42 protein-coding genes and 1 tRNA gene are annotated in these 44,989 nt (G+C 73.6%); 12 read left to right on the forward strand and 31 right to left on the reverse strand.

The genetic code is table 11. From position 1 onward, the window contains the following. The 3 genes from FVS66_RS02100 to FVS66_RS02110 all read left to right on the forward strand — a co-directional run. Positions 1 to 961, forward strand: a 961-nt coding sequence (locus tag FVS66_RS02100) for a tetratricopeptide repeat protein (RefSeq protein ID WP_149179228.1), incomplete at its 5' end; no start/stop codon positions are given. Between the two features lie 3 nt (positions 962 to 964). Next, positions 965 to 2,212, forward strand: coding sequence for a protein phosphatase 2C domain-containing protein (locus FVS66_RS02105; protein ID WP_149179229.1), 1,248 nt, complete (start codon positions 965 to 967; stop codon positions 2,210 to 2,212). A 69-nt stretch (positions 2,213 to 2,281) separates the two neighbouring features. Next, positions 2,282 to 3,619 carry a VWA domain-containing protein gene (locus FVS66_RS02110; protein ID WP_149179230.1) on the forward strand — a complete coding sequence of 446 codons (1,338 nt, stop codon included), beginning with the start codon at positions 2,282 to 2,284 and terminating at the stop codon, positions 3,617 to 3,619. 188 nt (positions 3,620 to 3,807) lie between these two features. Here FVS66_RS02110 and FVS66_RS35645 read toward each other — a convergent pair whose 3' ends face one another. Next, the gene (locus FVS66_RS35645) at positions 3,808 to 3,951 is read right to left on the reverse strand and encodes a hypothetical protein (RefSeq protein ID WP_262386765.1); all 144 of its coding nucleotides are present in this window, start codon (positions 3,949 to 3,951) and stop codon (positions 3,808 to 3,810) included. A 1,099-nt stretch (positions 3,952 to 5,050) separates the two neighbouring features. Between FVS66_RS35645 and FVS66_RS36505 the strand changes: the two genes are divergently transcribed. Then, entirely contained in the window at positions 5,051 to 5,446 is a 396-nt protein-coding gene (locus FVS66_RS36505; protein ID WP_316248160.1) for an FHA domain-containing protein, read from the forward strand. Between the two features lie 25 nt (positions 5,447 to 5,471). Here the strand turns inward: FVS66_RS36505 and FVS66_RS02120 are convergent, their stop codons facing one another. Then, a complete protein-coding gene (locus FVS66_RS02120) occupies positions 5,472 to 6,476 on the reverse strand; it encodes a methyltransferase domain-containing protein (RefSeq protein WP_149179232.1) in 1,005 nt (334 codons plus the stop codon). A gap of 102 nt (positions 6,477 to 6,578) precedes the next feature. Between FVS66_RS02120 and FVS66_RS02125 the strand changes: the two genes are divergently transcribed. Then, positions 6,579 to 6,983 (forward strand): globin, encoded by a 405-nt coding sequence (locus tag FVS66_RS02125; protein WP_149179233.1) that lies wholly within the window; start codon positions 6,579 to 6,581, stop codon positions 6,981 to 6,983. Positions 6,984 to 7,119: 136 nt separating this feature from the next. Here the strand turns inward: FVS66_RS02125 and FVS66_RS02130 are convergent, their stop codons facing one another. The 7 genes from FVS66_RS02130 to FVS66_RS02160 form a co-directional block, all read right to left on the reverse strand. Then, complete coding sequence (locus tag FVS66_RS02130; protein ID WP_149179234.1) at positions 7,120 to 7,800, reverse strand: hypothetical protein; 681 nt, start codon at positions 7,798 to 7,800, stop codon at positions 7,120 to 7,122. Continuing rightward, entirely contained in the window at positions 7,797 to 8,231 is a 435-nt protein-coding gene (locus FVS66_RS02135) for a thioesterase family protein (RefSeq protein ID WP_149179235.1), read from the reverse strand. Before FVS66_RS02135 ends, FVS66_RS02130 begins: the two co-directional genes overlap by 4 nt. Before the next feature lie 14 nt (positions 8,232 to 8,245). Beyond that, a complete protein-coding gene (ettA, locus tag FVS66_RS02140; RefSeq protein WP_149179236.1) occupies positions 8,246 to 9,910 on the reverse strand; it encodes an energy-dependent translational throttle protein EttA in 1,665 nt (554 codons plus the stop codon). A gap of 170 nt (positions 9,911 to 10,080) precedes the next feature. After that, the gene (locus tag FVS66_RS02145; protein WP_149179237.1) at positions 10,081 to 11,505 is read right to left on the reverse strand and encodes a Cys-Gln thioester bond-forming surface protein; all 1,425 of its coding nucleotides are present in this window, start codon (positions 11,503 to 11,505) and stop codon (positions 10,081 to 10,083) included. A 244-nt stretch (positions 11,506 to 11,749) separates the two neighbouring features. Then, positions 11,750 to 12,175, reverse strand: coding sequence for a single-stranded DNA-binding protein (locus tag FVS66_RS02150; protein ID WP_149179238.1), 426 nt, complete (start codon positions 12,173 to 12,175; stop codon positions 11,750 to 11,752). Positions 12,176 to 12,296: 121 nt separating this feature from the next. Continuing rightward, positions 12,297 to 14,015 carry a GTPase gene (locus FVS66_RS02155; protein ID WP_149179258.1) on the reverse strand — a complete coding sequence of 573 codons (1,719 nt, stop codon included), beginning with the start codon at positions 14,013 to 14,015 and terminating at the stop codon, positions 12,297 to 12,299. 15 nt (positions 14,016 to 14,030) lie between these two features. Next, complete coding sequence (locus FVS66_RS02160; protein WP_149179259.1) at positions 14,031 to 15,617, reverse strand: dynamin family protein; 1,587 nt, start codon at positions 15,615 to 15,617, stop codon at positions 14,031 to 14,033. Positions 15,618 to 15,934: 317 nt separating this feature from the next. Between FVS66_RS02160 and FVS66_RS02165 the strand changes: the two genes are divergently transcribed. Continuing rightward, positions 15,935 to 16,007: transfer RNA gene (locus FVS66_RS02165), tRNA-Arg, on the forward strand. A 144-nt stretch (positions 16,008 to 16,151) separates the two neighbouring features. On the opposite strand, the gene FVS66_RS02170 is transcribed toward FVS66_RS02165, so the two are convergent. Both FVS66_RS02170 and FVS66_RS02175 read right to left on the reverse strand, forming a co-directional pair. Then, positions 16,152 to 16,739, reverse strand: coding sequence for a hypothetical protein (locus FVS66_RS02170; protein WP_262386755.1), 588 nt, complete (start codon positions 16,737 to 16,739; stop codon positions 16,152 to 16,154). Between the two features lie 183 nt (positions 16,740 to 16,922). Further along, entirely contained in the window at positions 16,923 to 17,198 is a 276-nt protein-coding gene (locus FVS66_RS02175) for a hypothetical protein (protein WP_149179239.1), read from the reverse strand. A gap of 78 nt (positions 17,199 to 17,276) precedes the next feature. Here FVS66_RS02175 and FVS66_RS02180 point away from each other — a divergent pair, with 78 nt between their 5' ends. Further along, a complete protein-coding gene (locus FVS66_RS02180; protein WP_149179240.1) occupies positions 17,277 to 17,585 on the forward strand; it encodes a hypothetical protein in 309 nt (102 codons plus the stop codon). After that, complete coding sequence (locus FVS66_RS02185; protein WP_149179241.1) at positions 17,575 to 18,087, forward strand: hypothetical protein; 513 nt, start codon at positions 17,575 to 17,577, stop codon at positions 18,085 to 18,087. Before FVS66_RS02180 ends, FVS66_RS02185 begins: the two co-directional genes overlap by 11 nt. 192 nt (positions 18,088 to 18,279) lie before the next feature. On the opposite strand, the gene FVS66_RS02190 is transcribed toward FVS66_RS02185, so the two are convergent. The 15 genes from FVS66_RS02190 to FVS66_RS02260 all read right to left on the reverse strand — a co-directional run bounded on the left by FVS66_RS02190 (position 18,280) and on the right by FVS66_RS02260 (position 36,424). Next, positions 18,280 to 19,869 (reverse strand): ABC transporter ATP-binding protein, encoded by a 1,590-nt coding sequence (locus tag FVS66_RS02190; RefSeq protein ID WP_262386756.1) that lies wholly within the window; start codon positions 19,867 to 19,869, stop codon positions 18,280 to 18,282. Beyond that, positions 19,866 to 20,651 (reverse strand): ABC transporter permease subunit, encoded by a 786-nt coding sequence (locus FVS66_RS35650; RefSeq protein ID WP_149179242.1) that lies wholly within the window; start codon positions 20,649 to 20,651, stop codon positions 19,866 to 19,868. Before FVS66_RS35650 ends, FVS66_RS02190 begins: the two co-directional genes overlap by 4 nt. Continuing rightward, positions 20,648 to 21,601: an ABC transporter permease gene (locus FVS66_RS02200; protein ID WP_149179243.1), complete on the reverse strand. Its 954-nt coding sequence runs from the start codon at positions 21,599 to 21,601 to the stop codon at positions 20,648 to 20,650. The genes FVS66_RS35650 and FVS66_RS02200 overlap by 4 nt, the downstream gene beginning before the upstream one ends. Continuing rightward, on the reverse strand, positions 21,598 to 23,199 hold the full coding sequence (locus FVS66_RS02205; RefSeq protein WP_149179261.1) for an ABC transporter substrate-binding protein: 1,602 nt from the start codon (positions 23,197 to 23,199) through the stop codon (positions 21,598 to 21,600). The genes FVS66_RS02200 and FVS66_RS02205 overlap by 4 nt, the downstream gene beginning before the upstream one ends. Before the next feature lie 116 nt (positions 23,200 to 23,315). Beyond that, on the reverse strand, positions 23,316 to 24,125 hold the full coding sequence (locus FVS66_RS02210) for a class I SAM-dependent methyltransferase (protein ID WP_262386757.1): 810 nt from the start codon (positions 24,123 to 24,125) through the stop codon (positions 23,316 to 23,318). Between the two features lie 10 nt (positions 24,126 to 24,135). Then, positions 24,136 to 25,398: an MFS transporter gene (locus FVS66_RS02215; RefSeq protein WP_149179244.1), complete on the reverse strand. Its 1,263-nt coding sequence runs from the start codon at positions 25,396 to 25,398 to the stop codon at positions 24,136 to 24,138. Further along, positions 25,395 to 26,441 carry a dipeptide epimerase gene (locus FVS66_RS02220; protein WP_149179245.1) on the reverse strand — a complete coding sequence of 349 codons (1,047 nt, stop codon included), beginning with the start codon at positions 26,439 to 26,441 and terminating at the stop codon, positions 25,395 to 25,397. The genes FVS66_RS02215 and FVS66_RS02220 overlap by 4 nt, the downstream gene beginning before the upstream one ends. After that, a complete protein-coding gene (locus FVS66_RS02225; RefSeq protein ID WP_149179246.1) occupies positions 26,438 to 27,520 on the reverse strand; it encodes a cysteine synthase family protein in 1,083 nt (360 codons plus the stop codon). Before FVS66_RS02225 ends, FVS66_RS02220 begins: the two co-directional genes overlap by 4 nt. Continuing rightward, positions 27,517 to 28,350, reverse strand: a complete 834-nt coding sequence (locus FVS66_RS02230; RefSeq protein ID WP_149179247.1) for a Rossmann-like domain-containing protein — start codon at positions 28,348 to 28,350, stop codon at positions 27,517 to 27,519. The genes FVS66_RS02225 and FVS66_RS02230 overlap by 4 nt, the downstream gene beginning before the upstream one ends. Continuing rightward, on the reverse strand, positions 28,347 to 29,603 hold the full coding sequence (locus FVS66_RS02235; protein WP_149179248.1) for an ATP-grasp domain-containing protein: 1,257 nt from the start codon (positions 29,601 to 29,603) through the stop codon (positions 28,347 to 28,349). Before FVS66_RS02235 ends, FVS66_RS02230 begins: the two co-directional genes overlap by 4 nt. Before the next feature lie 224 nt (positions 29,604 to 29,827). Continuing rightward, a complete protein-coding gene (locus FVS66_RS02240; RefSeq protein WP_149179249.1) occupies positions 29,828 to 31,348 on the reverse strand; it encodes a hypothetical protein in 1,521 nt (506 codons plus the stop codon). A gap of 375 nt (positions 31,349 to 31,723) precedes the next feature. After that, on the reverse strand, positions 31,724 to 33,100 hold the full coding sequence (locus FVS66_RS02245) for an NAD(P)/FAD-dependent oxidoreductase (RefSeq protein WP_149179250.1): 1,377 nt from the start codon (positions 33,098 to 33,100) through the stop codon (positions 31,724 to 31,726). A gap of 56 nt (positions 33,101 to 33,156) precedes the next feature. Continuing rightward, on the reverse strand, positions 33,157 to 34,065 hold the full coding sequence (locus FVS66_RS02250) for a cytochrome c biogenesis protein CcdA (RefSeq protein WP_262386758.1): 909 nt from the start codon (positions 34,063 to 34,065) through the stop codon (positions 33,157 to 33,159). Positions 34,066 to 34,104: 39 nt separating this feature from the next. Next, positions 34,105 to 34,731: a redoxin domain-containing protein gene (locus FVS66_RS02255; RefSeq protein ID WP_262386759.1), complete on the reverse strand. Its 627-nt coding sequence runs from the start codon at positions 34,729 to 34,731 to the stop codon at positions 34,105 to 34,107. Between the two features lie 25 nt (positions 34,732 to 34,756). Continuing rightward, positions 34,757 to 36,424, reverse strand: a complete 1,668-nt coding sequence (locus FVS66_RS02260) for a glycosyltransferase family 87 protein (protein ID WP_399224697.1) — start codon at positions 36,422 to 36,424, stop codon at positions 34,757 to 34,759. A gap of 89 nt (positions 36,425 to 36,513) precedes the next feature. Between FVS66_RS02260 and FVS66_RS02265 the strand changes: the two genes are divergently transcribed. Both FVS66_RS02265 and FVS66_RS02270 read left to right on the forward strand, forming a co-directional pair. Then, complete coding sequence (locus FVS66_RS02265; RefSeq protein ID WP_149179251.1) at positions 36,514 to 37,725, forward strand: molybdopterin-dependent oxidoreductase; 1,212 nt, start codon at positions 36,514 to 36,516, stop codon at positions 37,723 to 37,725. Next, complete coding sequence (locus tag FVS66_RS02270) at positions 37,722 to 38,120, forward strand: hypothetical protein (RefSeq protein ID WP_262386760.1); 399 nt, start codon at positions 37,722 to 37,724, stop codon at positions 38,118 to 38,120. The genes FVS66_RS02265 and FVS66_RS02270 overlap by 4 nt, the downstream gene beginning before the upstream one ends. A 29-nt stretch (positions 38,121 to 38,149) precedes the next feature. On the opposite strand, the gene FVS66_RS02275 is transcribed toward FVS66_RS02270, so the two are convergent. Genes FVS66_RS02275 through FVS66_RS02285 form a run of 3 tightly spaced genes read right to left on the reverse strand, consistent with a single transcriptional unit; the run spans position 38,150 to position 40,121 of the window. After that, on the reverse strand, positions 38,150 to 38,803 hold the full coding sequence (locus FVS66_RS02275; protein WP_149179252.1) for a methyltransferase domain-containing protein: 654 nt from the start codon (positions 38,801 to 38,803) through the stop codon (positions 38,150 to 38,152). Next, entirely contained in the window at positions 38,800 to 39,441 is a 642-nt protein-coding gene (locus FVS66_RS02280; RefSeq protein WP_149179253.1) for a DUF2064 domain-containing protein, read from the reverse strand. Before FVS66_RS02280 ends, FVS66_RS02275 begins: the two co-directional genes overlap by 4 nt. After that, positions 39,438 to 40,121, reverse strand: a complete 684-nt coding sequence (locus tag FVS66_RS02285) for a glycosyltransferase family 2 protein (protein WP_262386761.1) — start codon at positions 40,119 to 40,121, stop codon at positions 39,438 to 39,440. Before FVS66_RS02285 ends, FVS66_RS02280 begins: the two co-directional genes overlap by 4 nt. 125 nt (positions 40,122 to 40,246) lie before the next feature. On the opposite strand from FVS66_RS02285, the gene FVS66_RS02290 reads away from it, so the two are divergent. Both FVS66_RS02290 and FVS66_RS02295 read left to right on the forward strand, forming a co-directional pair. Further along, positions 40,247 to 41,023, forward strand: a complete 777-nt coding sequence (locus FVS66_RS02290) for a response regulator transcription factor (RefSeq protein ID WP_149179255.1) — start codon at positions 40,247 to 40,249, stop codon at positions 41,021 to 41,023. Further along, the gene (locus tag FVS66_RS02295) at positions 41,016 to 42,182 is read left to right on the forward strand and encodes a HAMP domain-containing sensor histidine kinase (protein WP_149179256.1); all 1,167 of its coding nucleotides are present in this window, start codon (positions 41,016 to 41,018) and stop codon (positions 42,180 to 42,182) included. The genes FVS66_RS02290 and FVS66_RS02295 overlap by 8 nt, the downstream gene beginning before the upstream one ends. A 79-nt stretch (positions 42,183 to 42,261) precedes the next feature. On the opposite strand, the gene FVS66_RS02300 is transcribed toward FVS66_RS02295, so the two are convergent. Continuing rightward, the gene (locus tag FVS66_RS02300; RefSeq protein WP_149179257.1) at positions 42,262 to 42,696 is read right to left on the reverse strand and encodes a hypothetical protein; all 435 of its coding nucleotides are present in this window, start codon (positions 42,694 to 42,696) and stop codon (positions 42,262 to 42,264) included. Beyond that, the coding region (locus FVS66_RS02305; protein ID WP_262386762.1) for a polymorphic toxin type 17 domain-containing protein at positions 42,696 to 44,989 on the reverse strand (2,294 nt) is incomplete at its 5' end. The genes FVS66_RS02305 and FVS66_RS02300, both read right to left, overlap by 1 nt.

A 44,989-nucleotide genomic window follows, 5' to 3' on the forward strand; every position in this document is an offset into this window, starting at 1 on the left:
CGCGGCCCCGGCGCCGCCCGGTACGGGTGTCCCGTCGCTCGCCGTGCCGGACGTGCGGGCCGCGGCGCTGGCGTTGCCCGTGCCGCATGTGGACCCGGCCGATCCCAACGCGGCGTTTCTCGCGGGGCTCGTGGCGTCCGGGCCCGCCGAGCTGGTGGCCGCGTTGCAGGCCGCGCCGGCCGGGTCGCCCGAATCCCGGTTGCGGGAGTTGCGGGCGCGGCTGGAGCTGGGCGACGCGGGGGCCGCCGTACAGGCGCTGGACGCTCTCGAGCAGTCGCACCCGGACGACTGGCGGGTCGTCTGGTACCGGGGCGTCGTGTCCCTGGCGACCGGCGACAACGGCTCGGCCGCCCTGTCGTTCGACGCGGTGTACGACGCGTTCCCGGGCGAACCGGCGCCCAAGCTGGCCCTGGGCGTCTGCGCCGAGGTGCTCGGCCAGCTGGACAACGCCGCCGAGTACTACGGCCTGGTGTGGGCCACCGACCCCAGTCACGTCAGCGCCGCGTTCGGTCTGGCGCGCGTGCAGTTGGCCACCGGGGACCGGACGGCCGCCGTCCGCACCCTGGAGTCCGTACCGGAGGCGTCGATCCACTACACGGCGGCGCGCGTCGCGGCCGTACGGGCCCGGCTCCGGCAGCGGGACCCGGGGGCGATGCTCCGGGACGACCTGTACGCGGCGGCCCGCCAGGTGGAGGCGCTCGACGGGCTCGGGCTCGACAGCGTACGCAGGGAGCGGCTGGCCACCGAAGTGCTCGGCCTGGCCCTCGACTGGTGGTTGTCGGGCAGCCCCGGCGGCGGGTCGCCGGAACACGCCCTGCTCGGCAGCGGCCTCCACGAGCGCGGACTGCGGCTCGGCCTGGAACACTCGTACCGGGTACTCGCCCGGCTCGCCCAGCGCGGCGGTGAAAGGATCGAACTGGTGGAACGGGCCAACCGTTTCCGCCCCCGGACGTGGGTGTGATCGATGTCGCAGACTCATCAGTTGTCGGCCTGCCCGGGCTGCTCCGAGCCGCTGGAGTCGGGAGACCTCTTCTGCGGCGCGTGCGGGTACGACCTGTCGGCCGTACCCGAACCGCCGCCGGACAGCCCGACCGTGGCCCTGGGCACCCCGGTGCCGGCACCTCTGGCGGCGCCGGCGCCCCCGGGGGCGCCGGCCGCGCCCGCCGGGCCGCCGGAGCGGCCCGTACGACACGACGCACCAGGCGGAGGTCCCGGGGAGGAAGGGGACTTCGAGCTCGCCGCCCCCGACCCCCGCATCGCACCGCCCGCCGCCGGTGGAACGCTCTGCGTCGCCTGCCGGACCGGGCGCGTCGCCTCGGACGGGTACTGCGAGAACTGTGGCCACAAGCAGCCCCGCGAGCGCGACCACATGGAGCGGGAGCTCGATCCGGTCGTCGCCGCGGTCAGCGACCGGGGGCTGCGCCACCACCGCAACGAGGACGCGTTCGCCGTGTCGACGGCTGCCCTCCCGGACGGTTCGCCCGCCGTCGTCGCGGTCGTCTGCGACGGGGTGTCGTCGGCGTCCCGGCCCGACGAGGCGTCGGAGGCCGCGGCGCGCGCCGCCGACGACACGCTGCGGGGATCGCTGGCGCGCGGCACGCATCCGCAGCAGGCCATGCACGAGGCGATCGTCGCTGCCTCCGAGTCGGTCAACGCCCTCGCGGAGGAGCCCGCGGGAGACGGTTCGGGCGGCTTCGAGCACGATGCGCACCGCCACCGCAACGCCCCCGCCTGCACGATCGTCGGCGCGGTCGTCGCGAGCGGCCTGCTCGTCGTCGGCTGGGTCGGCGACAGCCGCGTCTACTGGGTGCCGGACGACCGTTCGGCCCCGGCGGCCCGGCTCACCGAGGACGACTCGTGGGCCGCGCAGATGGTCGCCGCCGGCCTGATGAACGAAGCCGAGGCGTACGCGGACGAGCGCGCCCACGCCATCACCGGCTGGCTCGGCGCCGACGCGTACGAACTGGAGCCGCACACCGCCGCGTTCAAACCGGACCGTCCGGGCGTCGCCGTGGTGTGCACGGACGGCCTGTGGAACTACGCGGAGGCGGCGGAGGAGATGGCCCGCGTGGTCCCGCCGGACGCCGCCGCCCGGCCGCTGCACTGCGCCCGAGTCCTCGTCGGCCAGGCCCTCGACGGCGGCGGCCACGACAACGTAACGGTGGCGGTGGTGCCGTTCGCCGTCCCGCCGCAGGGGGCAGTATCGGCCTGAACAGGGCTTGAGCACCGTTTCGTCCGTCCGTCGTCGTATGGAGCATCAAGGAGCCCGGGAGCCGATCAGATGGCGAACTTCTCCAAGTCGAACGTGCCGCGGTTCTCGGTGGACGTCTACCAGAACGAGTACCTGCCGGAGGGCGGGCGCGAGGTGAACGCCATCGTCACCGTCAGCTCCACCGGCGGCGGTACGACGGGCGGGGCGCCGCTGACGGCGGGCCGGACCGTGCCGGGGGCCGCCGTGGTGCTGATGGTCGACTGCTCCGGCTCGATGGAGTACCCGCCGACGAAGATGCGCAACGCGCGCGACGCCACGGCCGCCGCCATCGACACCCTGCGGGACGGCGTGGCCTTCGCGGTGGTCGCGGGCACGCACATCGCGCACGAGGTGTACCCGGGCGGCGGCCGGCTCGCCACCGCCGGCGCCCGGACGCGCGCGGAGGCGAAGGAGGCCCTGCGGCGGCTCGGCGCGGGCGGCGGCACGGCGATCGGCACATGGCTGCGGCTCACCGACCGGCTGCTCGCCGCGTCGGGCGCCGGGATCCGGCACGGCATCCTGCTCACGGACGGGCGCAACGAACACGAGTCGCCGGCGGACCTGCGGGCCGCGCTCGACGCCTGCGCGGGCCGGTTCACCTGCGACGCGCGCGGCGTGGGCACCGACTGGGAGGTGAAGGAGGTCACCGGTGTCGCGTCGGCGCTGCTCGGCACCGCGGACATCGTCGCCGATCCGGCGGGCCTCGCCGCGGACTTCACGCGGATGATGGAGCACGCGATGGGCAAGGAGGTCGCGGACGTCGCGCTGCGGCTGTGGACGCCGGTCGGGGCGGAGATCGGATTCGTCAAGCAGGTGGCGCCGACGGTGGAGGACCTGACGGGCCGCCGTACGCAGGCGGGGCCGCGGGCCGGTGACTATCCGACGGGCTCATGGGGGGACGAGTCGCGCGACTACCACGTGTGCGTACGTGTACCTGCGGCCGGTCTCGGCCAGGAGATGCTCGCCGCCCGCGTGACCCTGGTCCTGCCCGACCCGGCCGGCGGGCTGCCGAGCACCCTGGGGCAGGGACTCGTACGGGCGGTGTGGACGGACGACATGGCGTCGTCCACGTCGATCAATCCGCAGGTCGCGCACTACACGGGGCAGGCGGAACTGGCCCATGTCATCCAACAGGGGCTGGAGGCGCGCAAGACCGGAGACGCCCATGGGGCCACCGCGAAACTGGGCCGGGCGGTGCAGTTGGCGGCCTCGTCCGGGAACACGGATACTGCGAAACTGCTTTCGAAGGTGGTGGATGTCGTCGACGCGGCGACAGGTACTGTGCGACTGAAGGCGAAGGTCGCGGACGCGGACGAGATGACCCTCGAGACGCGGTCCACGAAGACGGTTCGCGTGAAGAAGCCGTAACGACGGTCGCAGCGGCGGCCGACCAGGAGAGGGGGAAGGTCCGACATGCCGACCTGCCCGAACGGACACCAGTCGGGCTCCGACGACTGGTGCGAGGTCTGCGGCCACCGCATGGCCGGGGCGGGCGCGCCTGCGGGTGCCGTACCGCCTCCCCCTCCCCCGCCGCCTCCGCCGCCACCGGGTTACGGCTACCCGGGCCCGGCGGGCGGCGACCCGAACGCCACGCAGCAGGCGGAGCTGTGCCCGCAGTGCCGTACGCCGCGTGAGGCGATGGCGCCGTACTGCGAGGAGTGCCGGTGGAACTTCCTCACGAACACGGCGACCTCGTACACCCCGCTCTCCTCGCCGCCGCCCCCGCGCACGGGACCGCCGAGCGGCGGTCTGAACCTCCCACCCGGCTTCACCTCGGCCCCCCGCCCGCCGGACCCGTACGAGTACCAGGGCTCCCGGCCCTCCCAGATGAACCGCCCGGCCGAACCCCTGCCCCCCGACCCGGCCACGCCCCCACAGCCCGGCCAGGGCGGTCAGGGCGGCCAGCCCGGCCACAGCGTCCAGGGCGGTCAGGGCGGCCGGCCAGGCCAGGCCACGCCGCCCGGCCAGGGCCCCGCGACGGGCCCCGGGTCCGGCCCCGGCGGCCCGGCATTCGGCCCGGGACCGGCGTCCGGCCCCGGCGCGGGTGGACCGACTTCCGGTTCCGGACCGGCGACCGGGCCTGGCGCCTCCATGCCCGGTCACAGCCCGGCGAACGGACCCGGCGGCTCCGGGTTCGGGCCGGGATCGGCGCCAGGTGCCGGTACGGGTCCCGGCGCTGGCCCCGCTCCCGGCGGTTCGGTCTTCGGTACAGGGCAGACGCCCGCTCCCGGAGGATCGGCCGACGGTCCGGGGCCGATGCCCGGCCCCGGCAGTGGTCCGGGTTCCGCGCCCGGCCACGGTCAGGCGAACGGGCCCGGTGCGGGTCCGGCGGCCGGCCCCGGTGCGGGTCCGGCGGCAGCGCCCGGCGGTTCGGCGTTCGGCTCCGGGGCGGCGTCCGGGCCCGGTACGGGTCCCGGTGGCCCGCAGTCCGGTCCTGGTACGGCGAACGGGCCTGGGCCGATGCACGGTCCCGGCGGTTCCGGCCCCGGTGACCGTCCCGGCCCCGCTTCGGCGCCCGCGGCCGGGTCGACGCCCTGGCCCACGCCCGACTCGGCGGCCGGGCACGGCGCGCAGGCCGGTCCGCCTCCCGCGCCCGCCGCGCCGCAGGGTTTCCAGCGGCCTCAGGCACCGCGGCCCGCCGGCACCGGCGGCGGTGACGACTGGGTGTTGTCGCCGCCCTCGCAAGCACAGCCTCCACAGCCCCCGCAGCCCGCGCGGGGGCAGGCCCCCGGGCCGTTCGCCCCGGCGGCGCAGCCGCCTGGGCAGCCGCCCGCGCCGGCCGTCGGGTGGACCGTCGTCGTGGGGCCCGACCGCGAGTACTTCATGGCGATGATGCGCCGCAGCGGCCCCGAGGCGGCCGGCCTCAACCTGCCCGCGTACTCGCCGGAGCGGCGCGTACAGCTGAGCGGGAAGCAGGTGACCATCGGGCGCCGCCGGCAGTCGACGGGCGAGGCGCCGGACATCGACCTGTCGGTGCCGCCGGAGGACCCTGGCGTGTCGCACCAGCACGCGGTGCTCGTCCAGCAGCAGGACGGCACCTGGGCGGTGGTGGACCAGAACTCCACCAACGGCACGACCTTGAACGGCGCCGACGAGCCGATCCAGCCCTACGTCCCGGTCACGCTCAAGGAGGGCGACCGGGTCCACGTCGGGGCCTGGACGACGCTCACCGTCCTGCGCGGCCAGGTGCATTGACCACGACCGTCGACAACGCTCGCGATCAGTACACCTGACGCGACCGGCCCGACGCCCCGAGGGACCAGCTGTACGGACCCTCGGGGTCGTCGAGCCACGCCCACTGGCGGTCGCCCCTGACCGTCACGCCGTACCGCTCGCGGTCCGGGCGCCGCTCGCGCTGCCAGAGCGCGTACGCCTCGTACGGGTCGAGGCTGCCCGACGTCAGGGTCAGCAGGAAGCGGAAGAGGTCGGCGTCGAGGGCGCGCCGGGGCAGCCCTCCGGTGCGCGGCTCGGGTGCGGCCGGGGTGCCGCCGCGCAGCGGCACGAAGTACGCGGACGTGTGCAGGAACCGCCCCTCGGCGTGCTCGGCGTCCTGGACGCGCAGCCGCAGGACCCCGGTGGACAGCGGCGCGACGACGCAAGCGTCCGGCCGGCACTGGGCGAGCCACGCCTCCGGTACGGACGGCAGGGCGCACGTCGCGATGATCCGGTCGAAGGGCGCCCGCCCGGGACAGCCGCGCGCCCCGTCGCCGGTGACCACGGCCGGGTGGTGGCCGGCCTCCTCCAGGTGGGCCCTGGCCGCGTCCGTGATGTCGGTGTCGAGGTCGACGGTCGTCACGTTCTCGTCGCCCACCCGGTGGGCGAGGAGCGCCGCGTTGTACCCGCTGCCGGCGCCGATCTCCAGGACGGTGTCCCCGTCCCGTACGTCCAGGGCGTGCAGCATCTCGGCCATGAGGGACGGCTGGCTCGCGGACGACACCAGGTCGCCGTCCCGGAGCCGGGTGCCGAGCGGCCGGTCCTCGTACGCGCCTTCCAGCCACTGCCACCGCCCCTCGGGGTCGGGGTCGTCGCGCCAGAGCCGCTCGTAGCCGCCCATGACGCCGACGTAGTAGTACGGCACGAACAGATGGCGCGGAACCTCCTCGAAGGCGGCCCGCCAGGCCGGGTCGGGCAGCACGCCCGCGGCGGCCAGCTCGGTCACCAGCCGGTGCCGTGCCTCGGCGGCGGCCTCGGCGAACGGGTCCTGACGTTCCGCAGCTGCACCCATATATCCACTATCTCCGGTTTACGGCACCGAAGGGCCGGGGGCGGCGGACGGCCTGGTCCTAGGGCGGGGGTCTTCCGTCGGCGTGTCTGAGACGATGGACGGGTGAATGAGATTCCGCGCGGCACTCTCCAGGAGCAGACGTTCTACGAGCAGGTGGGCGGCGAGCAGACGTTCCGGCGCCTCGTCCACCGCTTCTACCAGGGCGTCGCCGAGGACCCGCTGCTGCGGCCGATGTACCCGGAGGAGGACCTGGGCCCGGCCGAGGAGCGGCTCGCGCTGTTCCTGATGCAGTACTGGGGCGGCCCCCGTACGTACAGCGACAACCGCGGCCACCCGCGGCTGCGGATGCGGCACGCCCCGTTCGTGGTCGACAAGGCGGCGCACGACGCCTGGCTGAAGCACATGCGGGTCGCCGTGGACGAGCTCGGGCTGCCCGAGGAGCACGCGCGGCAGCTGTGGGACTACCTCACGTACGCGGCGGCGTCGATGGTGAACGCCCAGGGGTGACCGGCCGACCGGGGCCGACCGGGGCCGACCGGCCCGGGACCGGCCTGCCGGGGACCGACCCGGCCCGGGACCGGCCTGCCGGGGCCGGCCCTGTCGGCGCCGACCGGCCGGAGCTGAGGCCCGGGCGACCCGGGGCTCAGGGCCTGCGTACGGGCGTGACGCCCAGCTGCCCCAGACCTGCGGCCGTCCGCACGGCGACGGAGCCGAAGGGCGTACGCAGCCGCAGCCAGGGCCCGGCCGCGAGGAGCGTCACCGGCACGTCGTGCGGCAGGGCGCCGGGCGGGGGCAGGAAGCCGAGCGACTGGGCGGCGTGCGCGGCGCGCAGCGGCAGCCCGGTACCGGCGATCGTGCGGGACCAGATCTCATGACCGATCCGGTCGCGCGCCGCCCGGGTGCGACCCTCCTCCGGCAGTTCCTCGTCCCGCTCGCGGAACTCGGCGACGGCCGCGGCGACGGCACCGCGCAGCCCGGCGGCGTCCGGCAGCCCCGGCACCTCGCGCCAGCCGCCGCGCGGCGGCAGCAGCCCGCTCCAGGGCGGTCCGGTGACGGGCGCGGGCACGACAGCCTTGCCCGCCGACTCCTCGATGCCTTCGAGCAGCTCACCGGCGGACACGGTGATGTCCAGGGCCGTCTCGTCGAGGAGCGCGGCCGTGCGGATGGCCAGCACCTCGAAGGACGGCGGCCGGCCGAAAACGGCCAGGGCGCCGCCCCCCGCCTGGAGGCGGACGGCGGCGGCCCGGTCGTAACGGATCAGCCGGGTCAGAAAGGCGGCTGTGCCCGCCGCCTCCCTGGGCTCGGCGAAGTGCAGCGCCGTCATGCGACGGCGCCCTCCGACCGCATCCCGTCGTCCACGTACTCCTGGAGGAAGCTCCGCTCCTCCTCGGTGATGCGGCGCGGGCGCTGTGCCTGGAGGTCGAAGGGGACGACGACCGTGGAGGCCCGTACGTACACCTGTTCGGGGTCCCTGACCTCGTACGCAATGGTCAGCGACGCCGCGGTGATCTTCGTGACCCACGACTCGATGGTCACCGGCTCGTGCCGGTGGACCAGCGGGCGGAGGTAGTCGATCTCGTGGCGGGCCACGACGGAGCCGCCGGAGAACGACGGGGAGCCGTCGCCGGGCGCCAGCCGGAACATGAAGTCGATCCGGGCCTCCTCCAGGTAGCGGAGGAAGACCACGTTGTTGACGTGCCCGAAGGCGTCCATGTCCGACCAGCGCAGCGGGCAGCGGTAGATATGTCTAGCCACGTCGAAGCGCCGCCTCAGCCTCGGGTGAGCTTCTTGTAGGTGGCGCGGTGCGGACGTGCGGCGTCCGGGCCGAGCCGCTCGATCTTGTTCTTCTCGTACGACTCGAAGTTGCCCTCGAACCAGAACCACTTCGAGTCGCCCTCGTACGCGAGGATGTGCGTCGCGACGCGGTCCAGGAACCAGCGGTCGTGGGAGACGACCACGGCGCAGCCCGGGAACTCCAGCAGCGCGTTCTCCAGGGAGGACAGGGTCTCGACGTCGAGGTCGTTCGTCGGCTCGTCGAGGAGCAGCAGGTTGCCGCCCTGCTTGAGGGTGAGCGCGAGGTTGAGGCGGTTACGCTCACCGCCGGAGAGGACCCCGGCGGGCTTCTGCTGGTCCGGGCCCTTGAAGCCGAAGGCGCTGACGTACGCGCGGGACGGCATCTCGACCTGGCCGACGTTGATGTAGTCGAGCTCGTCGGAGACCACGGCCCACAGGGTCTTCTTCGGGTCGATGTTCGCGCGGCTCTGGTCGACGTAGCTGATCTTGACGGTGTCGCCGACCTTGATGACGCCGGAGTCCGGCTCCTCAAGGCCCTGGATCATCTTGAACAGCGTGGTCTTGCCGGCGCCGTTCGGGCCGATGACGCCGACGATGCCGTTGCGCGGGAGGGTGAAGCTCAGGTCGTCGATGAGGACCTTCTCGCCGAAGCCCTTGCTGAGGTTCTCGATCTCGACCACGACGTTGCCCAGGCGCGGGCCCGGCGGGATCTGGATCTCCTCGAAGTCCAGCTTCCGGGCCTTCTCGGCCTCCGCGGCCATCTCCTCGTAGCGGGCGAGGCGGGCCTTGGACTTGGCCTGGCGGCCCTTTGCGTTGGAGCGGACCCACTCCAGCTCTTCCTTGAGCCGCTTGGCGCGCTTGGCGTCCTTCTGGCCCTCCACCTTGAGGCGGGACTGCTTGCTCTCCAGGTAGGTGGAGTAGTTGCCCTCGTAGGGGTAGGCGCGGCCGCGGTCGAGCTCCAGGATCCACTCGGCGACGTTGTCGAGGAAGTACCGGTCGTGGGTGATCGCGACGACGGTGCCGGCGTACTTGGCGAGGTGCTGCTCCAGCCACTGCACGGACTCGGCGTCCAGGTGGTTGGTGGGCTCGTCGAGGAGCAGCAGGTCGGGGGCCTCCAGCAGCAGCTTGCAGAGGGCGACGCGGCGCTTCTCGCCACCGGAGAGGTTGGTGACCTGCCAGTCGCCGGGCGGGCAGCCGAGGGCGTCCATGGCCTGCTCGAGCTGGGCGTCGAGGTCCCAGGCGTTGGCGTGGTCCAGCTCCTCCTGGAGCTTGCCCATCTCCTCCATCAGCTCGTCGGTGTAGTTGGTCGCCATCTCCTCGGCGATCGCGTTGAACCGGTCGAGCTTGCCCTTGATCTCGGCGACACCGTCCTGGACGTTCTCCAGGACGGTCTTGCTCTCGTCGAGCGGCGGCTCCTGGAGGAGGATGCCGACGGAGTAGCCGGGCGACAGGAACGCGTCACCGTTGGAGGGCTGCTCCAGTCCCGCCATGATCTTGAGCACGGTGGACTTACCGGCGCCGTTCGGGCCGACCACACCGATCTTCGCGCCGGGCAGGAAGCTCAGCGTCACGTCATCGAGGATGACCTTGTCGCCGTGCGCCTTGCGCGTCTTGCGCATCGTGTAGATGTACTCAGCCAAGAGAAACCGTCCGGCAATCAGTAGGAGTCGATTCGCGGCTCCGCCGCATGAGGGCAGATACACCCCATCTTGCCGTACCGCCACCCCAGGGCGAAAACGAGTACACGGGAAAGAGGGACGGCCCCGGGTGCGTGGTCGCACTCGGGGCCGCCCTCAGGGGTCACCGCGGCTTACTGGCCTGCCGTGGCGCCCTTCTTCTTGCGGAGGAAGAAGACCGCCGCGCCGCCCGCCAGGAGGAACGCGGCGGCGATGCCCGCGATCATCGGGGTGGCGTTGGAGGCGCCGGTCTCGGCGAGGTCGCCGGTGGTGTCACCGCCGGTCGTGCCGGCCGAGGTGGTGCCGCCCGACTGGGGGCTCGGCTCGGAGCTGGGCTCGTCGCCACCGGTGGGCGGGGTCGTGCTGCTGCTGGTCTTGCAGTCCAGGACGCCCTTGAACGTCTTCTTCACGCCGCCGGGCAGCTCGATGGTGAAGTCGTACGCCTGGTCCTCGGCGACCGGGACGGTCACCGTCTTCGACTCGCCGGCGCCGATCGTGTACTTCAGCTTCATCAGCTCGAAGGTGAACGCCTCGTCACCCTCGTTGGTGGCGGTGATGTCCACGCCGCCCTTGGCGCAGTTCTTCTTCGCGGACAGCGCCGGCATGGCGCCCTTCTTCGCCCACGTGGCGGCGGCGGTCGCGGAGACCGTCGACTCGCTGGAACCGGCCAGGATCTGCGTCTGGCTCTTGGTCACGCTGGAGAAGGCGCGGCCGACCGAGACGGACGTGGTGGCCTGGACGTTGAACGTCGCCGAGCCGTCGGCGGTGCCGGCCGGCACGTCGACATACAGCTCGGTGCCGTCGGCGGCCTCGCTGACCGGCTTGCCGTCCTTGTCGGTCACCTTGACGCCCGGGGCGTCCGGCGCGGTCACCGAGGCGCGCTCGGCGTTGGTCCGCACGGTGATCGGGCCCAGCTTGGTCCCGGCCGGGCCGGAGACCGCCGCGGGGTCCAGGCTCAGCGACGCCTTGGGCTCCTCGAGGTTCTCGGCCTTCTCCTCGAGCCAGTCGGCGAGCTTCTCGGCGGCCGGGTCGAGCGCCTCGACGTCGACACCGTCCGAGTACCGCCAGATGGCGACCTGCGTACCGGCCGCCGCGGTCTCCTTGGTCAGCGCGCCCGCGTCGGCCTTCTTCGCGAGCCCCGCCAGGTCGTCGACCTGCGGGTAGGAGTTCTGGAGGATCCAGCGGATCTTCCCGGCCTCCTTGTTCTCACCGAGCGAGGTCTCGTCCCACGAGGTCTCGAGGTACTTGGCCTTCTGCTGGGTGGGATTGTGGATGTCGATGCAGTACGTCTTGAGCGTGCCGCCGCCGTCGACGGCCATCTCGAAGAGACCGGCCGGCAGTTCCTTGTTCTTGCCGTCGGCGTGCAGCACCGCACGGTGATAGGTGGTCAGGCCGTTGAGGGTGGCGGAGGCGCCACCCTGGTGCTGGGGGCCCTCGTCGGCGGCGGCGACGCCCGCGGCCGCTATGGAGCCTCCTGCGATCAGACCGGAGGTCAGGACCGCGGCGGCAAGGCGGCGACCGAGCCGCTTCCGCCCCTGTACAGAAAACGCAGCAAACACAGATTTCCCCTCTGTGCGAGTTCCCTTGAACGTGCGTCACGATGTGAGACACGTGGGGGGTGGGACTCGCCTGATGACTCAAGTGCCCCGTGAGTACCCGGAATCCTAGAGAGGCGGCCATCCGGAGTCCCTCCTGAGGTCCTCCCTCAACCGTTCCGCAGCAGAATTGTTACGATGAACGAGGCATGACTGGGCACCATTTCGGTCATGCGCGCCCCAGCCGCTCCGTGCCGCCGTGTTCTGCCTAGGAGGGCACCAAGTCCAAGGACTCCTCGGGCTCCTGCGCATGCTCCCTCGTCCGGGCGGGTTTCCCCCCGCGGCGGAACGCGGCCGTGCCACGCGTCAGGTCGTGGCCCACCGCCACCGCGTCGATGTCCACGAACGTTCTGCGCCGGCCGTCCCGCCCCTCGGGCTCCTCGCGCACCCGTAGCCGCCCGTACACCACCAGCGGTTCGCCGACCGCCACGGACGCGGCCAGGTTCGCGCCGAGCTGCCGCCAGGCGCTCACCGTGTAGAAGCTGGTGCGGCCGTCCGTCCACACCGACCGCTCCCGGTCCCAGCGACGGGCCGTGGCGGCGAAGCGGAACCTCGCCACACCGCCCGTCGCGGTGTCCCGGTACTCCACGTTCGTCGCGACGTTCCCCACGATCGTCACCAGGGTGTCGTTCATGATCCTGCTCCTCCCCTTGCGCCGCCGCGCTCCCCTGCGCTCGCGTACCCCTCCATGCTGGCCGCGCCGCGGGAATCCCGCTCGGCCCTGTGGACGGGCCGGCGGGCTGTGGAGAACTCCGTCACCCGGTACGGAGGCGGCGGCCCGACACCGTGGCGTACTGCTGGCGCACCTCCCGGTAGCGCATCAGCTCCGCCGCGATCGGGTCCAGGACCATGGCCCGCCCGCAGGACGCGGCCGCCTCGCGCAGCCGCCGCTCGGTCTCCTGCCCGTACCGGTGCGCGGGGCCGCGGGCCGCCGCCGCGCAGGCCCACTCGACGAGCGGGCCACCGACGATCCCGGCGAGCATGACCAGCACCGGCGGGAGCAGCCCTGGAGACAGTACGCCGATGATCTGGCCCACCAGCCACAGGGCCCCGAAGATCTGAAGCAGGGTCATGGACGCCTGCATCAGCACGGCGACCGGCCACCAGGCGGGGAGGGGCGGCCGCTTGCCGCTCTTCGGTTCACGCGCCTGGACGGCCAGCTCGTCGAGCGCCTCGGGCAGCCCCCGCGCGCCGCGCACCGCCGCCTCGCGCACGGCCTGGGCCCAGGGCGCGGGCAGGCCGTGCGCGGCCTCGTCGGCGACGACCCGGACGGCCTGTTCGACACGCTGCCGGGCCGTCAGCTCGTCCTCGGCGGGCGGCATCTCCGCGCTCTCGCCGCCGCCCGGGGTACGGAGCCGCTCGTACCACCGCCACAGCCGCAGCCACGGCGTGCCGCAGGCGCGTCCGGCGTTGCGCCGCCACTCGCGCTCGGCGGCCTCGCCCGCCGCGGTGGCGCCGACGGCGACGGCGAGGCGGGCGCCGAAGTGCTCCTGGGACCGCTCGCCGAGGCCGGGCCGCCCCAGCCCGACGTACACCGGGCGCAGCCGGAGGGCGGCCGCGTCCACATCGGCGGACAGCCTCAGCGCGGCGGCGGTGCGGTCCTGGACGAACGCGCCGAGGAGTTCGCGCAGTTCCGCGACGCCCTCGCCGGTGAGGGCGGACACGGCCAGCACGGTCGCGCCGGGTTCGCCGTGCTCGCCGAGCGCCATGCCGTCCTCGTCGAGGAGTCTGCGCAGGTCGTCGAGGACCTGGTGGGCGGCGTCCCCGGGGAGCCGGTCGATCTGGTTGAGGACGACGAAGCTGACGTCGGCGTGCCCGGCGAGCGGCCGCAGATACCGCTCGTGGAGGGCGGCGTCCGCGTACTTCTCCGGGTCGACGACCCAGATGACCGCGTCGACGAGGCCGAGGATCCGGTCCACCTGCGCACGGTGGGCGGTGAGGGCGGAGTCGTGGTCGGGCAGGTCGACGAGGACGAGGCCCTGGAGGGCCTCGTCGCCGTCGCCGCCCGCGAGGGGACGGCGCCGCAGCCGTCCCGGGATGGCGAGCCGGTCCAGGAGGCCGGCGGCGCCCTCCGACCAGGTGCAGGCGATGGGCGCGGCGGTGGTGGGGCGTCTGAGTCCCGTCTCGGAGACCGGTACCCCGGCCAACGCATTGATCAAAGTCGACTTCCCGCTTCCCGTCGCGCCGGCGATGGCGACGACGGTGTGCCGGGAGGACAGTCGCCGACGTGCCGACGCCTCGTCGAGGACGCGTCCGGCCTCGGCGAGAGTCGCGGGTTCGAGCCGGGTGGCCGAAAGGCCCACGAGGTCGCGCAGGGCGTCGAGGCGGTCCTTGAGGGTGCCTCCGTAGGTGCCGCCGATCGGCACGTGCGCGCAGTCCCCGCCAGCCGTGTCGCCGTCCGCCCCGGGGTCGTCGTAGACGGCCCGGTCGTTGGCGCGGCGGGCGATGAGCCCGTCGTCCCAGCCCTGTTCCACGGCGCTCACCGGCCGTCACCTCTCCTTCTGCAGTACGGACAACGCGGCGATGAGCTCGGCCTGGGGTTCCGGGGTCACGCCGAGCGCGTCGAGCGGTGCCAGGCGCCGGTCCCGTTCCTCCCGCAGGACGCGGTCGATGTACGTGGTGATCAGTTCGGCGCCCCGGTCGCGGAGCCGGAGGGTGCCCTGGGCGCCGAGTAGCTCGGCGAGCTGTTCCCCCGCACCGCGCGCGCGGGGCCCGCCGAGGAGGGTGGTGGCGAGGAGCGCGGCCACGGTCTCGGGGTCGGGCACGGTGGTGCGCTCGGTGCGCCGGACCTCGTCCTCCGCGAATTCCTCCAGGACGCGTCGCCAGCGGCGTACGGCCATGCCGATACGTTCGCCCGCCTCCCGGTCGAGGCGGGCGTCGGTGCCGCGGAGGTCGGCGGCGGCCGGTTCGCGCCGCCACACCTCCTGGACGCGTTCGTTGGCGGCGGCGACGGCGCAGTGGAGGAGGGCGGCGAGGGACTCGGCGAGGGCGTCGAGCAGCTCGGCGGGGGTGCAGTCGCGAGGGTGGGCGCGCCAGCGGGTACGGGCGTCCCCGGCCAGCACGGCGCCGCGCCGCAGGTCGCGACGGACCCGCTCGCCCTCCTGCGCGTAGGCCGCCTCGACGGTGCCGGTGAGCCGGACGGCGGCGGCGTACTGTGCGGCGACGGCCCCGGCGAGCTCCGGCATGCGTGCGCGGAGTGAGTCGATCACGCCGTTGGCGGTGCGCCCGACGGTCTGCCGGCGGGCGGCCGCGTCCTGGGCGCGGTGGGCGAGCCAGTCGCGCAGGGGCGCCACGGCGGTGTCGGGCAGCAGGCCGCTGCCGCCGCCGGCGGACTCGGGGAGCTCGGGGATGGTGAACCGGGGGACGTGGCCCAGTCCCGCCCGGACGAGGAGCGCCTCGTACTGCCGGGACACCTCGTTGATCACCTGGTGCGGAACCCGGTCCAGGACCGTGATCAGGGTGGCGTCGTACTCCTTGGCGGTACGGAGCAGGTGCCAGGGCACGGCGTCGGCGTACCGGGACGCGGTCGTGACCATCACCCAGATGTCGGCGGCGCAGATCAGCTCGGCGGCGAGCTCGCGGCTGCCGACGACGAGGGAGTCGATGTCGGGCGCGTCGAGCAGGGCGAGCCCCCGGGGCACGGCGTCGGCGGTCTCGACCCGGATGGCCCGGCCCTCGGCGGGCTCCTCGTCGCCGTCCCCCGGGTGGGTGCCCCGCACCCGGGTGAGCTGCGGCAGGACGCGCACCCCGGAGAACCAGTGGTGCTCGTCCGGATGGCAGACGAGCACCGGGGTCCGGGTGGTGGGTCGGAGCACCCCCGCCTCGCTGACCCGGCGCCCGACAAGGGAGTTGACGAGCGTCGACTTCCCCGCGCCGGTCGACCCGCCGATGACGGCGAGCAGCGGTGCTTCGGGTTCCCTGAGCCGGGGCACCAGATAGTCGTCGAGCTGTGCGAGCAGCTCCGCCCGCGTCTGGCGCGCCCGGGGTGCCCCTGGGAGGGGCAGTGGGAGACGCACAGCGGCGACACTGTCGCGCAGGGCGGAGAGTGCGTCGAGGAGCTGAGGCCGTACGTCCAAGGTCACCACATGTGAAGAATGCCCAATTTCACCATCTTTTTGAAGCGTATGACCCTCCCTGCGCGCCGATCAGACACACGGGACACAGGGGATGAGTGGGGCGCAGGCATAACGAGTGCACAACACCCGAGGCGTGAGGCGCGAAAAGCGCTGCGGAAATCGCACCTGCCTGCGATTATCGGGTTCGCTTCACCGAACCTCCACATCGTGCCACGCAGGTGAAGCGACCGGGCCAAGGTGATCGGAGCCCTATCCTTGATCCCGGCAAGGTCACGGACCACCCACCCCGGGCTCCAGAGGCCGCAAGGCCACCACCGGCCCCCGTAGCTCAGTGGATAGAGCAGGCGCCTTCTAAGCGCTTGGCCGCAGGTTCGAGTCCTGCCGGGGGCGCACATACCCTCTCCCTGCTGAAACGCGTGAGGGGTTGTTTCATGTCGGGATGCACATCGCTGTGAGGGCAAGCGCCTTGACTGTCCACGATCGTGGCTACATACCCCGACAACGGGGTCACAGTTCGAGCTGACGGATGCCTGGCTACCGGTCCTCGTCCAGCACCTGGGCAGCCGCACGTGGGTCCATGAGGTTGGACCACGCCTGTTCGGCCGGGAGCAGGTCCCGCTCGGGCAGGGCGTACTCCGGGTACCAGCCATCGGCCTCGCAGCCGGGGACGTTGCGCAGGATCGGCACGGTCAGGTTCGGCGGTACGGAGCCGGTGATCCGGACGGCGAGGTATGTCTCGTGGCCGTCGTCCGCACGCACCTGCAGGCCAAGGGTGAAGGTGTCGAACTCGCGTGCGTGCTCACGACCGTCGCGCAGCGTGGCGTGCGCCAGGTCCAGCAGAGCCGCCCGCAGACGGCGCACGAAGTGAACACCGGCCTCGGCGCGGTACCGGACGTGATCCTCGCGTGCGGGCAGGAGGTGAGCCGTGTGCGTCGCGGTCTTCAGCCCGTCGGAATGTTCCGCGTTGTAGAGAGCCCTGGCGGCGCGGCCGTCGGCCTCCAGGGCTGCATAGAAGTCATCGCCCGAGCCGTCCTCGCGCCGGCCCGCCGCGACCAGCCACGGCAGGTCGGCGTCCAGCCATACCGCGCCGCGCCACCGCTGCACCTTGACCTTGAACAACATGGTCGTCCACGGACCGAATGCGTTCGTGCTTGACGCCCTCGTCCGCGAACCGCTCAGACGCCTTGATCAGGATCGGGTGGTCGATCTCGTCCAGCGGCGCCGTGACCGGCGGCACCGTGAGGCCCAGATCCTCGCGCAGGCAACGCAGCGTCGGGCGAGCCGGGCGCAGCGGGACGGGTCCGCTCATTCCTCGATTCCCCCGACCGCGTCGATCTCCTCCGCGGTCAGCCCGGTCAGCAGCATCACATCCGATTTCAGCGACCCATCCAGCACACTGAGCGCCTCCACCATCCCGGACCGCAGATCCTCACGGCGCGCCTCCAGATACGCCCGGACCGCCTCGGCCACCAGGTCCTTCTTCGTCAACCCCAGGAAATGAGCGCCCTGGCTGATCAATTTGTCCGTCGCCGGGTCCACCTTCAGCGGGGACTGGCGCACCGGCTTCGCCGCCGTCGTCATCGTCAACACCTCCGTAGTCATACTACCTAAATACCTCAGGGTGTAGTCGCTTCCGGGCGCGATCGCCCGGAAGTACCGGTGGTCGAGCGTCGCGACACCGGCGCCCAGGGGCATCTCTCCGTCACTCTTCACGCTCCCCGGCCCGGCGGGCTCCTTGCCAAGAAGAACTGGGACTCCGGGAACCAGGACGACGACGGCAAGCACTCGCCGCGTGGCAACCAGGCGGAGAACAAGCAGTTCAACGATGCCCTGCGGACCGTGGAGCGCGACCTCGGGCGGAAAGTGACCCCTGCCGAACGACGCTCCCTGCACGACCGGATCACCGGTCAGGGGTGCGACTACCATCGCGTCGTCGACAAGGCCAAGGGGTTGTTCGATGGATGCTGACGCAGTGGCGGGCGATGGTTCCGCGGGGGGCCGCGACGCGCCCGGCGGTGAGACCCTGGCGGAGGACGTCCGGCGGCTGCTGGAGGGGGCAGTGATCCGCTCGGTCGGCAGGGCCGCGAGTATGGGCGTCGTCGAGCTCACGGGTCCGCATGGCGAGGATCTGCGGGTGCATATCCAGTGCGCCTTCCGGTTCCTCCGCGACCGGCAGATCCTCCTCGGATCGCGGGACATGACGTACGCGCGCGATGACGCCGGGCCGGATGCGTTCGACACGTTCTCGACTGTGTACGACGCGCGCGGGGCGCTTCTCACACGCGTCCTCGCCGGAGCGCGGCCGCAGGTGGAGCACGTGCGCGTCGGCGACGGGGGCACCCTCGTACTGGAAGCGAGCCGCGGGTTCCGCATCGAGGCGTTCCCCGACTGCTCCAGTCCCGAGGAGGAGGCGTGGCAGGCCTTTGAGCGGGGCGGTCCCCATTATGGATACCCGTCGGACGTGATCTGACGCCGGCAGCGGTGATCGCCCGGCTCCGTTGCGGGAAGCCGCCACGGAGCCGGGCCTTTGCACGTTGCTGCCATCCTCGACGAGCACGGACGGCTCTGCGGCAGGCTCGAACGTCCGCTTGCGTCGGGAGAAGACTGACGAGCGGTGCTTCGATGCGGACCTCGGATTTCGCATTGTGACAAGTCGGGGCACCTACATCGGGTCGGTCCGACTGGACGCCGTCGCTCTTGTGCTCCCTGTTCCGACGTCGGCGCCCTGGGGACGGGCCGGAGCCGTCAGCTGTGCGGTCGTCTCCATCAGGGCGACGGTGAACAGGTGCCGCGGCGAGGTGAGGACCCTCTCCGCGGTGTCCTCCTCGACGATGTCGCCGGCGTCCAGTACGGCGATACGCGTGGCCAGGGCGGCGCTGTGGAGGTCGTGGGTGATCAGGACGAGGGACAGGTCGCGCCTCTCCCGAAGAAGCCCGGCGAGCGTGTCCAGAATGCCGCGTCGGGTCACCGTGTCGAGCCCGGAGGTGATCTCGTCGCAGATCAGCACCCGCGGCCGGGCGAGCAGGGCACGGGCGAGCGCGGCGCGCTGGAGCTCGCCGCCGGACAGCCGTGCCGGCCTGCGTCGGACGAGCTCCTCCGTCAGGCCGAGACCCGTGACGGTACGCACCGCCTCGGCGAGGGCCTCCGCCTCCGTCGCCCCCCGCAGCCGTACCGCCGTACGGGCCACCTGGGCCAGCACCGGGCGGTGTTCGTCGAAGGCCGAACCGGCGTCCTGGAAGACGTACTGCACGGCGGCCAGTTGTTCTCGCGTACGGTCGCGCAGGCTGCGCGGGAGCGGTGTGCCGTCCAGGAGGATCTCGCCGTCGTGGTCCCGGTGCAGGCCGGCCAGACAGCGGCCCAAGGTGGTCTTGCCGCTGCCCGAACGGCCCACCACGGCCAGGCATTCACCGGTTCGGAGGGTGAGCCCGGGCGTGCGGAGCACCGGTGTACGGCCGTGGCGGGCGGTGAGGTGGTGGACCTGGAGGACCTCGGCTCCGTCCCTCGTCGGCTCGATGCGGCCGTCCGGGCGCTCCGCCGCGAGAAGCCGGCGCGTCCAGGGGTGCCGGGGCGCCGTCCACACGCGCTCCGTCGGCCCCGACTCCACCACGCGTCCGTCCCGCATGACCAGAATCTCGTCGGCGAGTGCCCGTACGACCTCCAGGTCGTGGCTGAGCAGGACGACGGCGATGCCCTGCCCGGCGACGGCGGCCAGCTCCTCGACGACGCGCCGCTTCGTCAGCGCGTCCTGCCCTGTGGTCGGTTCGTCGGCGACGATCACCCTGGCGCCGAGCAGCAGCGCCTGTGCCAGGACGACGCGTTGCTGCTGACCGCCCGACAGCTGGTGCGGGTAGCGCCGCAGCAGCTTCTCCGGGTCGGGCAGCTGCGCCGACGCCAGGGCCCGGACGACCCGTTCGTGCGCGGCGGCCCGGCGCTCGCGCCGTGGCAGGTGCGGTACGCGCGTACGGGCGATGTCCCGCAGCAGGGCGCCGATCCGGCGTGCGGGGTTGAGGACGGCGCCCGGGTGCTGCGGCACATAGCCGACCAGGCCGTCCGGGACGCGGACGTCCCCCGTGACGCGAGCGCCGGCCGGGTACGCGCCCAGCAGGGCGAGGCCCGTGGTCGTCTTGCCGCTGCCGGACGCGCCGACCAGCGCCGTGATCTTTCCGGGTGGGACACGGAGGTCCACTCCGTCGACGATCGCCCGGCCGTCGATCTCGACACGCAGATCCGTGATCTCGGCGACCGGATTCACGTTCTCCTCCTCTTCTCCAGTGCGGCGTCGGCGAGCAGGTTGCCGCCCATGGTGAGGGCGACGATCAGCACGGCCGGCACCACCACGGCCCAGGGCTGGACGAACAGTCCGGTGCGGTTGCGGTCCACCATCACCGCCCAGTCGGCGGCGTCCGGTTCGACGCCGACGCCGAGGAACGCCGCGGTGGCCACGAGATAGAGCACCCCGGTGAGCCGTACGCCCGCGTCGGCGGCCAGCGTCCGCGCGACCGACCTGCCGACATGGCCGACGGCCGTCCGCCACCAGGTCTCCCCCTGCATGCGGAGCGCTTCGACCGCCGGGCGGGACGAGACCGCCGCCGCGGCGGCGCGGACGATACGAGCCGCGTCCGGGATGTTCACGAACGCCACCAGCAGGGCCAGGCCCACAGCGCCCGGGGTGAACACCGAGGCGACGAGCAGGATCATCAGCAGTGACGGCACGGCGAGCAGCACGTCCAGGGGCCGCATCAGCACGTCCTCCAGCCAGGCGCGGTGGGTGAGTGCGCTGATCAGCCCAAGAGGAAGGGCGGCCAGGTAGGCGAGCGCGGTCGCGGCGAGAGCGACGAGCACCACGGACCGGCCGCCGAGCAGAATCTGCCGCCAGACGTCCCTGCCGACGAAGTCGGTGCCCAGCCAGTGCCCGCCGCCCGGCGTGAACGAGGCGGCACGTGGACCCGGTTCGCCCGCGAACAGCGGCCCGAGGAGGGCGAGGAGCAGTGGTACGCCGACAATGACGGCCCCGAGTGCGAAGCGGGGCTTCATGCCGCCACCTCCGACCGGGGCGCGAGGCGGCGGGCGACCAGGTCGGCGCCGAGGTTGAGGACGACGGTGGTGACGCCGAGGACGACGGCCAGGCCCTGCACCACGGGGACGTCACGCTCGGCGACGGCGTTCAGCAGGACCGTACCGAGGCCCGGGATCACGAACAGCGCCTCCACGACGATGACCCCGCCCAGCAGCCAGTCGACGGTGCGGGCGAGCTGCTGGACGGCGGGGGTGATGGCGTTGGGCAGTGCGTGTCCGTACCGGACGCGGGCGCCGGGGATGCCGTAGCGGCGGGCCTGGGCGGCGTACGGCGAGGCCAGCGCCTCGATCATGCCTGCGCGCACCAGTCGGGACAGGGAGCACACCGGGCGGGCCAGCAGGATCAGGACGGGCAGGACGAGCGCGGCGGGGTGGGCGAGGAGATCGGTGCCGTACCCGACGGCGGTCGGCGGCAGCCAGCCCAGGCGCAGGGCGAACACCGTGATCAGCAACACCCCGAGGGCGAACTCGGGTACCGCGTACGCGCCGAGTGTCGTGGAGCTGACGAGCTTGTCGACCAGCTTGCCCTCGTGGCGGGCGGCGAGGACGCCGAGGCCGACGCCGACCGGGACGAGCAGCGCGACCGTGAGCGCGGCGAGGAGCAGCGTCGGTCCGAAGCCGTCGGTGATGTACGTGCTGACGGGCCGCCCGGAGACCAGGGACGTGCCGAGGTCGCCGTGCGGCAGACCGGCCGCCCAGTCCAGCAGACGTTCGTGCGCGGGCCGGTCCAGGTCCATGGCCTCCCTGATGGCCGCGATCCGCGCCGGGTCCGGCTGGTCCCCGGCGAGGGCGACGGCGGCGTCGCCCGGCAGCGCCTCGGTGAGTGCGAAGACGAGCAGCACGACGGCTGCCGTCTGCGCCGCACCGAGCAGCAGCCGCCGGGCGATCCAGGACCGTGGTCCGGTCACGCGAGCCATACCTTGTCGAAGCGGGCCCAGTCGACGGAGTTGGCGGGCGCCTTGGTCTCGACGCCCTGGACATTGCGGGCGGTGCCGATGATCCAGTCGGCGAAGCCCCAGATCAGGAAGCCGCCTTCGGCGTGCAGGCGGCGCTGCATGCGCTCGTAGACGGCGGCGCGCTCCTTCTTGTCGCGGGTGGACTGCGCCTGCTGGTAGAGGGCGTCGAAGTCCTTGTGGTGCCACTTGGTGGCGTTGGTGGTGGAGTCGGTGAGCAGGCGCTGGGAGATGTGGGCCTCGATGGGCATGGCGCCGGAGCGGTACGAGGCGAGGGTGCCGTTGTCGAGGATGTCCTTCCAGTAGCTGTCCTTGCTGCCGGTCTTGACGGTGATGGTGACGCCGGCCTTGGCGGCCTGGTCGCGGAAGATCGTGGCGGCCTCGGTGAATCCGGCGGCGACGGGGGAGGTGTCGAGGGTGACCGTGAGGCCGTCGGCTCCGGCCTGCTTGAGCAGCGCCCTGGCCCGGTCGAGGTCCTGCTCGCGCTGCGGCAGCCCGGCAGCGTAGTACTCGTACCCCTTGCCGAAGAGGTCGTTGCCGATCTCGCCCGCGCCGGAGAGGGCGCCGTCGACCAGTTCCTTGCGGTCGGCGATCAGGAAGAACGCCTCTCGCACGCGCTTGTCGTCGAACGGCGGGCGGTCGGTCTTCATGACGAAGCCCTGCATGGCGCTGCCCGGGAGCCGGACGATCTGGATCTGTCCCTTGCCCTCGTGGGCGCGGGCGGTGGTGGGGTTGAGTTCGTGCGCGTACTCGATCTGGCCGCCGAGGAGGGCGTTGACGCGGGCGGACTCCTCGTTGGCGACGACGAACTCCAGCTCGTCCAGGTAGGGGGCGCCGTCCCAGTGGTCGTCGTTGCGCCTGAAGACGGCGGACTTGCCCGGGGCGAAGGAGACGAAGCGGAACGGGCCGCTGCCGACGGCCTTCTTGTCGAAGTCCTGCTCGCCTTCAGGGACGATGTACGCCCCGAACGCGGCGAGCACGTTGGGGAACTCGGCAGTCGGGCGCTTGAGGACGAACTCGACGGTCCGGTCGTCCAGCGCACGGCTGGCCTTCAGGTCGACGGGCTCCAGCGACGCCTTGGCGCGGAACGCCTTCTCGGGGTCGGCGATGCGTCGGTAGCTGTACAGGACGTCGGCAGCGGTGACCGGCCTGCCGTCGTGGAACGCGGCCTCGCGCAGCGTGACCTTCCAGCGGTCCAGGCCCGCGTTCGGCTCCCAGGCGGAGGCGAGACGCGGCTGGGCCGACAGGTCCGGGCCGTAGTCGGCCAGCTTGTCGAAGAGAGCCTTGGCGCGGGCGACATCCGCGAAGAGGCTCGCGGAGTGCGGGTCGAGGGTCTCGCTCGCGCCACCGCCGGCGAAGGCGGCGCGAAGCCGTCCGCCGCGCGTGGGCTTGCCGCCGCCTCCCTTGGCTGCCGGGTCGTCGGCGGAACCGGAACCGGAACCGGCGCAGCCGGCGAGCGTGAGCGCGCCGAGACCGGCCACGCCTCCGGCGGCGGCGAGGAAGCCCCGGCGGCGCAGTCCGGGGAAGCGGGAGTCGAGGACGGCCGCGCTCATGGGTTCGTCGTTGATGCGGTCGTCGTTGACAGGGCCGTCGTTCATGGGGCCGTCGTTCATGGCGGTGTCCTTGCTGTGCGAGCGGTTGTCGGCGCGGGGGGGCGGCAGTCAGGGGCTCAGGCGGAGCGCGTCAGCCGGGCGACGAGGTGCAGCCGGTCGGCGTCGGCCGTCCTGGCCGGCAGGTCGCCCTCGCGCCACGGCGGGTCGGTGCGCGGACCCGGTCCGTCGTACAGGGCGAGCACCTCGAAGCCGTGAGCGGCGAGGAGGTGGCGCAGCTCCTGCGGGAGGAGGAGCCGCCACGCGGAGCGCTGTTCGACCGGCGGCGATCCGTCGTCCGAGGTCCACACCCGGGTGCGGCGCAGGAGTTGCGCGGCCCGGTCGACGTACAGGGTGGTGGTGGCCGTGTAGGCCGTGCCCTCCCAGGTGAAGCCGCCCACGGACGGCGCGTCGAGCAGTTCCGTACGGCCGAGGAAGAAGGCGCCGTTGCGCATCTCCGCGACGAGCAGGCCGCCGGGCGCGAGGGCGGCGCGGCAGGAGGTCAGGAAGCCGTCGAGGTCCTCGTTGGTGTGGCAGTACAGCAGTGCGCTGTCCAGGCAGACCACCGCGTCGAAGGTCGCCTTCAGGTCGAAGGCGCGCAGGTCGGCCCGGACGTACTCCGGGCCGGGGTGGTGGGCGCGGGCGTACTCCAGCATCGCCTCGGAAAGGTCGGCGCCGGTGACCGTACGGCCGGAGGCATGCAGATGGGCGGCGTCCCGGCCGGTGCCGCAGCCCATGTCCAGGACGCGCGCCCCGGCTCCGTACCCGCGGAGGCGGTCCTCCGCCCAGCGGCCCGCGAGCCGTCCGGGGTCGGGGAAACGGGCCTCGTACAGCGCCGGGTTGTCGGTGAGCAGGTTCCTGCTGAGCGAGTCGGTCATCCGTTTCGTCATCCGTGTGTCCTCACGCCGTCGCCGTCGGTACGGGTGGCGACGCGGCGGGCAGGACACGGCGCCGGTGCAGCCGGCCGACCGCGGCCGCGGACACCAGGCCGAAGGCCAGGCAGCAGGCCCAGGGGAGCCACCGCGCGCCCATGCGCTCACCCGCGTCCATGGCCCAGCCGACGACGGTGTTGCCCACGGCGGCGGCGATGCCGGAGACCACGTAGAACAGCCCGAAGTAGGTGCCGGTGAGTTCGGGTCGCCCGAAGCCGGGGATCAGTTCCATCACGAACGGCTGGGCGATCATCACGCCGAGGTGGAGCAGCAGGGCGCCGGCCAGAACGGGCAGCGCGCGCAGCGCCGCGTCCGCGAGGCCGTCGGGAGCCGTCCCGTGCCCCGCCACCGCCAGCGGCGGGACGAAGGACAGCCCCATCAGCGCGAGTCCGGCGCTGATCCAGCGCGCCCTGCTGCCCCGCTTCTTCAGCGCGCGGGTGATGCGCAGCTGCAGCCAGAGGTTGGTGAGGGTACCGGCGAGGAAGACGAGCCCGGCCGCGCCGTCCCAGCCGGTGGCGCGCCGCGCGCCGTCGGGGATCAGCAGGTACAGCTGGTTCTCCATGGTGAACAGGCCCACCATGGCCAGGGCGAAGGCCAGGAACCGTCGGTTCCCGGCGGCCTCCCGCCAGTCCGCGAGGACGCTGTTCCCGGTCGGTGGCACCGTGCGGGCGGGCAGCGCCAACGCCTGGGCGATGGTGAGTACGGCGAAGATGCCGGCCGCGGTGAGCGCGGAGGCACGGAAGTCGACCAGCAGCAGGGCGCTGCCGAGGAGCGGCCCGATCAGCGCGCCCGTGGTGGCGAACACGTTGAACAGCGCGAACGCCTCCGCCTTGCGCTCCCCCGCCTCCAGGGCGAGATAGGCCCGCACGGCGGGGTTGAAGAGCGCCCCGGCCAGCCCGCTGAGCACGGAGGCACCGAGGAGTACGGGCAGGCCGTCGCCCAGGGCGAACAGCCCGAAGCCGACGGTACGCAGCGCGCATCCGGCGATGATGACGCCCCGTGCGCCGAGGCGGTCCGACGCCGAGCCGCCGATGAGGAACAGACCCTGCTGGCTCAGGTTGCGCACGCCGAGCACGATGCCGACGACCGCCGCCGACATCCCCAGGTCCTCGCTCATGTGCAGGGCGAGATAGGGGACGAGCAGGTAGAAGCCGGTGTTGACACCGAGTTGGTTGACCAGGAGGAGCCGGATGGCGAGCGGGAAGCCGCGGATCTCGCGCCATGTCCTCACGTCCGGGCCTCCTCGGAGCGGCGCACTCCGAGGCCGGGGTTCGGGCTCGTCCGTACGGTGCCGTCGGTGCCGCCGATGCCGGTCCACGGATCGTGCGCGAGAAGCAGGTGCCCGTCGAGGTCGAGCCACCGGGCCCGGTCGGCGAGATGGACGGCGGGGGCGATGCCGAGCGTGCTGGCGGTCAGGCAGCCGAGCATCAGCTCGGTGCCGGTGCCCTCGATCAGCTCGGCGATCCGCAGCGCCGCCGCGACACCGCCGCACTTGGCGAGCTTGACGTTGATGCCCTGCACGCGGCCGGCGAGTCGGCGGGCGTCCTCGTGCCCGACCGCGTCCTCGTCGGCGATGATCGGCAGCGGTGAGCGTTCAGCGAGCTTCGCCAGCGTCTCGGGGTCGCCCGGGGCGAGCGGCTGCTCGACGGCCTCGACGCCCAGCCCGGCGAAGAGCGGGAGCAGCTTCTCGGCCGTCTCCTTGTCCCAGGCACCGTTGGGGTCCAGCAGCAGCCGCGTGTGCGGAGCGGCGGCGCGGACGGCCCGTACGCGTGCGATGTCCTCGGACGGGTCGGGGCTCCCGGCCTTGACCTTGAGGACCGTGAAGCCGTCGCGCACCAGGCGTGCCGCCTGGGCCTCGGCCCTTCCCGGCGGGGTGATGCCGATGGTGCGGGCGGTCGCCCCGCGCGGAGGTGCTTGGGTACCGAGGAGTCGGTGGGCCGGGATGCCCGCGCGCTTGCCCACGAGGTCGAGCAGCGCGGACTCGACAGCCGCGGTGACGGCTGGCGGGGTGTCCCGTCGGCCCTCGTGCCGCAGAGCCTCCAGGGCGGTCTCGGGTGTGCCGAAGCCGGCCAGCCACCGGGACTCGGTCCGCATCAGTCGTACCAGGGTGTCCGCGTCGAGGCCGTAGTAGACGCTGGTGACGGCCTCGCCGTGGCCCCGCTGCCCTTCGTGCTCGACGGTGAGCCACACCGCCTCCCGGGCCGCCATCGTGGAGCGGGAGATACGGAGCGGTTCGGTGAGCCGAAGGCGTACGGTTCGCCGGCTGGTCTTCACGCGGTTTCCTCCGCCGTCGTGTCGAGGGGGTCGGTGACGGCACGGCACCTGGCCCATCCGGTGGCCTCCACGGCCCCGGGGTGCGGGATCTCGACCGGGCGGGTGGCCACGGCGGCCTGGGCTAGCCCGTGGGCGGTCATGAAGTCGTCGTCGTACACGCTGCCGAGGTAGCGGTGCGGTCCGTCGGGGAAGACGGTGGCGACCACGGCGCCCGGGTGGACCCGGGCGGCCCAGGCGGCGACGAGGGCGACGGCTCCGGTGCTCCAGCCGCCGCTGACGAAATTGCCGAAAGCCAGTCGGCGGCAGGCGTCGGCGGCCTCGGCCGGGCCGACCCAGTGGACTTCGTCGAAGGCGTCGTAGGCGACGTTGCGCGGGTGGATGCTGCTGCCGAGGCCGCGCATGAGCCGGGGCCGGGCGGGCTGGCCGAAGATCGTGGACCCGGTGGCGTCCACACCGATCAGCCGGAGTCCCGGCCGGCTGCGCCGCAGCGGGCCGACGATGCCCGCGCTGTGGCCGCCGGTTCCCACGCTGCACACCAGCACGTCGAGGTGGTCGAGCTGGGCGGTCAGCTCGGCGGCGAGCGACGCGTAACCCGCCGTGTTGTCGGGGTTGTTGTACTGGTCGGGCCAGTACGCGTCGGGCAGCGTCGCCAGCAGCCCGCGGAGCCTCGCGAGGCGGGCGGCCTGCCAGCCGCCGTCGGCCGCCGGGCGGTCGACCAGCTCCAGCCGGGCGCCGTACGCGCGCAGCAGCTGCCGCATCGACGGCTCCAGCTCGATGTCGCCGACCAGCACGATCGGATGTCCCAGCGCCTGCCCTGCGAAGGCCAGGCCGATGCCGAGGGTCCCGGAGGTGGACTCCACCACGGGGGCGCCGGGCCGCAGCTCACCGCGCTCCCTGGCCCCGCGCAGCATGGAGACTGCGGCCCGCGCCTTCATCCCGCCGACGCCGAGCCCTTCCAGCTTCGCCCAGAATCCCGGCTGAGGGCAGGGCAGGTCGACGGTGACGCGGGCGAGGGGGGTGCGGCCGAGCAGGCCGAGCAGATCCTGGTTGCCCGTCGCGGTCAGGAGGGCGGTGGTCACCGGACACCCCCGTAGCGGTGAACGGTTCCGGGCCCGCCGTCCAGCCAGAAGAAGGGGTACGGCTCCGCGCACACGGCGCTCACTCCGGCGCCGATGAGCCGCGGCAGCACCGCGCTGCCGGTCTGGGCGAACATCACCAGCGGCTTGCCGTACCGCAGCGCGTGCTCCCGCAGGGGCTCGAAGGTGCCGTTGCCCAGGGTCATGCCCGAGGCCAGGACGGCGTCGCAACGCTCCAGCTCCGCGCGGGCGTCGGTGCGCACCGGCTCTCCCCACTCGGTGGTGCCGCCCTTGAGGTCGCAGGGGACGTAGGTCAGTCCGCGTGCCCGCAGCGCCTCCAGCAGCGAGTTGACCACGCCCACGACCAGAACGGCGCTTCCGGGCGCGGCGTCGACCAGCTCCACGACGGCCCGTGCCCTCGCCCGGGACTTCTCCAGCGAAGTGCCCGCGGGCAGGGGGCACGCCCGCGCGCCGCCGGCGGTCCCGTGCGGCAGGACGTGCATCAGGTACGCGTCGAGCGCGGCCACCCGTACCGGCGGCAGCTCGTGGCCGAGGAGCCGGGCGATGTCCGCTCCGACGCAGTCCTCGACGGCGCCGTCCGGCAGCCCGCCCGGCTCCACGGCGCAGGAGCCCACCGCTTCGCCGAGGCGCAGGCTCAGCACTTCGTTGCGGTAGCCGCCGCGCCGGCCGTCGTGGCGTACCGCCTGCCGGGTGGTGAACGCCACCGCGATCCGCTGCCCGCGCGGGTCGGGGCCGATGTCCCCCGCGAGGACGCGCTCGACGAGTTCGTCGTACGAGGACGCCGTGGGCTGGGGGCCGGTGAGGGTGGTCATCGGCTCACCACCCGGGGACGGAGCTCCGCGAGCAGCGCCGCGACGCGGTCGCGGGCGCCCAGTCCCTCCGCGTCGCCGGCCATGACGTGGCCGAGGTATTCGTTGTTGCTGCCCGCCGCCTTGACCTCCTTGCCGGGTTCGGCGAGCCGGAGTTCCAGCAGGCCGCTCGCCGCGGCCACCGCTTCGGCGCCGTCGACGGCCTCCAGCGCTCCGTCGTCGTACGGCACCAGGAAGCCGATGGCGGCGCTCTTCAAGCCGGTGGGCCGACGGCGCAGGTCCGGTTCGCGGCCCAGGGCGACGTCCACGCAGGCGGCGGCGAGGTCGATGCCGGTCACATGGCGTATGAGTTCGGTGATGCGGTTCCCTGCGGGCCGGGGGTTGACCTCGACCACGCGCGGTCCGTCGGCCGTCAGCTTGATCTCGGTGTGCGTCACGACGCCGTCGAGGCCCAGGGCCTTGAGCGCTCGCAGCGCGGTCTCCTCGGCCGCCTCGGTGTCGGCCGGCGACAGGGCGGCGGGGAACATGTGGCCGGTCTCGATGAAGGCGGGCGCCCCGCCGACACTCTTGTCCGTCACACCGACCACGTGGGCCGTACCGCCGTACGACACGGCCTCCACGCTGACCTCGGGCCCTTCGAGGAGTTCTTCGAGCAGGACGACGGGGGCGCGGCGCTGCCCGCGCGCGTTGACGGGGAAGGCCGCCAGGGCGCGGTGGGCGTGTGCGAGGGCGGCTTCGTCGTCGACCCGGCGTACGAACATCCCGGCGCACAGGTCCACCGGCTTGAGCACCAGGGGGTAGCCGATCTCGCGGGCCGCTTCGGCGGCTGCGGACCAGTCCGCGCACACCGCGAAGCGCGGCCCGGGCAGGCCGGCGTCGGCCAGGGCCCGGCGGGTCGCGTCCTTGCGGCACGCCGACTCCACCGCTTCCGGCGTGGGACCGGGCAGACCCAGGCGCGCTGCCGTGCGGGCGGCCGTCGGGAGGTAGTAGTCGCAGGAGGTGATCACCCCGTCGAAGCCCAGGGTCCGATGGGCCGCCTCGACGAAGGGCAGCAGGGTCTCCGTGTCGTTGGTGTCGGCTGTCAGCACATGGCGGGCGGCCAGCAGCGGATGGGCGGTGCCCTCGGGTGCGGAGCGCAGATAGTGGTGCAGATCGCGGGTGAGGAAGGTGAACTCGTGGCCTCCCTCGCGGATCGCCCGTGGCAGCAGTCTGCTCATCGATCCGACCCAGCTCTCGACCATCAGCAGATGAGCCACGACTTCTCCTCTTCCCAGCACGGTTGAGAACTGCTGTCACGTCCGGCTGCCGTTTCGGGGGCATGCCTGTCGGACCGAAGAGGATAGTAACGATAATCGTTTTCATTGTCATCTGATAAGTCATCGCTTCTGTGCCCGCAACACGAACCGCACGGCGCCGGTGTCGGCGCCGTGCGGTTCGGGAACCCGTGCCGGAGCGCCCGCGGGGATGCCCGGCGCTGTCGTCAGAGGGTGCTGCGGAAGACGTAGAGGCAGCTGGTGTAGCGGTAGCCGGACCGGATCTTCACACCGTCGCTGTATGTGCGGACGAAGCCCGCCGTCGAGGCGGTCCGGGCGTGCTTGTAGAGGAAGTGGTACTCGCCCGGGGGCAGCCGGAGGGTGGTCTTCGGGTACGAGGTCGACGTGCTCTTGCAGCCGCCGGTGCGGCCCGCCGTCCTGCTCGGGTACGTCGAACAGCCCGCGCACCCCTTGACGTTGGCGGTGCCGGTGACCGGGCCCGTGTAGAGCAGGTCGACCGCGCCCGGGCCGTCGTTGGTGACCACCAGGGTGAGCCGGGTGCCGCGCGGCACGGTGACCGGCGGAAGGGCGCGGCCCGCGGCGGGGCGGCGGGCCGCGATCTCGGCGGCGATGGCGATGTTCCTGGCGCGGCCGGCGAGCGTGCTGGTCGGGTAGCGGTCGGCGTACCGGGTCATGGTGCGCTTCGCGGAGCTGAACTTCTTGTCCTTGAACTGGTCGACGCCGCACGCGTACATGCCGCGGCGCACGGACGCGTCCGCGTCACCGCGCAGGGCGCGGGCCGTCGCGCCGGGCAGGCGCCCGACGGTGGTGCGGATGCGGGACAGCTCGTCGGAGACCCGGCAGGGTGCCGTGCTGCCGGAGAGCGCGGCGGAGCGGGTCTTGATCCGGCCCCGTATCCCGGACTCCACCTGCCGGGCGTGCGGCGACTCCGGGAAGGTCGTCAGCAGGTCGCGGAGGTGCGTGCCCGCCTCCCTGGTGTCCGACGCCGTGCCGAGGCCCTCCATGCCGCACTCCCGCCACGCGTGCGCCAGCGGCTCGTCCGGCCAGGTCACGAGGTCGCCCAGCAGGGCGCGGTCGACCGTGTCGGGCACGGTCCGCAGATGCTTCAGGGGCGCGACGGCGGCACAGTGCCTGCCCTCCCGGTACGGGGTGGCCACCGTCTCGTAGTACGCGTCGAGGCGCTCGGGGACGAGCTTGCCCGCGCGGGAGGCGGCGTGCTCGGTGCCGAGCTCCGCGTAGGCGCGCAGGGCACGCCGGTACTCGCCCTCGGCGTCGCCGAAGTCCCGCCGCCCGGCGGCCTCGTCGACCAGGGTGTCCGCCGCCGCCAGCCGCGCCAGCAGCTCCTGCTGCCTGGCCTCCTCCCGCGCCCCGCCGTGCGCCCAGGCGCCCGCCACCGGCACGGCGAGCAGCGCGAACGCCACCACCAGCGCCAGGCGCGGCCCCGGCAGCGGCGCGGCCAGGGGCGTACGCAGCCCCCGCCGCGCGCCGTCCACGGCGACCAGCAGCAGGAACACCCCGTACGCGACGAGCACCCCGGCCGGTACGCCGTCGGGCTCGGCCGGCAGCGCGACGAACAGCAGCCCCCCCGTCGCGGCCCAGCACACGGCGGCCGACCACCAGTGCCGCAGCGCTGCGTACCCGAGCCCGAGGCACGAGAGGTTGAGCAGCGCCACGGCCAGCGCCCGCGACCGGTCGGGCGGTCCGACGCTCGGCGCGTGACCGGGCATGGGCGGCGGCCCCCCGGGCGGCATCCCGGGCCAGGTCGGTACGCCCTGCGCACCGGCGCCGCCGGGCCAGGCACCGGGTGCCTGCCCGCCGGGCGATCCCTGGGCACCAGGACCACCAGGCCCGCCGGGACCGCCGGGCCATCCCGTCGCCGCCGGTGGTTCCGGTGCCCATGAGCCGCCGGACACACCGGGCCCGCCCGGTCCGCCCGGCCCGCTCTCGTCGCCCCCCGGGCCTGCCGGCCGCCCGTCCTCCGGCGGTCTTCCCCATGCGTCGTTCATAAGCCCCCCTTGTGCGGCGGCGCGCGGCCCGCGCCGTCCGGTTCCACCGTCGGGATCTCGGACGCGGGTGTCAACGGGGCGTGCCCGGCGCGGTGTTCAGCCGAGGTCGCGCAGGGCGTCCTCGACGGCACGGTGGAAGGTGGGGTACGCGTAGATCATGTGGCGCAGACGGTCGACGGGGACGTCGGCGTGGACGGCCACCGCGAGGCCGTAGAGGACCTCGCCGCCCATGGGGCCCGCGGACGTGGCGCCGACCAGGACGCCGCGGCCCGCGTCCACGACGAGCTTGACCAGGCCGTCGTTGCCCGCCTTGTGGATCCAGCCGCGGGTCGAGGACGGGACGCGGGCGAGGCCCGTGCGTACCGCGATACCGCTCTCGCGCGCGGCGTGCTCGGTGAGGCCGACCGAGCCGACCTCCGGGTCGGTGAACGTGACACGCGGCAGCGCCCGGTAGTCGGCGTCCGGGGCGGGGCTGCCGAGGATGTCGCGGGCGGCGAGCTCCCCCTGGTACATCGCGACATGCGTGAACGCGCCGCGCCCGGTCACGTCGCCGACGCCCCACACCCCGTCCATGGCGCGCATCCGCCCGTCGACCTCCAGGGCCCTCGCGTCCGGGTCCAGGCCCACATGCTCGACACCCAGACCGGTCAGTACGGCGCGGCGGCCGGTGGCCACGAGGAGGCGCCGGCCCGTCAGTTCCGCGCCGTCCTCCAGGCTGAGCCGGAACGTCCCGGCCTCGTGCCGGACACCGGTCGCCCGGGCCCCGGTCCGTACCGTGATGCCCTCCGCGCCGAACACGTCGGCGACGAGCGCGCCCGTCTCCGGCTCCTCCGAGGGCAGCATGCGGTCCGCCGCCTCGACGACGGTCACGCCCGTGCCGAACCGGGCGAACGCCTGCGCCAGCTCGGCGCCGATCGCGCCGCCCCCGAGGATCAGCAGGGACTCCGGGGCCTCCTTGGCGGAGACGGCGTCGCGGTTCGTCCAGTACGGCACCCGGTCCAGACCCGGGACGGGCGGGATCCACGGGCGGCTGCCGGTCGCGAGGACCACCCCGCGTCGTGCGGTGAACGCCTGTCCGTCCACGTCGACCTGCCCGGGCCCGGTGAGCCGGGCGCGGCCGCGTACGAACCGGCCGCCCTTGCCGGTGAACCGGTCCACGGCCACCTTGTCGTCCCAGTCGTCGGTCGCCTCGTCACGGATGCGGGCCGCGACGGGTCCGAAGTCCGCCGTGACCTCCGTACGCCCCGACATGCCCGGCACCCGCCGCGCCTCGGCCAGCAGGTTGCCCGCGCGGATCATCATCTTGCTCGGGATGCAGGCCCAGTACGGGCACTCGCCGCCCACCAGCTCGGCCTCGACACCGACGACGTCCAGACCGGCCTCGGCCAGGCGCCCCGCGATGTGCTCGCCTCCCACACCCATGCCGATCACGACGGCGTCGACGGCGTCGGTGTGCTGCTTCGGGCCTGCCATGGGTGACCTCCTCGGTCGTCGGCCGAGCCCCGGGCGGGTTCCCCTTTCGGCGAGCGTTACGCGTACGGCGTGCCGGGACCGTCGGCGCGCTCGGGGTCGGCGGCAGCGGCCCGCGCGCGGAGGCGGCGGAGTGCGGCCGCCCCGGCGACGGCGGCGGCGAGGAGGGCGGCGGCCACCGCGACCGTGGGGCCGCCGATGCCGTTCAGCGTGTCGGCCAGCCAGGTCTGTACGGCGCCGGCCGCGTCGATCACCGGGTCGGCGACCGGTCCGCCGGTACCGCGCAGGACACGGATCTCGTACCAGCCGTAGTACGCCACGTACGCCCCCGCCAGGAGCAGCAGGGCGCCCCCGAGCCGGGAGGCGACCGCGCCCAGGCCGCGCAGGGCGCCGACGCGGGCGGTGCGGGTGACCGCCACGGTCAGGGCGGCGGCGCCGACGACGGCGCCCATGCCCGCCGCGTACGCCGCGAACAGCAGGGCGCCCTCCAGGGGCGTACCGCTGCGGAACGCGGAGACCACGATCGCCAGGAACGGCGCGATCGTGCAGCCGAGCGACGCGACCGCGTAGGCCGCGCCGAACAGTGCCATCGAAGGCAGGGAGCGGCTCACCTTCGGGGCGCGGCGCAGCTTCGGCAGCAGGGCGGGCAGGGCACGGCCCGCGAGGAGCCAGACGCCGACGCCCGCGAGGGCCAGCCCGAAGACGACCGTGAACCACGGGAGGTGTTCCTGCACCTGGCCCGCGACGGGCGCCACGGCGAGCCCGAACAGCGCGAACACCGCGGTGAAACCGGTCGTCATCGCGGCTGTGGCGAGCAGGGCGCGGCCGACCGCGGCCGTACGGGTCGGCGTGTCGTCGCCGAGGACGAGGAGCGACAGGTACGCGGGGAGCAGCGCGAAGCCGCAGGGGTTGACCGCGGCGAGCACGCCGGCGGTGAGGGCGAGGGCGAGCGGCAGGTCGGTCATCATCAGGTCGTCAGGTCGTCAGGTCCTCAGGTCCTCAGGTCCTCAGGGTCGGCCGACGAGGTCGCCGAGCTTGTCCGCCAGGCCCTTGCCGCCCTTGAGCACGCCGGTGAAGACCGCCTCGCCGTCCTTGTCGAGGACGACATAGGTGCTCTGCTGGGTGATCTCGAACTTCTTCCAGATGTCGCCGGACTCGTCGGAGAGCTGCGGGAAGCCGTCGACCTTGTTGTCGGCGGCGAACTTCTCCATCGCGGCCCGCTTGTCGAGCCCGGCGACACCGACCACGTCGGCGCGGCCCGCGTACTCGGCGGCGACCCTCGCTGTCTCGGCGGACTGGGCCTTGCAGGTCGGACACCAGGGCGCCCAGAACCACAGCACGGTGGGCCGGCCCGCGAGCGTCGCGCCGTCGAAGGACTTGCCGTCGAGCGTGGTGCCGGTGAAACGGAGCGTCTCGGGGACGGCGGGGGCCCCGGTGTCCGGGGTGCCGGAGGGGCTGCCGGAGGAGGCGGTGTCCGCCGGTGCGGAGGCACTCGCCGGGGCCCCGCCCGACGGGGTCGTGGTCGGTGCCTCGGCGTCTCCGGTGCCGCCGCCGCAGCCGGTCAGGGCCACCGCCGCCAGCAGCGACACGGTGGCGGCGAGAGCGCGGGGGGCGGAACGTCGGGCACGCATCATGGACTCCTCCGTCGGGTGGGTGGACTCACCGTAGGACGCCGGACGCGGCGGCGGACCCCATGGACGTCTTACGAATCCGTGACGCCGCGCGGCGCCGTCGCACCGCCCAGGCCACCAGCACCACGGCCGCGGCGACGGCGTACACGGTCGTGCCCACGGCCTCGCGGTCGTCGAAGGCCCGGGCGGTGACGTACCGGGCGGCGCCCGCGACGGCGACCGGGAGCCACTCCCAGCGGCCGTCCAGCGCGACCAGGGCGACGAGGAGGAGGGCGTACCAGGAGTAGCCGGGCGTCAGGAGCAGGAAGGCCGTGCCGGTGACGAGGAGGGCGCCGCTCCAGGGACGTTCCCGGTCGCCTCGCCACAGCACGTACCCGCAGACGGCGGCCATGACGGCGACGAGCGCGGGCACCGCCCAGGCGTCGGGCAGGACCAGCCGCAGCAGCGCGTACCGGTCGCGGGCGGCCGCGTCGCCGTAGCCCTCCTCGTCGACGTAGCCGCCGAGGTAGCCGAAGACGGAGTCGCGGGAGACCAGGGCGTACGGGAGGTAGGTGAGCGCGGTGACAGCGGCGGCGGGCACGAGCACGGCCGCCGCGTCACGCACGCGCCGTACGCCGGACAGTGCGCCGGGCAGGACGACGGCGGGCATCAGTTTGGTGGCGACGGCCGCGCCGATGAGGGCGCCGCCGGACAGCCGGTGCCGGGCCGCGACGAGACCGAGCCCGGCGACGGCGAACAGCACGCCGAGAACGTCTGCGTGGGCGTTGTTCACCGCCTCGATCGGCACGGCCGGGCACCAGGCCCAGTAGGCGGCGGTCGCGGGGTCGCCCCGGCGGCGGCGCAGGATGAGCAGAACGGTTCCGGTGACGGCGACGGAGAGGGCCGCGCCGCCGATCTGGAGCGGCTTGTGGCGGGCGTCGTCGGGGGACAGGAGGTGGACGTTGTAGAAGTACGCCTCGGCGACGGGCGGGTAGATGGTGTGGACGGTGGGGCGGTTGATGCGGGTGCACCGGGCGGTGCCGTCGCTCGCGGGAGGGAGCCAGGCGAGGTCACGGCCCCGGCAGGCGTCGCCGGTCGGGAAGAGCCAGGTGTCGCGCAGTCGGGCCAGCTCGGCGTCGGCGGGCGCGTGGTCGTACGGCGGGACGCCCGCCGCCTGGACGCGGCCGTCCCAGGCGTACCGGAACGAGTCCGTGCTGGTGCGCGGCGCGGCCACCAGTCCGGTCGCCGCGACGGCGGCGGAGCCGGCCAGGACGAGCACCACGACGTGCCGCACCGGGGCGCCGCGCAGCGCCCAGGCGGCGGCCGCGAAGAGCGCCCAGCAGGCGGCGTACCACCAGGACAGGGCGGCCGGGTCGGTGTGGAAACCGGTGTGACGGACGGTCAGCACGAGGGCGGCGGTGAGCGCGGCGAGCAGTACGGCGGCGAGGACGGTGCGGCGCGCGCCGCGCGGGCGGCCGGGCGCCCGGGCGGTGGATGCGGCCGGGACGGTGGATACGGCCGGGACGGTGGATACGGCCGGGACGGCCGGGTCGGTCACGTCGGCCGTGTCGACCGAGTGGGTCACCTCGGCCGTGTCGACCGAGTGGGCCACGTCGGCCACGTCGGTCGAGCAGGTCGCCTCGGACGGGTCGGTCACCTGGGGCCCGGTTCTCCCGGCTGTCGCATCGGTCACGGTGCCCAGCTTCGCAGCGATCACCGCGGGAGAGTGCCGCCGTGCGGTGATGTCCGCGTTTCGTAAGGAGTCAGTACGCCGTTTCGGCCCGTTCCGGCGGTGTGATGGAACGCATGAGAACGCCCCGCCTCCCGCGCCCCAAGCGCCCCGAGCTCCGTGACCGCATTCAGCGCCTCAAGCGCTCCAGGCTCTTCGAGCTGCCCGCGTTCCCGGTCTTCTCCGGGCGGCTGCACGACCCGAGGACGGCGACGTCGATCGGCAGATGGCTCGGTCTCGCCTTCGCGGTCTGCTTCGTCACCGGGCTGATCAGCCACTATCTGCAACGCCCGCCGGACTGGCTCGCCCCGCTGCTGCCGAGCCGGCCGGCGTGGGGGTACCGGGTCACGCAGGGCCTGCACGTGGCGAGCGGAATCGCGGCGATCCCGCTCCTCTTCGCGAAGCTGTGGACGGTGTACCCGCGGCTGTTCGTGCGGCCCGTGGTGCGGTCGGTGCGGCATCTGCTGGAGCGGCTGTCGATCGGAGTGCTGGTGGCCGCGGCGGTGTTCCAGCTGTTCACGGGGCTGCTCAACACGGTGCAGTGGTACCCGTGGCCGTTCAGCTTCGTGCCCGTGCACTACGCGACGGCGTGGGTGGTGGCCGGGGCGCTGCTGCTCCATGTGGCCGTCAAATGGCCGGACATCCGGGACCACTGGAGCCGTCGCTCGCCCGGGACGCTGGAACTGCCCGCCCAGGACGGGCCCGACCGGCGGTCGCTGCTCACGGGCGTCACGCTGGCGGTGGGCGCGGTGACGGTGACGACCGTCGGGCAGTCGTTCACGCCCCTGAAGAAGCTCGACCTGCTCGCGCCGCGCCACCCCGACCACGGCCAACAGGGCCTGCCGGTCAACCGGACGGCCGCCGCGGCGGGCACGACGTCCGTGTCGGCGCGCGACTGGCGGCTCACCGTGGTGGGCCCGCGCCCCTACGAACTGACGCTGGACGACCTGAGGGCCCTCCCCCAGCACGAGGTGGAGCTGCCCATCGCCTGCGTGGAGGGCTGGAGCCGGAACGCCCACTGGGGCGGGGTGAGGATCATGGACCTGCTGGAGCTGGCCGGCGCGCCGCCCGGGGCTGGGCTGCGTTTCGTGTCGCTGGAGCGACGGGGCGCGTACAAGGTGATGGACATGGGCCGTACGTACGCCCATGACCCGCTGACGCTGCTGGCGCTGCGGCTGAACGGTGAGGTGCTGTCGCCCGACCACGGCTTCCCGGCCCGCGTCATCGCCCCGAACCGGCCGGGCGTGTGGCAGACGAAGTGGGTCACGCGGATGGAGGTGACGCTGTGAGGTACGCGATGGGTGCGCTGGGCGTCGGCCTGATGGCGTACGGCGCGTCCCTGGTGTGGAGAACGGGCAGCGCGGCGGAAGTCGCCGTCTGGCTGGTGGGGGCGGTGCTGCTGCACGACGCGGTGGTGGCACCGCTGGTGCTGGGCGTGGGGCTGCTGCTGGGTGCCGTGCCGGCGCGGGGGTTGGTGCGGGGCGCGCTGGTGGTGGCGGGCGGTCTGACGCTGATCGCCCTCCCGGTCCTCCTGGCCCCGTACCGCCCCCGCGCCAACAGGTCGGTGCTGCCGCTGCCGTACGAGCGGAACTGGCTGCTGCTGATGGCGCTGGTGGCCCTGCTCGCCACAGCGTTGGCCGCGGCGCGACACGCCCACCGCCTCTGGCAGAACCGCCACCGCTGAGCCCCCTTGTCCTGTGCGGGGCCCTTGCCTCAGGGGCGAGCCGCAAGGCGGCGCAGCTGGACGAACGTCCGGTCGCCGGCGCGCCAGTGGTCCACCGGGGTCCAGCCCGCGCGGCGGGCGTACCGGGACAGGGCACTCGTGCCGACGCGGGCCCAGGAGAAGGTGGAGCCGCGGGTGCCGTGGGCGTCCTCGACGTGGACCTCCGCGCGTTCGTCCACGTCCTGGGCGGCCGTCTCGGCTATGAGGGTGCCGTCGGGCGCGAGAAGTTCGGCCACGCGGGCGAGGAGGGCCACCGGGTCGCCGCCGATGCCGATGTTGCCGTCGATGAGGAGGACGGTGCCCCACCGCCCCTCCTTGGGCAGCGGGTCGAACACGGAGCGGCACAGCGCCGTGCCCCCGGCCCGTACCGTACGTTCCACCGCGGCCCGGCTGACGTCGATGCCCAGCGCCGGCCCGCCCCGCGCGGCGAGCGCGGCCACCAGGCGGCCGGGCCCGCAGCCGACGTCCAGGACCGGCCCCCGGCACCGCGCCAGCACGGTCGCGTCGGCGTCGTCGGGCGCGGCGCACCAGCGCTCGACGTCCAGGGGCAGCAGCCACCCGTCGCCGCGCCGCAGGTACAGCGGGCCGCGCCCGGTGCGCAGCGCGTCGGTGTACGGGTCGGCCCGCCAGGCGATCGCCGTCATGCGACACCTCCCCGCACCGTCAGGTCGGCGTGCAGCGCCGCGAACCGGCCGTCCGGGGCCTCGGCGGCCACAGCCAGGGCGTCGGCGGCGGTGTCGACGTCCCGCAGGACGGGCAGGTCCCGGACGGTGAGCCCGGCGTCGGTGAGCCTGCGCCGCTGGGCGCGCCCCGTGCCGGGCACCGACATCGGGACGCCGCGCAGCAGCTCCGCGTCGGGCGCTGCCAGACCCAGCGCCCAGAAGCCGCCGTCCGAGGCGGGGCCGAAAAGCGCGCCGGCGCCGTCCCGGAAGTCCAGGGCGGTGGCGAGCAGCCGGGGCGTGACCTGCGGGGTGTCCATGCCCACCACCAGCGCCGGTCCCGGGTGCGTGCGCGCGCTCCACGCGAACGCGGCGGCGAGCCGTTCGTCGAGTCCGCCCGCGCCCTGCGGGATCACCTGGAAGCCGGGCGGCAGCCAGGGCCCGGGCGCCCCGGCGAGTACGAGAACGTGCCGGTCTGCGGGCGTGGCGCGGACGACGTCGAGGGTGTCGGCGAGGGACGCCTCGGCGAGCCGGGCGGCCTCGGCCGGGCTGAAGGGCGGGGTGAGGCGGGTCTTGACCCTGCCGGGTACGGGCTCTTTTGCGATGACCAGCACCGTACTCATGACGCCGTCACCTCGCGGGGACCCTCCACCAGGACCTTCCGCATGTCGCGCACCGCGTGCCAGGTGCCGCGCCAGGTGCCGGTGACCTTGGATCTGCCGGTGCGCGGGAGGTAGGGCACGTCCCGCTCCCGTACCCGCCAGCCGGCGTCGGCGGCGCGGACCACCATCTGGAGGGGGTAGCCGCTGCGCCGGTCGGTGAGGCCGAGGGCGAGCAGCTCCGTGCGGCGGGCGGCGCGCATCGGACCGAGGTCGTGGAGGCGGAGCCCGGTGCGCCGGCGCAGCATCCGTGCGAGCGCGAGGTTCCCGGCGCGGGCGTGCGGGGGCCAGGCTCCCCTGCCCCGCGGGCGGCGGCGGCCGAGGACGAGGTCGGCGCGGCCGGTGGCCACGTCGTCGGCGAACGGGACGAGGAGACCCGGGTCGAGGGACGCGTCGCAGTCGCAGAAGCAGACGATGTCGGCGTCGGCGGCGAGGAGCCCGGCGTGGCAGGCGGCGCCGAAGCCGCGCCGGGTCTCGGTGACGACGGTGGCGCCGAGGGAGCGGGCGATGCCGGGGGACCCGTCGGACGAGCCGTTGTCGACGACGATGGCACGCCAGCCGGGTGGGATGCGCTCGAGCACCCAGGGCAGGGCCTCCGCCTCGTCGAGGCAGGGCAGGACGATGTCAGTGGTGAATGCGGTCACGACCTTCACCGTACGAATCCTGACCGGACATAACGGTCTTCGAGTCCTTACGAAACGCGGACGTCGCCCGCTTCGCCCCTCACAGGGGGCGACCGTACGGCCGCTCCGGTGCGACGCTTGTCGGTATGCAGAACGGCGGAGCGACGGAACAGCGGCAGCACGTCCTGGTCGTGGACGACGACCCGACGGTCTCCGAGGTGGTGTCCGGCTATCTGGAACGGGCCGGCTTCGGCGTGGACCTGGCCGCCGACGGGCCGGGCGCCCTGTCGGCGGCGGGCGGGCGGTGGCCGGACCTCGTGGTGCTGGACCTGATGCTGCCCGGCATGGACGGGCTGACCGTCTGCCGGGAGCTGCGGGCGCGGGGCCCCGTACCGGTCATCATGCTGACGGCCCGCGCCGACGAGGAGGACCGCATCCTGGGCCTGGAGATCGGCGCGGACGACTACGTCACCAAGCCGTTCTCGCCGCGTGAGCTGGTGCTGCGGGTCGAGTCGGTGCTGCGGCGCAGCGCCCTGGCGGCCGCGCCGCGCCCCGGGGCGGTGGCGCCGCTGCGGGCGGCGGGCCTGGAGGTCGACACGACGGCCCGGCGCGCCACCAAGCAGGGACGGGAGCTGGCGTTGACGCTGCGTGAGTTCGATCTGCTGAGCTACTTCCTCCAGCACCCCGGTCAGGTGTGCGCCCGGGAGCAGCTGATGCGGGAGGTGTGGGGATGGGACTTCGGGGATCTGTCGACGGTGACCGTCCATGTGCGGCGGCTGCGTGGGAAGGTCGAGGACGATCCGGCCCGGCCGCGGCTGATCCAGACGGTGTGGGGCGCGGGGTACCGGTTCGACGCGTCCGGGGCCGCGTCCGGCGCGTCCGGCGCGTCCGGCACCGACGAGGAGGGTTCCGGCCGTGAGTGACTTCCTGCTGATCGCGCTGTACGCGTTCCTGGGCGCCGTGGCGGCGGGCCTGCTGGGCTGGCTGGTGCTGCGGCTGTCGCGGCGCCGCTCCGTGGCGGTGTCGCTGACCGTCGTCTCGGCCGTGACGGTGACGGCGATGCTGGCGGGGACGCTCGCGGTGTGTCAGGCGATGTTCCTGTCGTCGCACGATCTGAGCGTGGTGACGACGGTGGTGGCGATGGCCTCCGTCGTGTCGCTGGTGACAGCGGTGCTGCTGGGCCGCCAGGTCGTCGTCCGCTGCCGCGAACTGGCCGTGGCCGCACGGGATTTCGGGGACGGCGGCACCTTCACGGCGCCCCCCGGTCCGGCCCCCGCCGAGCTGGCGGCGCTGAGCCGGGAGCTGGCCGCGACCAGTGCGCGGCTGGCCGCGTCACGGGAGCGGGAGCGGGCGTTGGAGGCGTCGCGGCGGGAGCTGGTCGCGTGGATCTCGCACGACCTGCGGACCCCGCTCGCGGGCCTGCGGGCCATGTCGGAGGCGCTGGAGGACGGTGTCGTCAAGGACCCGGCCCGCTACCACCGGCTGATGCGTACGGAGGTGGACCGGCTCAACACGATGGTCGGCGACCTGTTCGAGCTGTCCCGCATCCACGCGGGCGCGCTGGCCCTGTCCCCGTCCCGGGTGTCGGTGTACGACCTGGTGGGCGACGCGCTCGCGGGCGCGGACCCGGTGGCGCGGGAGCACGGGGTGCGGCTGGTAGGTGACCGGCTGGACGCCGTTCCGGTGGAGGTGGACGGCAAGGAGATGACTCGGGTCCTGGCGAACCTGCTGGTCAACGCGATCCGGCACACCCCGGCCGACGGCACGGTCGCGGTGGCTGCGGAACGCCGGGACGACGACACCGTGGTGCTGTCCGTGACGGACGGCTGCGGCGGCATCCCCGAGGGCGATCTGCCACGGGTGTTCGACACGGGCTGGCGGGGCACCGAGGCCCGTACGCCTCCGGCCGGTGCCGGGCAGGCTCCCGGGGCGGGCGCGGGACTCGGTCTCGCGATCGTACGGGGCATCGTGGAGGCTCACGCGGGACGCGCGCACGTGCGGAACGTGGAGGGCGGGTGCCGGTTCGAGGTCACGCTCCCGGCGGCGTCGACCGCGGCCGCGGCGGCCGCGGCGGGCGTGTGAGGGTCGGGCGGTCCCGCCTCCGTACACAGGATGCCCGGCCTCCGAGGAGGCCGGGCATCCTGTGTGTGTACGGCGCCTGCTACTCGTCGTCCTCGTACGCGTCGCCGTCCGTGTCGAACGGGTCGGCGCCGATCCTCGCGTAGAGGGAGTAGGTGCCGCACTCCGTTCCGCCACGCTCCCAGACGTCACCCGGGGCGTGTGCGTCGCCGGACGTGCCGGACGGGTCGTCCAGGGTGAGCCACTCCGCCCTCAGGCCGAGCCGCCGCAGCAGCGGCTCGACCGTCGCGCGGAGCACCTGGTCCGGCGCCGCCGCCCTGGCGGACGGCAGCACGACGAGGAGCTCGCCGAGGAAGCCCCGGCGCAGTCCGGCCGGGTCCGCCGCCTCGAACTCCACGGATCTCGGCGCCAGCTCGGTGACGAGCGGCAGGCACGCGGCCATGGCGGCGCCGGCGGTGTCCGTGTCCGGGGTGTTGAGCGCGATCCGGACGACGACGTCGGTCGGTTCGAACAGCATCAGTGGGTCACATAGCCTTCCTTCGAGATGTTGGCGTGAGAGTAGTCCTTGCCCTGGTTCTTGCTGCCGGCGAACTTCTCGAAGTTCTTGCCCTTCGGGATCTGGACGTCCCACTCGTCCTTGCCGTCCTTGGCGCGGGTCCAGATGTTGCCGTACTTGTCCGGGAATCCTCCGCCACGCACCTGGGGCTTGCCCGGGTTCCAGTCCTTGCGCGGGACGAAGGGCACCGGGCCGTCCGTGGGCAGGTCGAACTTCTTGGCCGTGGCCAGGTACTTCTTGTTCTTGTACGCCTTGCCCGCGTCGCCCGCGAGCTTGTTCATCAGGGTGAGCGCGTCGTGCCACTGGTTGGGCGACAGATGACGCATGCTCTTGCCCGCGTTCTCCGCCCACTTCAGGTCGGTGGCGTACTTGGCGAGGTTGTCGAACTTCGCAAGGTACTTGGCGAACTTCGCCGGCTTCGCCAGGGCGTCACCGGCGTACGGGATGAGCGCGGCGAGCGAGAGGCCGGCGCCGCTGAAGTCGCCCCGGAAGAGGCTCATCAGGCCCGAGGCGCCGTCGCTGACCGGGGTCGGGTCGAAGATGCCGGCGACGTCGAGGACGAGCTGGGCCACGTCCGCGTTGGACAGGCCGCCTTCGCCCACGAGCTCCTCACCGGTGTCGGGGTAGTCCTGCTCGCCCGTACCGATCTCGGTGTCGGCGTGCTGCTCGGACTCCTCGGCGATCTTGACGATGGCCGCGATCACCGCCTGGAAGGCCTCCAGGGCCGCCGCCGACGCCGACTTGCCGGCCGCGATGGCCGCGGCGGCGGCCACGTCGGCCTGCTCGTAGGCGTAGGCGGCGGACATCGAGGCGCTGACCGCCGACGCGGCGGCCTGGCGCGCCGAGGCGCTGGCCGCGTTGGCGGCCTGGTTCGCGGTGTTCGCCGCCGCCCGGGCCTGGCTGGCGGACTCGGCGGCCCGGGTGGCGGAGGCGTCGGCCTGCGCGGCGGATTCGGCCGCGGCGGTCGCGTACTCCTGCGCCTTGGCGGACGAGTTCTTCGCCTGCTCGGCATACCCCGCCGCCTCGGCGGCGGCGCCACGCGCCTCGGCCGCGGCCTTGGCGGCCTCGGCGGCCTGCTTGTCGGCCAGGTACGCCGACTTGGCGGCGTTGGCGACGATCCGGCGCACCTCGGCGACGTGCATGGCCGTGTCGTAGTCCTTCTTCGCCGCCTTGTACTGGGCGACCTGGACGTAGGCGCGGAGCAGCGTGGGCGGTCCGGCCATGGCGACCTCGGCGGTGGCCTTGGTGTGGGCGCCGCCGGTGTTCATGACGCGCAGGGTCTCCGCGCGGTCGTCCTCCTCGCGGGCCGTGTGCTGGCCGGTCCTGATGAAGTCGCGCAGCGCCTCGGTGGTGCCGGCGTCGACGGCGGCGCTGCCCTCCCGGTTCACGGCGGGGCCGCCCGCCTCCATGATCGCCAGCGTGCGGATCCGGTACTCGTCGGCGAGAACGTCGTGCTGGCCGCTGTCGAGGAACGCCTTGACCTGGGCGTGGTCGCCGGCCAGGGCGGCTTCGGCGGCCGCCTTCATCTCCGCGGAGCCGGTCTGCGCGAGGTGCGTGACCCGGGCGCGGTCGTCCTGCTCCTCGGCCGTCGCCCTGCCGGAGCGCAGCCATTCCAGGACGTCCTCGTCGGTGCCGGACAGGGCGTCCTCGGCCGCCTTCTTCGTCCACGGGCCGGCGCTGTCGGCGGACACCAGGTTCAGGGCCGCCTTGCGGCCCTTGGCGAGGGCGGTCGCGGTGTCGGTGCCGTCGGCCGTGGCTTCCTGCAGGAGCGTGACGGTCTCGGCGGTCCGGCGGGCGGCTTCGGCCTCGTCCCAGGCGAGGGCCTTCTGCTGGGCCTCGTACTTCTGCTTCATCTCCGTGGCGACCTGGACCGCGCGGCTCTTGTCCGCGTCCAGCTCGGCCGTCTCGGCCTCGCGGGCGAGCTGCTCGGTGGTGTGCGCCTGGAGGGCGGCCGTGGTGGCCGCCTTGGACGCCTCGAGCGCCGCGTTGGCGTGCGCGGTGGCCTTCGTGGCCCAGTCGGCGGACTGTCCGGCGGCGTCGGCGGCGGCGTCGGCCGCCTTGGCGGCGTTCTCGGCGTGCAGGGCAGCGCTGTTGGCGGCGGCGTGCGCCTGCTGTGCCGCGGTGGCGGCGCGGTTGGCGAGGGACTCCGCGGTGTTGGCGGCGCGGTTGGCGATGGCCGCGGCGTTTCGGGCCTCGGCCGCGGCGGCGGCGGCACGGGCGGCCTGGGCGTCGGCGACCTGCGAGTGCCGGCCCG

The sequence above is a fragment of the Streptomyces sp. TRM49041 genome (genome assembly GCF_008271805.1).
Lineage (GTDB): Bacteria > Actinomycetota > Actinomycetes > Streptomycetales > Streptomycetaceae > Streptomyces.

Excerpts from the sequence above, each read along its gene's own strand:
- FVS66_RS02205 (WP_149179261.1), bottom strand. The coding sequence starts at position 23,199 with ATGAGCGCGGCCGTCCTCGACTCCCGCTTCCCCGGACTGCGCCGCCGG.
- FVS66_RS02245 (WP_149179250.1), bottom strand. The coding sequence starts at position 33,100 with ATGGCAGGCCCGAAGCAGCACACCGACGCCGTCGACGCCGTCGTGATC.
- FVS66_RS02105 (WP_149179229.1), top strand. The coding sequence starts at position 965 with ATGTCGCAGACTCATCAGTTGTCGGCCTGCCCGGGCTGCTCCGAGCCG.
- FVS66_RS02275 (WP_149179252.1), bottom strand. The coding sequence starts at position 38,803 with ATGACGGCGATCGCCTGGCGGGCCGACCCGTACACCGACGCGCTGCGC.
- FVS66_RS02255 (WP_262386759.1), bottom strand. The coding sequence starts at position 34,731 with ATGATGCGTGCCCGACGTTCCGCCCCCCGCGCTCTCGCCGCCACCGTG.
- FVS66_RS02230 (WP_149179247.1), bottom strand. The coding sequence starts at position 28,350 with ATGACCACCCTCACCGGCCCCCAGCCCACGGCGTCCTCGTACGACGAA.
- FVS66_RS02150 (WP_149179238.1), bottom strand. The coding sequence starts at position 12,175 with ATGAACGACACCCTGGTGACGATCGTGGGGAACGTCGCGACGAACGTG.
- FVS66_RS02265 (WP_149179251.1), top strand. The coding sequence starts at position 36,514 with ATGAGAACGCCCCGCCTCCCGCGCCCCAAGCGCCCCGAGCTCCGTGAC.
- FVS66_RS02240 (WP_149179249.1), bottom strand. The coding sequence starts at position 31,348 with ATGCCCGGTCACGCGCCGAGCGTCGGACCGCCCGACCGGTCGCGGGCG.
- FVS66_RS02280 (WP_149179253.1), bottom strand. The coding sequence starts at position 39,441 with ATGAGTACGGTGCTGGTCATCGCAAAAGAGCCCGTACCCGGCAGGGTC.
- FVS66_RS02185 (WP_149179241.1), top strand. The coding sequence starts at position 17,575 with ATGGATGCTGACGCAGTGGCGGGCGATGGTTCCGCGGGGGGCCGCGAC.
- FVS66_RS02290 (WP_149179255.1), top strand. The coding sequence starts at position 40,247 with ATGCAGAACGGCGGAGCGACGGAACAGCGGCAGCACGTCCTGGTCGTG.
- FVS66_RS02120 (WP_149179232.1), bottom strand. The coding sequence starts at position 6,476 with ATGGGTGCAGCTGCGGAACGTCAGGACCCGTTCGCCGAGGCCGCCGCC.
- FVS66_RS02300 (WP_149179257.1), bottom strand. The coding sequence starts at position 42,696 with ATGCTGTTCGAACCGACCGACGTCGTCGTCCGGATCGCGCTCAACACC.
- FVS66_RS02170 (WP_262386755.1), bottom strand. The coding sequence starts at position 16,739 with ATGTTGTTCAAGGTCAAGGTGCAGCGGTGGCGCGGCGCGGTATGGCTG.
- FVS66_RS02175 (WP_149179239.1), bottom strand. The coding sequence starts at position 17,198 with ATGACGACGGCGGCGAAGCCGGTGCGCCAGTCCCCGCTGAAGGTGGAC.
- FVS66_RS02130 (WP_149179234.1), bottom strand. The coding sequence starts at position 7,800 with ATGACGGCGCTGCACTTCGCCGAGCCCAGGGAGGCGGCGGGCACAGCC.
- FVS66_RS02210 (WP_262386757.1), bottom strand. The coding sequence starts at position 24,125 with ATGACGAAACGGATGACCGACTCGCTCAGCAGGAACCTGCTCACCGAC.
- FVS66_RS02110 (WP_149179230.1), top strand. The coding sequence starts at position 2,282 with ATGGCGAACTTCTCCAAGTCGAACGTGCCGCGGTTCTCGGTGGACGTC.
- FVS66_RS02250 (WP_262386758.1), bottom strand. The coding sequence starts at position 34,065 with ATGATGACCGACCTGCCGCTCGCCCTCGCCCTCACCGCCGGCGTGCTC.
- FVS66_RS35650 (WP_149179242.1), bottom strand. The coding sequence starts at position 20,651 with ATGAAGCCCCGCTTCGCACTCGGGGCCGTCATTGTCGGCGTACCACTG.